This window comes from Agrobacterium tumefaciens, assembly GCF_009649785.1.
Lineage (GTDB): Bacteria > Pseudomonadota > Alphaproteobacteria > Rhizobiales > Rhizobiaceae > Agrobacterium > Agrobacterium tumefaciens.
Genome location: NZ_WJOK01000006.1, coordinates 1 through 56,832 on the forward strand (window position 1 = coordinate 1; position 56,832 = coordinate 56,832).

The 56,832-nt window shown below is 59.6% G+C and carries 52 protein-coding genes; 29 read left to right on the forward strand and 23 right to left on the reverse strand.

The genetic code is table 11. The annotated features are described in order from the left end of the window. The 4 genes from GH784_RS07900 to GH784_RS07915 all read left to right on the forward strand — a co-directional run. Positions 1–993 (forward strand): ABC transporter ATP-binding protein (locus tag GH784_RS07900; RefSeq protein WP_153793316.1); only part of this gene is annotated, 993 nt, incomplete at its 5' end. A 91-nt stretch (positions 994–1,084) separates the two neighbouring features. Beyond that, positions 1,085–2,569, forward strand: a complete 1,485-nt coding sequence (locus tag GH784_RS07905; RefSeq protein ID WP_065703263.1) for a mannitol dehydrogenase family protein — start codon at positions 1,085–1,087, stop codon at positions 2,567–2,569. 6 nt (positions 2,570–2,575) lie between these two features. Continuing rightward, the gene (locus GH784_RS07910) at positions 2,576–3,295 is read left to right on the forward strand and encodes an HAD family hydrolase (protein WP_003516170.1); all 720 of its coding nucleotides are present in this window, start codon (positions 2,576–2,578) and stop codon (positions 3,293–3,295) included. A 60-nt stretch (positions 3,296–3,355) separates the two neighbouring features. After that, positions 3,356–4,930 (forward strand): FGGY-family carbohydrate kinase, encoded by a 1,575-nt coding sequence (locus GH784_RS07915; protein ID WP_065703266.1) that lies wholly within the window; start codon positions 3,356–3,358, stop codon positions 4,928–4,930. A gap of 65 nt (positions 4,931–4,995) precedes the next feature. On the opposite strand, the gene GH784_RS07920 is transcribed toward GH784_RS07915, so the two are convergent. Beyond that, complete coding sequence (locus tag GH784_RS07920) at positions 4,996–5,829, reverse strand: MurR/RpiR family transcriptional regulator (RefSeq protein WP_025595058.1); 834 nt, start codon at positions 5,827–5,829, stop codon at positions 4,996–4,998. Between the two features lie 295 nt (positions 5,830–6,124). Between GH784_RS07920 and GH784_RS07925 the strand changes: the two genes are divergently transcribed. Continuing rightward, positions 6,125–6,862 (forward strand): sulfate transporter family protein, encoded by a 738-nt coding sequence (locus tag GH784_RS07925; RefSeq protein ID WP_065703267.1) that lies wholly within the window; start codon positions 6,125–6,127, stop codon positions 6,860–6,862. Here the strand turns inward: GH784_RS07925 and nth are convergent. Then, entirely contained in the window at positions 6,824–7,606 is a 783-nt protein-coding gene (gene nth / locus GH784_RS07930) for an endonuclease III (protein ID WP_065703269.1), read from the reverse strand. The genes GH784_RS07925 and nth overlap by 39 nt on opposite strands. A gap of 37 nt (positions 7,607–7,643) precedes the next feature. Between nth and GH784_RS07935 the strand changes: the two genes are divergently transcribed. Both GH784_RS07935 and GH784_RS07940 read left to right on the forward strand, forming a co-directional pair. After that, entirely contained in the window at positions 7,644–8,123 is a 480-nt protein-coding gene (locus GH784_RS07935; protein WP_003516181.1) for a DUF2244 domain-containing protein, read from the forward strand. 131 nt (positions 8,124–8,254) lie between these two features. Continuing rightward, complete coding sequence (locus GH784_RS07940) at positions 8,255–9,127, forward strand: methylated-DNA--[protein]-cysteine S-methyltransferase (protein ID WP_003516183.1); 873 nt, start codon at positions 8,255–8,257, stop codon at positions 9,125–9,127. A 66-nt stretch (positions 9,128–9,193) separates the two neighbouring features. Here the strand turns inward: GH784_RS07940 and GH784_RS07945 are convergent, their stop codons facing one another. After that, entirely contained in the window at positions 9,194–10,180 is a 987-nt protein-coding gene (locus GH784_RS07945; protein WP_003516185.1) for a sugar-binding transcriptional regulator, read from the reverse strand. 206 nt (positions 10,181–10,386) lie between these two features. Here GH784_RS07945 and tal point away from each other — a divergent pair, with 206 nt between their 5' ends. Further along, on the forward strand, positions 10,387–11,352 hold the full coding sequence (tal, locus tag GH784_RS07950; RefSeq protein ID WP_013762313.1) for a transaldolase: 966 nt from the start codon (positions 10,387–10,389) through the stop codon (positions 11,350–11,352). A 105-nt stretch (positions 11,353–11,457) separates the two neighbouring features. On the opposite strand, the gene GH784_RS07955 is transcribed toward tal, so the two are convergent. After that, complete coding sequence (locus GH784_RS07955; protein WP_003516189.1) at positions 11,458–12,231, reverse strand: IclR family transcriptional regulator; 774 nt, start codon at positions 12,229–12,231, stop codon at positions 11,458–11,460. A gap of 216 nt (positions 12,232–12,447) precedes the next feature. Here GH784_RS07955 and GH784_RS07960 point away from each other — a divergent pair, with 216 nt between their 5' ends. Then, positions 12,448–13,179 carry an SDR family oxidoreductase gene (locus GH784_RS07960; RefSeq protein WP_013762314.1) on the forward strand — a complete coding sequence of 244 codons (732 nt, stop codon included), beginning with the start codon at positions 12,448–12,450 and terminating at the stop codon, positions 13,177–13,179. A gap of 58 nt (positions 13,180–13,237) precedes the next feature. Here the strand turns inward: GH784_RS07960 and GH784_RS07965 are convergent, their stop codons facing one another. From GH784_RS07965 to GH784_RS07985, 5 genes are all read right to left on the reverse strand, one after another. Further along, positions 13,238–13,411: a DUF1328 domain-containing protein gene (locus GH784_RS07965; RefSeq protein ID WP_003516193.1), complete on the reverse strand. Its 174-nt coding sequence runs from the start codon at positions 13,409–13,411 to the stop codon at positions 13,238–13,240. Positions 13,412–13,520: 109 nt separating this feature from the next. Then, positions 13,521–14,375, reverse strand: coding sequence for a metal ABC transporter permease (locus GH784_RS07970; protein WP_153793318.1), 855 nt, complete (start codon positions 14,373–14,375; stop codon positions 13,521–13,523). Further along, a complete protein-coding gene (locus GH784_RS07975; RefSeq protein WP_013762316.1) occupies positions 14,372–15,232 on the reverse strand; it encodes a metal ABC transporter permease in 861 nt (286 codons plus the stop codon). The genes GH784_RS07970 and GH784_RS07975 overlap by 4 nt, the downstream gene beginning before the upstream one ends. Beyond that, a complete protein-coding gene (locus GH784_RS07980) occupies positions 15,213–16,121 on the reverse strand; it encodes a manganese/iron ABC transporter ATP-binding protein (protein ID WP_013762317.1) in 909 nt (302 codons plus the stop codon). Before GH784_RS07980 ends, GH784_RS07975 begins: the two co-directional genes overlap by 20 nt. Further along, complete coding sequence (locus GH784_RS07985) at positions 16,118–17,008, reverse strand: metal ABC transporter substrate-binding protein (RefSeq protein ID WP_013762318.1); 891 nt, start codon at positions 17,006–17,008, stop codon at positions 16,118–16,120. Before GH784_RS07985 ends, GH784_RS07980 begins: the two co-directional genes overlap by 4 nt. A gap of 314 nt (positions 17,009–17,322) precedes the next feature. Here GH784_RS07985 and GH784_RS07990 point away from each other — a divergent pair, with 314 nt between their 5' ends. Then, a complete protein-coding gene (locus GH784_RS07990) occupies positions 17,323–18,213 on the forward strand; it encodes a hypothetical protein (protein ID WP_065703273.1) in 891 nt (296 codons plus the stop codon). A gap of 252 nt (positions 18,214–18,465) precedes the next feature. On the opposite strand, the gene lysS is transcribed toward GH784_RS07990, so the two are convergent. The 5 genes from lysS to GH784_RS08015 form a co-directional block, all read right to left on the reverse strand. Further along, positions 18,466–19,965 (reverse strand): lysine--tRNA ligase, encoded by a 1,500-nt coding sequence (lysS, locus tag GH784_RS07995; protein ID WP_013762320.1) that lies wholly within the window; start codon positions 19,963–19,965, stop codon positions 18,466–18,468. Between the two features lie 203 nt (positions 19,966–20,168). Then, positions 20,169–21,626 carry a glutamate--tRNA ligase gene (gltX, locus tag GH784_RS08000; protein ID WP_013762321.1) on the reverse strand — a complete coding sequence of 486 codons (1,458 nt, stop codon included), beginning with the start codon at positions 21,624–21,626 and terminating at the stop codon, positions 20,169–20,171. Between the two features lie 212 nt (positions 21,627–21,838). Further along, the gene (locus GH784_RS08005) at positions 21,839–23,611 is read right to left on the reverse strand and encodes an SLC13 family permease (RefSeq protein WP_065703275.1); all 1,773 of its coding nucleotides are present in this window, start codon (positions 23,609–23,611) and stop codon (positions 21,839–21,841) included. A 236-nt stretch (positions 23,612–23,847) separates the two neighbouring features. Further along, positions 23,848–24,606 carry a TerC family protein gene (locus GH784_RS08010; RefSeq protein WP_003516210.1) on the reverse strand — a complete coding sequence of 253 codons (759 nt, stop codon included), beginning with the start codon at positions 24,604–24,606 and terminating at the stop codon, positions 23,848–23,850. Between the two features lie 182 nt (positions 24,607–24,788). Then, complete coding sequence (locus tag GH784_RS08015; protein ID WP_003516212.1) at positions 24,789–25,475, reverse strand: TetR/AcrR family transcriptional regulator; 687 nt, start codon at positions 25,473–25,475, stop codon at positions 24,789–24,791. Positions 25,476–25,635: 160 nt separating this feature from the next. Between GH784_RS08015 and GH784_RS08020 the strand changes: the two genes are divergently transcribed. From GH784_RS08020 to GH784_RS08070, 11 genes are all read left to right on the forward strand, one after another. Continuing rightward, a complete protein-coding gene (locus GH784_RS08020; RefSeq protein ID WP_065703276.1) occupies positions 25,636–26,838 on the forward strand; it encodes an HlyD family secretion protein in 1,203 nt (400 codons plus the stop codon). A gap of 30 nt (positions 26,839–26,868) precedes the next feature. Beyond that, complete coding sequence (locus GH784_RS08025; RefSeq protein ID WP_013762324.1) at positions 26,869–28,452, forward strand: DHA2 family efflux MFS transporter permease subunit; 1,584 nt, start codon at positions 26,869–26,871, stop codon at positions 28,450–28,452. Between the two features lie 367 nt (positions 28,453–28,819). Then, positions 28,820–29,842 (forward strand): LacI family DNA-binding transcriptional regulator, encoded by a 1,023-nt coding sequence (locus GH784_RS08030; RefSeq protein WP_013762325.1) that lies wholly within the window; start codon positions 28,820–28,822, stop codon positions 29,840–29,842. Between the two features lie 103 nt (positions 29,843–29,945). Continuing rightward, positions 29,946–31,400: a xylulokinase gene (xylB, locus tag GH784_RS08035; protein WP_065703277.1), complete on the forward strand. Its 1,455-nt coding sequence runs from the start codon at positions 29,946–29,948 to the stop codon at positions 31,398–31,400. Positions 31,401–31,641: 241 nt separating this feature from the next. Further along, positions 31,642–32,952 (forward strand): xylose isomerase, encoded by a 1,311-nt coding sequence (gene xylA, locus GH784_RS08040; protein ID WP_003516221.1) that lies wholly within the window; start codon positions 31,642–31,644, stop codon positions 32,950–32,952. A 768-nt stretch (positions 32,953–33,720) separates the two neighbouring features. Continuing rightward, positions 33,721–35,100 carry a GH1 family beta-glucosidase gene (locus tag GH784_RS08045; protein ID WP_065703337.1) on the forward strand — a complete coding sequence of 460 codons (1,380 nt, stop codon included), beginning with the start codon at positions 33,721–33,723 and terminating at the stop codon, positions 35,098–35,100. Positions 35,101–35,471: 371 nt separating this feature from the next. Continuing rightward, the gene (locus GH784_RS08050; RefSeq protein WP_003516226.1) at positions 35,472–36,101 is read left to right on the forward strand and encodes an NAD(P)H-dependent oxidoreductase; all 630 of its coding nucleotides are present in this window, start codon (positions 35,472–35,474) and stop codon (positions 36,099–36,101) included. 295 nt (positions 36,102–36,396) lie between these two features. Beyond that, a complete protein-coding gene (locus GH784_RS08055) occupies positions 36,397–37,497 on the forward strand; it encodes a methionine ABC transporter ATP-binding protein (protein ID WP_194842955.1) in 1,101 nt (366 codons plus the stop codon). Then, positions 37,487–38,155, forward strand: coding sequence for a methionine ABC transporter permease (locus GH784_RS08060; RefSeq protein ID WP_003516230.1), 669 nt, complete (start codon positions 37,487–37,489; stop codon positions 38,153–38,155). The genes GH784_RS08055 and GH784_RS08060 overlap by 11 nt, the downstream gene beginning before the upstream one ends. Positions 38,156–38,208: 53 nt before the next feature. Continuing rightward, positions 38,209–38,988, forward strand: coding sequence for a MetQ/NlpA family ABC transporter substrate-binding protein (locus GH784_RS08065; RefSeq protein WP_065703279.1), 780 nt, complete (start codon positions 38,209–38,211; stop codon positions 38,986–38,988). Between the two features lie 196 nt (positions 38,989–39,184). Next, positions 39,185–41,434, forward strand: a complete 2,250-nt coding sequence (locus GH784_RS08070; protein ID WP_003516234.1) for a bifunctional diguanylate cyclase/phosphodiesterase — start codon at positions 39,185–39,187, stop codon at positions 41,432–41,434. 110 nt (positions 41,435–41,544) lie between these two features. On the opposite strand, the gene trhO is transcribed toward GH784_RS08070, so the two are convergent. The 3 genes from trhO to GH784_RS08085 all read right to left on the reverse strand — a co-directional run bounded on the left by trhO (position 41,545) and on the right by GH784_RS08085 (position 43,983). Next, positions 41,545–42,501, reverse strand: a complete 957-nt coding sequence (gene trhO, locus GH784_RS08075; protein ID WP_026331042.1) for an oxygen-dependent tRNA uridine(34) hydroxylase TrhO — start codon at positions 42,499–42,501, stop codon at positions 41,545–41,547. Positions 42,502–42,602: 101 nt separating this feature from the next. Continuing rightward, positions 42,603–43,511, reverse strand: a complete 909-nt coding sequence (locus GH784_RS08080) for a CHAD domain-containing protein (protein ID WP_065703280.1) — start codon at positions 43,509–43,511, stop codon at positions 42,603–42,605. Next, entirely contained in the window at positions 43,495–43,983 is a 489-nt protein-coding gene (locus GH784_RS08085; protein ID WP_003516240.1) for a CYTH domain-containing protein, read from the reverse strand. The genes GH784_RS08080 and GH784_RS08085 overlap by 17 nt, the downstream gene beginning before the upstream one ends. A gap of 171 nt (positions 43,984–44,154) precedes the next feature. On the opposite strand from GH784_RS08085, the gene GH784_RS08090 reads away from it, so the two are divergent. The 4 genes from GH784_RS08090 (at position 44,155) to GH784_RS08105 (ending at position 46,618) form a co-directional block, all read left to right on the forward strand. After that, positions 44,155–44,793, forward strand: coding sequence for a 2-dehydro-3-deoxy-phosphogluconate aldolase (locus GH784_RS08090; RefSeq protein ID WP_003516242.1), 639 nt, complete (start codon positions 44,155–44,157; stop codon positions 44,791–44,793). A gap of 110 nt (positions 44,794–44,903) precedes the next feature. Further along, positions 44,904–45,599 (forward strand): tellurite resistance TerB family protein, encoded by a 696-nt coding sequence (locus GH784_RS08095; RefSeq protein WP_003516244.1) that lies wholly within the window; start codon positions 44,904–44,906, stop codon positions 45,597–45,599. A 100-nt stretch (positions 45,600–45,699) separates the two neighbouring features. Then, a complete protein-coding gene (locus tag GH784_RS08100) occupies positions 45,700–46,392 on the forward strand; it encodes a GNAT family N-acetyltransferase (protein ID WP_019566970.1) in 693 nt (230 codons plus the stop codon). After that, a complete protein-coding gene (locus GH784_RS08105) occupies positions 46,379–46,618 on the forward strand; it encodes a hypothetical protein (RefSeq protein ID WP_003516247.1) in 240 nt (79 codons plus the stop codon). Before GH784_RS08100 ends, GH784_RS08105 begins: the two co-directional genes overlap by 14 nt. Here GH784_RS08105 and GH784_RS08110 read toward each other — a convergent pair. The 3 genes from GH784_RS08110 to GH784_RS08120 form a co-directional block, all read right to left on the reverse strand. Beyond that, on the reverse strand, positions 46,609–47,670 hold the full coding sequence (locus GH784_RS08110) for a nickel/cobalt transporter (protein ID WP_019566971.1): 1,062 nt from the start codon (positions 47,668–47,670) through the stop codon (positions 46,609–46,611). The two genes, GH784_RS08105 and GH784_RS08110, sit on opposite strands and share 10 nt — an antisense overlap. Further along, complete coding sequence (locus tag GH784_RS08115) at positions 47,664–48,305, reverse strand: DUF1007 family protein (protein ID WP_065703282.1); 642 nt, start codon at positions 48,303–48,305, stop codon at positions 47,664–47,666. Before GH784_RS08115 ends, GH784_RS08110 begins: the two co-directional genes overlap by 7 nt. A 103-nt stretch (positions 48,306–48,408) precedes the next feature. After that, positions 48,409–49,587 carry a hypothetical protein gene (locus GH784_RS08120; protein ID WP_153793319.1) on the reverse strand — a complete coding sequence of 393 codons (1,179 nt, stop codon included), beginning with the start codon at positions 49,585–49,587 and terminating at the stop codon, positions 48,409–48,411. A 270-nt stretch (positions 49,588–49,857) separates the two neighbouring features. On the opposite strand from GH784_RS08120, the gene GH784_RS08125 reads away from it, so the two are divergent. From GH784_RS08125 to GH784_RS08135, 3 genes are all read left to right on the forward strand, one after another. Then, positions 49,858–50,145 carry a hypothetical protein gene (locus tag GH784_RS08125; protein WP_004430950.1) on the forward strand — a complete coding sequence of 96 codons (288 nt, stop codon included), beginning with the start codon at positions 49,858–49,860 and terminating at the stop codon, positions 50,143–50,145. Between the two features lie 487 nt (positions 50,146–50,632). Continuing rightward, the gene (locus GH784_RS08130) at positions 50,633–51,280 is read left to right on the forward strand and encodes an outer membrane protein (protein ID WP_065703283.1); all 648 of its coding nucleotides are present in this window, start codon (positions 50,633–50,635) and stop codon (positions 51,278–51,280) included. Positions 51,281–51,470: 190 nt separating this feature from the next. After that, entirely contained in the window at positions 51,471–52,652 is a 1,182-nt protein-coding gene (locus GH784_RS08135) for an MFS transporter (RefSeq protein WP_013762339.1), read from the forward strand. A gap of 218 nt (positions 52,653–52,870) precedes the next feature. Here the strand turns inward: GH784_RS08135 and GH784_RS08140 are convergent, their stop codons facing one another. From GH784_RS08140 to GH784_RS08150, 3 genes are all read right to left on the reverse strand, one after another. Continuing rightward, positions 52,871–53,863, reverse strand: a complete 993-nt coding sequence (locus GH784_RS08140) for a WD40 repeat domain-containing protein (RefSeq protein WP_013762340.1) — start codon at positions 53,861–53,863, stop codon at positions 52,871–52,873. A gap of 244 nt (positions 53,864–54,107) precedes the next feature. After that, positions 54,108–55,220 carry a CobW family GTP-binding protein gene (locus GH784_RS08145; RefSeq protein WP_112291466.1) on the reverse strand — a complete coding sequence of 371 codons (1,113 nt, stop codon included), beginning with the start codon at positions 55,218–55,220 and terminating at the stop codon, positions 54,108–54,110. Positions 55,221–55,335: 115 nt separating this feature from the next. Then, complete coding sequence (locus GH784_RS08150) at positions 55,336–56,136, reverse strand: creatininase family protein (RefSeq protein WP_112291464.1); 801 nt, start codon at positions 56,134–56,136, stop codon at positions 55,336–55,338. 79 nt (positions 56,137–56,215) lie between these two features. Between GH784_RS08150 and GH784_RS08155 the strand changes: the two genes are divergently transcribed. After that, on the forward strand, positions 56,216–56,725 hold the full coding sequence (locus GH784_RS08155; RefSeq protein WP_004430960.1) for a MarR family winged helix-turn-helix transcriptional regulator: 510 nt from the start codon (positions 56,216–56,218) through the stop codon (positions 56,723–56,725). Positions 56,726–56,832 lie beyond the last annotated feature (107 nt).

Genomic DNA, 56,832 nt, shown 5'->3' on the forward strand with positions numbered 1-56,832 from the left:
AGCATTTCCCTTCAGAACGTGTCCAAGCTCTTCGGCGAGGCAAAAGTCATCCCGTCGATCGATCTCGATATCCATGACGGCGAGTTCGTCGTCTTCGTCGGCCCGTCCGGCTGCGGCAAGTCAACTCTGCTGCGCCTGATTGCCGGGCTGGAAGACGTCTCCGGCGGCAGAATAGTCATCGACGGCAACGACGCCACCGAAAAAGCCCCGGCCGAGCGCGGCCTTGCCATGGTGTTCCAGTCCTATGCGCTTTATCCGCATATGAGCGTGCGCAACAACATCGCCTTCCCGCTGAAGATGGCCAAGCTCGACAAGGCCGTCATCGACAAGAAGGTCGACGATGCCGCCCGCATCCTTAACCTCACCGATTATCTCGAACGCCGGCCCTCGCAACTGTCCGGCGGCCAGCGCCAGCGCGTCGCCATCGGCCGCGCCATCGTGCGCGAACCAAAGGCGTTCCTGTTTGACGAGCCGCTCTCCAACCTCGATGCGGCGCTGCGCGGCACCATGCGGCTGGAAATCTCCGAGCTGCACAACACGCTGAAGACGACGATGATCTACGTCACCCACGACCAGGTGGAAGCCATGACCATGGCCGACAAGATCGTGGTCCTCAACCGCGGCAATATCGAGCAGGTCGGCTCGCCGATGGAGCTTTACCGCTCGCCCGCCAACCTCTTCGTCGCCGGCTTCATCGGCTCGCCGCGCATGAACCTGGTGACCGGCGACTACGCCCGGCAAAAGGGTGCGACCACCGCCGGCGTGCGGCCCGAGCACCTGACACTGTCGAAAGAAACCGGCCTGTGGCAGGGCAAGGTCACGGTTGCCGAACATCTCGGCTCCGACACCTTCCTCCACCTCGACGTCCCCGGCATCGGCCCCATCACCGCCAGAACCGACGGTGAATTCGAATGCAAACACGGCGATACCGTCTTCATCACACCAGATGATGCCAAAATCCACAGGTTCGATGACAAGGGCATCGCGATATGACGCGAAGACCGGAAGGCAAATCCGCGCTGCGTGCCGGGTGCCTCTCATCCGGTCCTGGCACAAACAACGTTTTCCCTTCGAGGATCGTGACATGACATGCAAACTCTCCCTCGCCACGCTTGATGAAGCCAAAAAAACCGCGGCGATTCCGGCCTATTCCCGGGCCGATCTTTCCGCCGGAATCGTGCATTTCGGCGTCGGCAATTTCCACCGCGCCCATCAGGCGGTCTATCTGGACGACCTGTTCAACACCGGCGCGGACCACGACTTCGCCATCATTGGTGCGGGTGTACTGCCATCGGACGCGGTAATGCGCGAAAAACTTGCCGCACAGGATTTCCTGACCACGGTGGTAGAGCAGGACAATAATCGCACCGGTGCGCGCGTCACCGGGCCAATGATCGACATTCTGAAGGTTGGCGATACCCAAGGCATTATCGACACGCTCGCAGATCCGAAAATCCGAATTGTTTCGATGACGATTACCGAAGGCGGTTATTTCATCGATGCTTCCGGCTCCTTCAATCCGCAGCATCCCGCGATTGCCGAGGATGGCAGGAACCCGTCTTCCCCGAAAACCGTGTTCGGCCTTATCGTTGCCGGGCTGAAGGCGCGGCGCGACAAGGGGCTTTCACCCTTCACCGTCATGTCCTGCGACAACATTCCCCATAACGGCAAGGTCACTAAAAACGCGGTGGTCGGTCTCGCCGCCTTGTTCGATCCGGCCTTCGCCAACTGGATCGGCGGCAACGTCGCTTTCCCCAATTCGATGGTCGACCGCATCACCCCCGCCACGGGAGAGCGCGAACGCAATATCGCCCGTGACGATTTCGGCATCGAGGACAATTGGCCGGTCTTCTGCGAAGAGTTCAAGCAATGGGTGATGGAGGATAATTTCCCGGCGGGCCGACCGGCGCTCGAAAAGGCGGGCGTTCAGTTCGTCAAGGATGTTGCGCCTTACGAGCACATGAAGATCCGCATCCTCAATGGCGGCCATGCGGCGATCGCCTATCCGGCAGCGCTGCTCGACATCCATTTCGTGCATGAGGCGATGGAGCATCCGCTGATCCGGGCGTTTCTGGCAAAGCTCGAAAAGGAAGAGATCATCCCGGTCATTCCGCCCGTACCCGATACCGATCTTGGCGAATATTTCGGCCTGATCGAACGGCGTTTCCTCAACCCGAAAATCGGCGATACCATTCCGCGCCTCGCGCAGGATGGCTCCAACCGCCAGCCGAAATTCATCCTGCCCTCCACCGCCGACCGTCTGGCGCGCGGTGAAGATATCGTCGGTCTGTCACTGGTTTCAGCACTGTGGTGCCGTTATTTCTACGGCACCTCCGACAGCGGCAGGCAAATCACCTTCAACGACGCCAGCGCCGAGCGGCTACAGGCGGCAGCCACAAAGGCCAAGGACGACCCGATGGCCTTCCTTTCGCTTGACGATATCTTCGGGGAGGTTGCCGAATCGGAGCTTTTCCGTAAACGCTTCTCTCATGCATTGACGACACTGTGGCACGAAGGCACGGCGAAGACCTTGCAGCTTTATTTGGATGACAAGCTGGCTGAAAAGTGACGTGAGATGCGAGACGGGACCGGACCTCTTCTGATTTTCGACTGCGACGGCGTTCTGGTCGACAGCGAGCCGGTCTCCATCTCGGTTCTTCTCGACATGCTCTCCCATCTTGGCGTGGAGATGGGGGAGGAAGAGGCCTACAACCGCTTTCTCGGTCGCAGCGTTGCCAGCATGACGACGACTTTGTTTGAGGAATACGGTATCGAGACCGACATCGATTTTCTCGAGCATATGCGCGCGACGCTGTTTGAGCGTTTCCGCACTGAGTTGCGTCCCATCGACGGCATTGCCGAAACGCTGGACAGGCTGGTGGCCTTCAAACGCTGCGTTGCCTCCTCAAGTCAACCGGAACGCATCCGTTACTCGCTGGGGCTGACCGGCCTCATCGATAAATTTGAGCCGCATGTTTTCAGCGCCACCATGGTGAAGAACGGCAAGCCGGCACCCGACCTTTTCCTGCATGCGGCGAGGCAGATGGGCACTGATCCGCGTCAGTGCATCGTGATCGAGGACAGCCCGGCGGGCATTGCGGCGGCGAAGGCAGCCGGCATGGCGGTTTTTGCCTTCACCGGCGGCTCGCATGCGCGGTTTCCGGCATTTCGCGAAAAGATCGCGGAGCTCGGGGCCAATGCCACGTTTGACGCCATGGAAGATTTGGTTCAACTTGTCGGCGATTATATGGGGAAGGGCGGTTTTGACAGCCAGGTGGAACGTGACGCAGGCTGAAGGAAACCATGCCTGCCACCGCCCGGAGGTCGTTACGCAAGGGATGGAACTGAAGTCTTGATGCGTCAAAATCTCGTCGCTGTCGATGTCGGAACGGCGAGCGCCCGCGCCGGGATTTTCGACCCGACCGGCAGGCTTCTCGCCCGCTCAACCCATCCCATCCTGATGCAAAGGCCGCAGGAAAACCACGCCGAACACGATTCCACCGATATATGGAACGCCGTCTGCCTTGCGGTGAGAGCAGCGCTTGCCGATGCGGGTGTGTCACCCGACAGCGTAGCCGCTATTGGTTTTGATGCTACCTGCTCGCTCGTTATCCGTGATGAGCGTGGGGAACCGGTTTCTGTCTCCGTCACGGGCAAAGACCGGTTCGACACCATCGTCTGGCTGGACCATCGGGCAATCGGCGAGGCCGACCGGCTGACGGCATCCCGCCACCGCGTGCTGGATTTCGCCGGTAAAAGCGTGTCACCGGAAATGCAGATGCCGAAGCTGATGTGGCTGAAGGCGAATTTGCCGGCAAGCTGGGCGCGCATGTCTTTCGCCTTCGATCTGGCGGATTTCCTGACATGGAAGGCAACCGGTTCCACCAAGCGTTCAAATTGCACGCAGACGGCGAAGTGGAATTTTCTGGCGCAGGAAAATCCCGGCTGGCAGGCTGATTATCTCAATCTTGCCGGGCTTGGCGATCTGAAACAGCGGGCAGGCCTGCCCGAAGCGACCGTGATGCCGGGGACAGCCATCGGCCCGCTTTCGTCCGAGGCTGCCGCCGAACTCGGCCTCGACACCGGCTGTCAGGTGGCGGCGGGCATGATCGATGCTTACGCCGGCACGCTGGGTGCGCTTGGCGGATGCCTTTCTGATGATGTGGGTAAACATGTGGCGCTGATCGCCGGCACCTCCAGCTGCCTTGTCGCCATGTCCGAGCGGCAGATGCCAGGCCACAGCCTGTGGGGTCCCTATTGGCAGGCGGTGCTGCCCGGCCACTGGCTGGTGGAGGGCGGGCAATCTGCCACCGGCGCGCTGCTTGATCATATCGTGCGTATGCACGCGGCGGGCGGAGAGCCGGATACGGCGCTGCACGCCCGCATCGTTGCGCGGGTTACCGAATTGCGCGCGCTCGAGGGCGCGGCCTTTGCCGAACGGCTGCATGTACTGCCGGATTTCCACGGCAACCGCTCACCGCTCGCCGATCCGCATGCGGTGGGCGTCATCAGCGGGCTGACGCTCGATACATCCTTCGACAGTCTCTGCCGGCTCTACTGGCGCACTGCCGTGGCGATTGCGCTTGGCGCGCGCCATGTGCTCGATGCGATGGAGCGTTTCGGTTATGCCGTCGAAAGCCTGCACGTTACCGGCGGCCATGTGAAGAACCCGCTGTTGATGGAGCTTTACGCTGATGTGACTGGCAAGCGCATCGTCGTGCCTGCCACAGCCGACGCCGTTCTTCTCGGCACGGCAATGACGGCGGCAGCCGCCGGCGGTGTGCATGCGGGCCTTGCAGCGGCGGGTGCCGCCATGTATCCGGGCAATACGGAAATCCCAGGCAATCCAGCGCTCACACCGCTTTACGAGCGGGATTATCGCCGTTTTCTCGCCATGCACCGCCATCGCCAGGAGCTGGAAAGCCTCTGATCTTTGCCTACAACGGCAGGTAAGGTCGTGGCGGACGGGCGCGATCCGTTTCCTCCCGCCGAGGGTCAGATGCCAAGCGAGCGTTTCAGGCCGGTTAGGTTTTTCATGCGTGCCGTGCGCTGCTCGTCGGCTCCGGCAATCAGGCTGCAGAGGGTGAATTCCATCAGCGCAACGAGCTGCAGCAGGCCTTGTCCGCCGGTCTGGGTGTGCGGCATGGCAAGACAGATATCGGCGCTTTCCGGTCCCCATTCATAGAACCGGGTGGTGATCAACAGGGTTCTGTAGCCGCTCTTTCGCGCCGTCGCAGAAAGGCTCTGCAAGGGCGTGATGCTGCCGCCGCAATCCATGAGGATGAGAAGCGCTTCTGCGGGATCGAAGTCCCAAAGGGCGATATAGGCGGCGCTGTCGCTGCCGAGGAAGTGCACGCGTCTGCGATACTCCAGCAACCGCCCGTGAAAGTGCCTTCCGGTGCCAAGGCCTTCCGGTGACGTTGCCAGAAAAACATCTGCCGCCGAAGCGATCTCGCTCATGGCGACGCGCCATATCGGCTGGTCCGTCATTTCGAAAGCAGCCTGAATGGCCTGGATCTGTTGGGAAAGGAGTTGCGAAAACGGATTGGACTTCTGATCGCCGCTTTCAACAATAGCGGGCTGGTCCACGCCCGCGGTCTCTTCGGCGTGGCGCAGATCGATGCGAATATCGCTGAATTGCCGGTATCCGAGCGAGCGCAGAAAACGGCCAACCGTCATCGGACTGAGACTGAGCTTGGCAGCCAGTGTCTGCGCCGTCTCAAACGGCAATTCGTCCAGATGCTCGATCAGATATTTGGCGATCTTGCGCTCTGAAGGCGTACCGGCCTTCATGGCACGGGTCAGATTCAACAGTAGCTGTTCCACCAACGCCTCATTCTTTTATATTTATGAACGATGATGCATCCGCGCGCCCGGGCGAGCGTGCGAACCGCGACTTGTCGGTGGGGGCGAGCTTTTCCGGCCTTGTCCTCCACCGGACCGGAATGCGAATTCTAATAGATAGATTATTATATTTTAGAGACGTCTTTTATTCAAGGGAAATTCCATCAGCGGTTTAATTCCCAACAGCGACGTCTTCATTCCTGTCTTGCGGAGCGGATGGGCGGCGCCTATCTCTCCTGAACGCCAGTTTAAAACGCGAGAGGCGTCATAGGAGTTCCGAATGATTTTTAATGCGGCGAGGCTTGCCTTCAGCAATCTTTTTGCCTCCGAGACCCGGTCGGTGTTCTGGAAGGTTCTGGGGCTGACGCTTCTGGTGCTGGCAGCGCTGTGGTTCGCCATCCGCTCTGTCTTCATCTATTTCGCCTTGCCGTGGGTGGATACGCTGGTCCCCAGCGTGCCGGACTGGGCGGGATGGCTGACTTTCGTTTTCGCCATTTTCGCCGGAATCGGGCTGGCTTTGGCGTTGGCCTTGCTGATCTCGCCGGTCACTGCCGTTATTGCCGGATTGTTTCTCGACGATGTCGCCGAAGTCGTGGAGAAAAAGACCTATCCCGATGATCCGCCGGGCAAGGCGATGCCCATCGGTGAGGCCGTGGTGTCATCGATCAAGTTCTTTGGCGTCGTCATTGCCGGCAACCTGATTGCGCTTTTGTTGCTGCTGGTGCCGGGCGTCAACCTCATCGCCTTTTTTCTGGTGAACGGTTATCTGCTGGGCCGGGAGTTCTTCGAATTTGCGTCCATGCGTTTCCGCTCGCCCGCTGACGCGCGGCTGTTCCGGCTGAAACACCGCACAACCGTGTTCATGGCCGGGCTGGTGATTGCAGCGTTCCTTGCAATCCCCTTCCTCAACCTTCTGACGCCGCTTTTTGCGGCTTCGATGATGGTGCATCTGCACAAGGCCGTCAGCCGGCGCGATCCGTCATTCGCCGCTGGCCGCACCGAACAATTGCGCGGGTAGTTCCACCAGCGGAGCTGGAATATCGAAGGTCTTTTCCGGTGATTTGCAGATATCGGCAATCACGCAGCGCTCGCATTCCGGTTTGCGCGCCTTGCAGCAATAACGCCCGTGCAGGATCAGCCAGTGATGGGCATGGAACAGATATTCTTCGGGAATGATGCGGACGAGCCGGTCTTCCACTTCATCCGGGGTTTTCCCCGGCGCAAGACAGAGCCGGTTGGCAATACGAAAAACATGGGTGTCCACGGCGAGTGTGGGCACACCGAAGGCCATCGACATCACCACATTGGCCGTCTTGCGGCCGACGCCGGGCAGGGTCACCAGCTCCTCGCGCGTCCTCGGCACCTCACCGCCGAAATTGTCGATCAGCATCTGTGACAAAGCGATAACGTTCTTGGCCTTGTTGCGGTAAAGCCCGATGGTCTTGATATGGCCGATCAGCTCCTCCTCGCCAAGTGCCAGCATTTTTTGCGGCGTATCGGCCACCCTGAACAGCGCCCGCGTCGCCCGGTTTACGCCCACATCGGTCGCCTGCGCCGAAAGCGCCACGGCCACCAGCAGGGTAAAGGGGTTGGTATGTTCCAGCTCGCCTTTCGGCTCCGGCCGCTGAATGGAGAAACGGCGGAAGATCTCGTTCAACTCGTCCTTCGAATAGATCGTCTTCACACGCGCCGGTCTGCGGGCGGATGTCGCATTTGACTTTTTCAATGTTTGGGTGCTGGATCGTTTTTTGGCGACTGTCATGACCTATCTATAGCCAGCCCGCCCTGAGGAAATCAACGTGGATACGCTCAACGATCAGCCGATTTTTGCGGCGGAACTCGTTCCGCACCGTTCGCTCGGAAGAAGGGGTTTCCGGCTGCTTCTCGCCTTGTCCGGGCTTGCCTGCCTCCTCCATGGCGGCTTTTTCCTCACCACTGGCGCATGGCCCGTCGGCCTGTTCCTCGGGTTGGATTTTCTGCTGCTTTATGTCGCCTTCCGCGCCAACTACCGGGCAGCGAAGGCGCGGGAAGAGGTGAGCGTCTCGCGCACCAGCCTGTCTATCCGCAAATTCTCCCCGACTGGCCGCGTCGTCGAGCATCGTTTCAACCCCTTCTGGGCTCGCTTCAGGGTTCAGCGGCACGAGGAAATCGGCATCGTCTCCATGCATGTAACGGGTGAAGGCAAGGCAACGGATATCGGCTCGTTTCTCAATCCGGATGACCGGGAAAGCTTCGCCAAGGCTTTCGGCGGTGCGTTGGCGACGGTGCGGCGGATGTGAGCGGATAATTCCGCTTAAAACCCGTCAATAGGCTCGAGGCCGGTATCTCGGCAGAAACTGAGTACGGCGCAAGAAACGGGTGGAGACCGACGCGCTTTGATGGTTTTCTGTGAGGCGTTAGGAGACATGCGATGAACGCCAATATCATGCTGAATGAAGACATCACCCCCATCGGTTCGGATTACGATACGGTGCGCGGGGTTATCGAGCTTTTGACGCTGGATTATCGCGACCAGCCCTCCCTTGAAGCCATTGCCGCAAGGCTCGGCCAGTCGCCGACGCAATTGCAGAAGACCTTCACCCGCTGGGCCGGTCTTTCCCCCAAGGCGTTTTTGCAGGCTGTAACGCTCGATCATGCCAAAAGGTTGTTGCGCGAAGAGGATCTGCCGCTGCTGGAAACCTCGATCGAGGTCGGTATGTCTGGGCCCGGCCGCCTGCACGATCTGTTCGTCACCCACGAGGCCATGTCTCCAGGCGAATGGAAGGCCAAGGGCGGTGGGTTGACGATCCGGTACGGTTTCCATGTTTCACCCTTCGGTCTTGCATTGGTCATGGTGACTGATCGCGGCCTTGCCGGCTGCGCTTTCGCCGATCCCGGCGAGGAAAGAGCCTGTTTCGAGGACATGGCAGGTCGCTGGCCGAATGCGGATTATGTCGAGGATCGTGAAGCCACCGCGCCCTATGCCGCACGTATTTTCGAACCGACGCTGTGGTCGGCGGACCGGCCATTGCGGGTCGTGCTGCTCGGCACGGATTTTCAGGTGCGGGTATGGGAAAGCCTTCTGAAAATTCCCATGGGCCGCGCCGTTACCTATTCGCACATCGCCTGCGATATCGGCCAGCCAACTGCCTCCCGTGCGGTCGGTGCAGCTGTTGGCGCGAACCCGGTCTCCTTCGTCGTTCCTTGCCATCGCGCTGTGGGAAAAAGCGGGGCGCTCACGGGTTATCACTGGGGCCTTACCCGCAAACGGGCGATGTTGGGATGGGAAACGGGGAAGGTGTGAGGCAGCTCTCCCTCATCCCTGTGACAAGCGCAGGAATGAGGAACAGCCTGGGTCGCCTGTCGAGGCCTAAACCAGTTCCATCAATGCTCTTGCCGCCGCCTCGTCTGTAATCAGCGTATTGCATCCGATGCGCTTGATGGTGGCGCGGATGGCGATGGCTCGGTGGGCGCCGCCGGAGGCGAGCACGATGTGTTTGGCCTTGCGCAGCGTGTCTAGATCGATCGCCATGGCGCGCTCGTTGATCGGGTGATCGACGGAGCGGCCTTCCGCGTCGATGAAGTTGAACATGGTGTCGCAGACGCAGCCGGCATCGATGAGTTCCTGAAGCGTTTCCTTCGAAATGAAACCTTCCGAAAGCGAAGTGGAATGCGGGCCGATATCGCCGCAGGATACGATGGCGAGGTCGAGCGTTTCGGCCAGATCATAAAGTGTGGCAAGTCCGCATTTCTCAATCAGCGCCCGTTTGGTCTCGACGGAGTCTACCAGCAGCGGTGCAAGGAACATGTAACATTCCGCCCCAAGCGCGCTTGCCAGCCGCCAGGTGTAATCAAGCGGGTTTGTCTGGTGCACGGCGACGATACCGCCGAGCAGCGAGACGACCTTGCAGTTTTCCCGGCGCGGCGGGCGAAAGCTGGATAGCGAGGCGGTCATGGTGCGGCCCCAGCCGACGCCGATGGTGGCGTCGTTCGGCACCGCTTCGGAAAGGAATTGCCCGAGCGCCAGGCCAACGGCCTTGGCCGTGCCCTCGGCATTCGCCTTGCCGGGGGAGGGGCCGGGGGAGGGAATGATCACCGCCTCATCCAGCCCATAAGCTGCCTCCAGCCTGCCGGCCAGTTCGACGAAATCCTCGATGCCCTCGTTGATCCAGATCTGTACTTCGGAGCGTTTCATCGCCTCGTCCAGAAGGCGTATGACGGTGGAGCGGCTGATGCCGAGCTTCTCGGCGACATCTTTCTGCGTCAAACCCTGATTATAGTAGAGCCATGCGGCACGCAGCCTCAGCGAAGCCGCTTCCGAATAGGCCGTATGGGTTTCTCTTCTCAGTTTCGCCACGGTTTTTGTCACTCTCTTTATGGGGCGGAGTATCGCAGGCATGAAACTTATGTCAATTGCGATGCGCAAATGTCTTGACTTTCGACCTTGCCGCTTGCGATAGTCGGAGCCGGACAAAACCGTGATTTCGGCCTTGGGCGCACCATGGTGCGGGAACGAAAAGACGGCTGTGCAAGTTTACAAGAGATCATGAAGGATCATTCGCCATGACGTCCAAACTCGAACAACTTCGCGCTATCACCACGGTCGTTGCCGATACCGGCGACATCGAGGCGGTTGCGCGCCTGAAGCCGGTGGATTGCACCACCAACCCCACCATCGTTCTGAAGGCGCTCGGCACCCCCGCTTTTGCGGATGCGGTGAAGGAAGCCGTTGCCTGGGGCAAGAAACAGGGCGGCCAGTCTGACGCTGTCGTTGCGGCCGTTGCCGACCGTCTTGCCATTTCCGTCGGTGCAGCCCTTGCAGGTCTCGTTCCCGGCCGCGTATCGACGGAAGTCGATGCCGACCTGTCCTTCGACACACAGGCCTCCATCACCAAGGCACGCCACATCATCGCCTCCTACAAGGAGCGCGGTATCGAGCGTGAACGCATCCTCATCAAGCTGGCTTCCACATGGGAAGGCATCAAGGCTGCAGAAGTCCTGCAGTCCGAGGGTATCGACTGCAACCTGACGCTGCTGTTCTCGCAGGCACAGGCCATCGCCTGCGCGGAAGCCAAAGCTTTCCTCATCTCGCCCTTCGTCGGCCGCATCCTCGACTGGTACAAGAAGTCGACCGGCGAGACCTACACTGCTGAGACCGATCCGGGCGTCGTTTCGGTGCGCAGCATCTACAATTATTACAAGGCCAATGGCATCGGCACCGTCGTCATGGGCGCATCGTTCCGTAATGTCGGCGAGATCGAAGCGCTTGCCGGTTGCGACCGCCTGACGATCAGCCCGGCGCTGCTGGAAGAGCTGGACAAGGACACCGGCACGCTTGAGCGCAAGCTTTCGCCCGACAACGTGAAGGCCGAGCCGCTGCAGTCGCTCGATGAAAAGGCGTTCCGCTGGGCAATGAACGAAGACGCGATGGCAACCGAGAAGCTCTCGGAAGGCATCCGCCTGTTCGCCAAGGATCTGGTAACGTTGCGCGAAATGGTCCGCAAGGAACTGACGCTGGCTGCCGCCTGATAACAAAAAGGGGAACCATCCCGGTCCCCTTTGCGTTTAAGATACAGAAATCTCCAGTCACTTTAAACGCGATCGGTCCCTGCCGGTCGCGTTTTTTTGTGCGTCTCAGATGGTTCCCTGACCCGTCGCCACTTCGGAAATGCGCCTTGCCGCATCGCGGATCAGTACCTCGCAGGCCTCGCGCGTCGGGGCCTTGCCGCCAAGCGGGGTGATATAGGGGCAGGTGATGACGGCAAGTGCGGTACCATCAAGTGTCAGCACGGGGGCGGAAATATTGCGCACGCCTGCGGTCTGCATGCTGTCCATGGATTCGAAACCATTCCTGCGAACTTCCGCCAGCCGCTCCTCAAGGTCTGAAGGCTCGGTTTCCCCGCCACCGCGCACCTGCTCGGTGATCATGATCTTGCGCTGTACCTCGTTCTGGAAGGCCAGCAGCACATGGCCGGAACCGGTCTGGAAGAGGCTCATCTGCGCGCCCACCCGCATGGACATCGCCCAATAGGTGGAGGACTCCTGTTGGGCGATGACGACAACACTGCCGCGGTCGTAAACGGCCAGATGACAGGCCTGCTCGGCGCTTGCGGAAAAATCGCGCATCACCGGGGCTGCGAAAGAGACCAGCCGGCGCACCGGCGCGTGAAAATGTGCGAGCCCGAACATTTTCAGCGTCAGCGAAAACCGGTCACCCTCCAGCCGCTGTACGTAACCACGGCGCACCAGGCGGTCCAGCATGCGGTAAAGCTCGTTCGGGGTTTTGCCTATGGCCTTGGCAATCTCGATCTGCGTCAGCCCGCCATCCGTGCGGGCGAGAAGCTCCAGAATGTCCAGACCCTTGTCGAGGGCGGGGGCGCGATATCTTTCGCTGTCGTCTTCGGTCATCTTGCCTCGGTGGCGTTTTGCAGGATTGCCTGGCGGGAAATGCACTTTTTAAATACCGTTGCCGCACGCTGCCGTTTTGCGCAAGCCTGCTTGACGTTACATGAATACCGCGTTTACATATGAATTGTCGATCCATATTTGAGATCAATGAAATTCACTGGCGAAATTCAGCGGCTCGGCCCCAGCGGGCGGGTGCGCCGTAGCGGGAGGCTATTCATGGTGCAGGATTTTAACGGGCGGACAGTGGTGATCACCGCAGCCGGCCAGGGTATCGGCCGTGCGACGGCGGAGCGATTCATATCGCTCGGTGCGCGCGTCATCGCCACTGATATCAACGAGCAGGCGCTCTCGACCCTGAAAGGTGCGGAAACGCGGGTTCTGAACGTGCTGGATGGCGATGGTGTGAAGGCTTTTGCTGCGGATATCGGCCATGCGGATGTTCTGTTCAACTGTGCGGGTTTTGTTCATTCCGGCACCATTCTCGATTGCGAGGAAAAGGACTGGGATTTCTCCTTCGACCTCAATGCCAAGGCCATGTACCGCACCTGCCGCGCCTTTCTGCCAGGCATGCTGGAAAAGGGTAAGGGCGCAATCGTCAACATGTCCTCCGTCGCATCCAGCGTGAAGGGCGTGCCGAACCGTTTCGCCTACACCGCCTCCAAGGCGGCGGTTGTCGGTCTGACCAAGGCAATTGCTGCTGATTTCGTCACCAAGGGTATTCGCTGCAACGCCATTTGCCCAGGCACAGTGGATAGCCCGTCCTTGCACGACCGCCTGCGCGCCACCGGCAATTACGAACAGGCCCTGGCCGACTTCATTGCCCGCCAGCCTATGGGCCGCATTGCCACGCCGGAAGAAATCGCCGCACTCGTCACTTATCTCGCTTCGGATGAGGCAGGTTTCACCACTGGCCAGATCCATGTGATCGACGGTGGCTGGACAGGCTGATAATTCTATACGGGAGAGAGGAGAAGGCGACCGGCCCAAAAGCCGGTCGCCTTTTTTGTTACGCCACCACGCTTCCAGCGATCAGTGCAAGCACGAGGAAGACCAGGAAGATCACGACGGCGATGAAGAACAGGATACGGGCAATGCCCGACGCCGCTGCCGAAATGCCGGTAAAGCCGAATACGCCCGCGATCAACGAAATAACAAAGAAAATAAGAGCCCATTTCAGCATGGAGCTTCCCCTTTCGCTTAATATTCATGAGTTTGCCGCTTGAGGGCAAGCTCATGAAAATGACGCGCAAAAGGGGAAAATGTTCCACGCGCCCGCAAAAATCGTTCTTTTACACCACCGTTTCATTGGCGGCGTCGATCCGGCGGGCCTTGAAGCTGGTGCGAATGAATGTCGCGACGAATGCCAGGCTCATGAACAGTACAATGGTCGGGGCCGGCGCGCTGTCGATCAGGAAGCTTAGCCATATTCCTGCAAGCGAAGAGAGAACCGCAACCGAGATGGCGACCAGGAGCATGGCGGAAAAGCGCCGCGCCAGCAGGAAGGCGATGGCGCCGGGGGTGACCAGCATTGCGACGGAGAGGATGATACCCACAGCCTTCAGCGCGCCGACCACGGCAAGCGACAAAACCATCAGCAGACCGTAATGCAGGATGCGAACGGGCAGGCCGATTGCCTTGGCATGCTGCGGATCGAAGGCATTGACCAGCAGGTCTTTGCGCAGCACCCCGAGAAACAGGGTGGCAAAAAGCGCGATCAGCCCGGTCTCCAGCATGTCTGAAGGCGCAATGCCCAGCATGTCGCCGAAGAGGATGTGATCCAGATGCATGTCGCTCTGCACCTTCACGTAAAGCACCAGCCCCAGCCCGAACATGCCGGAAAAGACGATGCCGAGCACAGTGTCTTCCTTGATGCGGCTGTTTTCCTTGATGAAACCGGTTCCAAGAGCGCAGATCATACCGGCGGTGAAGGCGCCGATGGAAAGGGGAATTCCGACAATGTAGGCAATCACCACGCCGGGCAGCACGGCGTGCGAAACTGCGTCCCCCATCAGCGACCAGCCCTTCAGCACCAGAAAACACGAGAGCATCGCCATCGGCACGGCAATCATCAGGTTGATGATGAAGGCATATTGCATGAAGGGCAGCTGAAACGGCAGGATGGCGAGTTCGAGATATTCGCTCATTGCGCTTCTCCCAGTGCCTTGCGCGCTTTGGCGCGCGAAGCGAGCAGCCCGTGTTTGGGTGCAAACACGAAAGCGGAAAGGAAGATCGCTGTTTGCAGTACGACGATAACGCCGCCGGTGGCGCCGTCGAGGAAGTAGCTGAGATAAGCGCCGACGAAGCTGGTGGTCGCGCCGATCACGAGGCTCATCAGGATCAGCCGCTCGAAACGGTCGGTCAGAAGATAGGCGGTCGCGCCTGGGGTCACCACCATGGCAACGACAAGGAAGGCGCCGACGGTTTGAAGGGCTGCAACCGTGGAGGCGGCAAGCAGGGTGAAGAAGATCACTTTCAGCACTTCCGGTTTCAGCCCCACGGTGCGCGCATGGTTCTCATCGAAGAACACCACCATGAAGTCGCGCCATTTCAGCGCCAGTACGATGAGGCTGATGCCGCCGATCAGGGCAAGCTGGATCGTGTCTTCGGTGGTAATTGCCAGAATATTGCCAAGCACGATGGTCTGGATATTGATCGAGGTGGGCGACAGCGACACCATGAACAGCCCCAGCCCGAAGAACGAGGTGAAGATCAGGCCGATGATTGCGTCTTCCTTGAGCCGGGTTTTATGATTGAGGAACAGCATCGAGCCAGCCGCAAGCCCGCCGGAAAGAAAGGCGCCGAGCGAAAAGGGCAGCCCCAGCATATAAGCGCCCGCAACGCCGGGAACGATGGCGTGCGAGAGCGCGTCGCCGATCAGCGACCAGCCCTTTAGCATAAGATAAGCGGAAAGAAAGCCGCAGACGCCGCCCACAAGTGCGCTGACCCAGATGGCGTTCAGCATGTAGCCATAGGTGAAAGGCTCAAGAAGGCTGTTTATCATCGGCTTTTTCCTTCGGAGCCTGCGGATCATGCCCGTTCTGGCCGTTCTTTCCGTAGATCACGAAAGGCCGCTCATCGTCGGTAATCACCTTCACCCGGCGCGGATCGGCATCATCATGCAGTTCGGCCCCGCCGAGAACGAAGTGGCGCAAGCTGCCGCCAAAGGCTTTTTGCAGGTTCTCTTCGTTAAAGGTGTCCGCTGTTTTGCCCGACGCCAGAACGGTACCCTTGACGAAGACGGCGCGATCGCAGAATTCCGGTACGCTACCGAGATTATGGGTGGAAACCAGCATGACGCGGCCCTCGTCACGCAGTGCCTTCAACAGCGCGACGATCTGTTCTTCCGTGGTCACGTCGACGCCGGTGAAGGGTTCATCCAGCAGGATAACCTGACCTTCCTGCGCCAGCGCGCGGGCCAGAAACACCCGCTTCTTCTGTCCGCCGGAAAGCTCGCCGATCTGCCGCTTGCGATAATCAAGCATATTGACGCGCGTCAGCGCTCTCTCGACCATCTCGTGATCGTGTTTCGACGGAATACGGAAGAAGTTCATGTGGCCGTAACGGCCCATCATCACCACATCCTCAACCAGTACGGGAAAACTCCAGTCCACCTCTTCAGCTTGCGGCACATAGGCGACAAGGTTTTTTCTGAGTGCATCCTTCACGGGTAGGTCGAAAATAGAGACAGAACCGGCGGCCAACGGCACAAAACCCATGATTGCCTTGAAAATCGTGGACTTGCCGGCGCCGTTGACGCCGACAAGTGCAGTGATCGTACCGCGTGGAATGGAAAAGCTGGCATTTCTTAATGCGGTGTGGCCGTTGCGATAGGTCACTGTCGCATTTTGAACCGTCAGGCCGCCGCCGCTTTTTTTGCTGCCCATTCTCATGAAGACAGTCCTTTGGCGATGGTGCTGCTCGTCACGCGCAGCAGGTCGAGATAGGTCGGAACAGGGCCGTCGGCTTCGCTCAGCGAATCCACGTAGAGTATGCCGCCATAGGCCGCTCCGGTTTCCTTGGCCACCTGCCGGGCGGGATCGGCGGAAACCGTGCTTTCGCTGAAGATGACCTGAATATTATGTTCGCGCATGGCGTCGATCACGCCGCGCACCTGTTGCGGCGTACCCTGGCTGTCGGCATTGACCGGCCACAGGAACAGTTCCTTCAGCCCGAAATCCCGGGCGAGATAGGAGAACGCCCCTTCGCTCGTTACCAACCAGCGCTTGTTCTCAGGAAGCGCGGAAAGCTCATCGCGGATGGGCTGCACGGTGGCACGGATCTTGTCGGAATAGGCCTTGGCATTGGCGGCGTAAATCTCGGCGTGGGCGGGATCTATTCCAGCGAGTCCCTTGCGGATATTTTCCACATAGATCAAGGCGTTATCGGGTGACATCCAGGCATGCGGGTTGGGTTTCCCCTGATACGCCCCGCCATTGATCGCCATCGGTTCGATGCCGTCGCTGACAGTCACATCAGGCACGCCTGAAAGATTGGCCAGAAACTTCTCGAACCACAATTCCAGATTGAGGCCGTTGCGCAGCACCAGATCGGCCTTGCGGGCCTTGAGAATGTCGCGAGGCGTCGGCTGGTAGTTGTGAATTTCAGCGCCTGGCTTGGTGATGCTCTCCACCTCTGCCGCATCGCCCGCCACATTGCGCGCCATATCGGCAATGATCGTGAAGGTGGTCACCACCTTCGGTTTTTCCTGCGCGACAGCCGCAGCAGGCAGGAAAAGCGAAAAAGCAAAAAGGGCATGGCGGATTTTATGGAGATTCACGTCTGTCACCGATTTTTGTTGCGATCAACTCGCAACACCATCTGTCATGGAATCACTCTTGTCAACGCTATTGCAAATCATTCGCAATTTAGCGGATTTCAAAAATGTCTGAAAATGGTGCGCTTTTGCCCGCACGGCGCCAGGGGGATTAAACTTTTTTCAATGAGAAAGCGGCACTATCGCAAGGCTCGGACAACGAGGTCCCGAGCTTATCCCGCGTGTGTTCCTCATCCTTCGAGCCACGTTCCGGGGTGAGGGCGATAGGCGGGGTACTGAATGTCAGGATTTTGCGCGTGAAGGCTGTATTCGGACGAATGCGGTTTTCGCGCAAACTCGTTATGATCGGAGGCGGGATCCTGCTTTTGGCGGGTGCGACCGGTTCTGCTGCCGTGTTTATCGGCAGCGAGCGGCTGCTCGGGTCCACCTATGCCTCCGCCAACGGGCTTTCCTGCGACGCAGTCCAGACAGTCAACATCCGCAAGAACGGTTCCCTGTGGGTCCGCAAATTCATTCGTACTGACGGCGGCAACGGCACGGACCGGTTGAAAACGGCGCTGCGTGTCGCCAGAGCAGTTTACGACAAACAGAAGCCTGATCTGGTCCAGGTTTCCGTGCTGGATAAAAACGGCCCGCAATTGCGCTCGGAAATGCGCGGCCGCGCCATCGCGGCCCAGGTGGTCTTCATTGCCGACCCGGCGAAAATTCCCGAAGGCGCCGATGCCCAGCGTTATTCCGCCTTTTATTACGATGGTGCATCAAACGGCAGCGGCCAGTTTTACGGGCTGCGCATCGATCTGCCGCTGGAAGATGCCGAAGCAATGGCCGCAAGCCTGAGCGATGCCACCGACTGCGCAACCCCCGCTTCGGACGCCGCACCCGAAGGGCATGGCGGAAAAGCCGCAAAAGGCGCGGGCGGACACGGCGAAACCAAGGGCGAAGGCGGCGGCGGCCACGACGCTGCGCCGGCGCAAACGCATGAGGGCGGACCCGGTGCTGAAGCCCACGGCGAACCCGTAGCCGACGAAGAACTTCTGACCTCGACCCCGGAAGCCGATGGCGGCAGTATCTTCAGCATCAGCTATCTGAAATCACTGATCTTCGGAAAAGGCACTACGACCGCGCAGGCGGCGGAAGAGAAGCTGGCCGAGGGCGAGGTTGCGCCTGCCGAAGAGCCGGGCGCGGCAAAGGCGAAGGCGGGGCATTAGGAGCGTTTGAGCTCTTGCTGACACCTCGGAATTAAAACCATCTGGAAAATTGATACGGCTGTGCCGACGTTTGTAAAATATCGTCGCAGCGCCTTCTTTCGTGACGCCGGACCTGATCCGGCATCCAGCCTTTTCGCGTCTGCGCCATGAGACGATCTAGCAGGAAATTTTGCCACAGGGGCCACAATGTTCGGTAGAGACCGGGCGCATGAGGGCAAGGGCGGCCATGCGGCCGCCTTCGCTTGATTGTCCTTAGTCCGCCTTGTTGCGGCGGGCCGGGAAGAGGATGACGTCTCGGATCGAGGGGGCGTTAGTCAGGAGCATGATCAGACGATCGACGCCGATGCCGAGGCCGCCGGCGGGTGGCATGCCCTGATCGATGGCGTCGAGGAATTCGTCGTCCAGCTGCTTGTCCTTTTCACCGCGGGCATGGGCCTGCTCAAGCTGCTCCACCATGCGGCGGCGCTGCTCTTCGGGATCGTTGAGTTCGGAGAAGGCATTGCCCACTTCCCAGGCGTTACAATAGCTCTCAAAACGCTCAACGAGGCGCGGTTCGCCCGGCACTTCTTTGGCGAAGGGCGAGATATCCTTCGGGAAATGCGTGACGTGGCTCGGCTGGATAAGCGTACCTTCGACCTTCTCTTCGAAGATGAAGGCAAGGCATTCGCCCCAGGTCCAGTCCTTCTCGACGGCAAAACCGGCAGCCTTGGCGGCGGCGCGGGCTTCCTCGTCAGTCTTGATCGCAAGGAAGTCGATGCCGGTCGCTTCCTTCACCGCATCAGGCATGGGCACGCGCTTGAACGGACCCTTGAAGGAAATTGTCTGGCCCTGGAATTCCACCTCGGTCGTGCCGTGCAGGGCAATCGCCAGCGTCTCGAACAGACGCTCTACGAGACCCATGATGTCTTCGTAGTCGGCATAGGCCCAATAGCACTCCATCATGGTGAATTCAGGATTGTGCCTTGTGGAAACGCCTTCGTTGCGGAAGTTGCGGTTGATTTCAAAGACCTTGTCGGAAAGGCCTGATACCAGCGTGCGCTTCAGGAACAGTTCCGGCGCGATGCGCAGATACATGTCCATCTTCAGCGTATTGTGGAAGGTCTTGAACGGATCAGCCGTCGCACCGCCATAAACTGTCTGCAGCATCGGCGTTTCCACTTCGAGGAAGCCTTCGGCCTCCATGAAGCGACGGATGCCGGACAGGATCTTGGAGCGCTGCAGGAAGCGCAGCTTGGAGTCCTCGTTCGCCAGAATATCGAGATGGCGCTTGCGGTAACGCAGCTCAATATCGGAGACACCGTGCCATTTTTCCGGCATCGGCAGCAGCGACTTGGTGAGCATGGTGATTTCTTCGGCGTTGATCGTCAGCTCGCCGCGCTTGGTGCGGCGCACCTTGCCGGTTACGCCGATGATGTCGCCAATGTCGATCATCGGCAGAAGATTGCGCGCCGTTTCCGGCGTCGTATCTTTGTGAGAGAAGATCTGCACCTTGCCCGAGGCGTCATGGATATCCATGAACATGCCGGAATTGCGCGACGAATAAACGCGGCCCGCCACCGTTACCGTGTCGCCGGTTTCCGTGTCCGGTTCGATATCGGCATATTTTTCCGCCAGCTCCGCATTGGTCAGCGTGCGATGGAAATGCGCCGGATAGACATCGCCGATCTGCTCGCGCAGCAGCGCAAGTTTCTGGCGGCGCACTTCGGTGGCGTCGGAGGAAAGGGCGGTGGTTTCGGTTGTCTTGTCGTTCATTGTTCAATCCTGTTGCGGCGTTGCCGCGGCGACAATTGCCTCCCATATCCCTCATTCCTGTGCTTGTCACAGGAATCCAGTGCGCCCAAGTCCTTGGCGCGGGAGACCTCAATTCATTCTTTCACGGCGCCGACGCGCCGTGGCTGGATTCCTGTGACAAGCGCAGGAATGAGGGGTGGATCTAAAACCCGCCCCGGCAGGCATCAAGCACCGCTGCCAACCATCGTGGCCACAACGGCAATAGCGACCTTCAGGCGCTGGCGCACCACGGAGCGGCCGAGCAGCGCCATCGAGTCAAACAGCGGCAGCGAGCGCGAGGAGCCGGAGACGGCGACGAAGAGCGGCGGCGTGACGACGCGCAGTTTCTTGCCCGTGCGTTCGGCAATGTCGCGCAGCTCGGCCTCGATGGCTTCAACGTTCCAATCAGGCATTTTTTCCAGATCGGTGGCAACCGTGGTGAGGATTTCGTGGATTTCCTCGGGCTTGCTTTTGAGACCGGCAAAGGAGGCGGGCGTCAGGCCAACGTCGCTCGAAAGCAGGAAGCCGGCAAGGTTTGGCAATTCGCCGAGCTTGGAAATGCGGCTCTGGGCAAGCTTCAGGCCTTCGGTCAGGCGGGAATTTTCCATCGCCCATTCCAGCGTGCGGGCGATGAAGTCCTCAGGCGTGAGCTTTTCGCGCAGCCAGCGGCCGTTCAGCCAGTCCAGCTTCTGGATATCGAAGATGGCGCCGGCCTTGGAAAGTGCTTCCGGATCGAACTTCGCGGCCAGCTCTTCCATGGTCAGCAGCTCTTCGCCTTCGGCGATCTGGATGAAGAACAGGCCGAGGAAGTTCATCAGCGCTTCCGGCAGGTAGCCGAGCGCGGAATAATAGGAGATCGACGTCGGGTTCTTTCGCTTGGAAAGCTTCGATTTGTCGGCGTTGCGCATCAGCGAAAGATGCATGAACGTCGGCTGGTCCCAGCCGAAATAACGGTAAAGCAGGATGTGCTTGGGCACTGAAGCCAGCCACTCTTCGCCGCGCGCCACATGGGTGATCTTCATCAGATGGTCGTCGATGACGTTTGCCATGTGATAGGTTGGCATGCCGTCGGCCTTGATCAGCACCTGCATGTCAACCGAATCCCAGGGGATCGAGACATCGCCGTAAACGCCGTCATGGAAATCGCACGAACCTTCGGTCGGGATTTTCATGCGCACGACGTTGGCTTCGCCGGCGGCGACGCGGGTGGTCACTTCTTCAGCCTTCAGGTGGAGGCAGAGACCGTCATATTTTGGCGGCTTGCCAGCGGCGCGCTGCGCTTCGCGCATCTGCTCAAGCCGCTCGGGCGTGCAGAAACAGCGGAAGGCATGGCCTTTTTCCAGCAATTCTTCGGCATAGGGCCAGTACATCGGCTTGCGCTCGGACTGGCGGTAGGGACCATAGGGGCCACCGACGTCAGGGCCTTCCGACCAGGTAAGGCCGGTCCAGCGCAGCGCCTCCAGAACCTTCTGCTCATATTCCAGCGTCGAGCGGGTGGCGTCGGTATCCTCGATGCGCAGGATGAATTCGCCGCCGTGTTTCTTGGCGAAGAGATAGTTGAACAGCGCGATGTAAGCGGTGCCGACATGCGGCTCGCCGGTGGGGGAAGGTGCGATGCGGACGCGAACGCCGGAAGTGGTCATGAAATTCACTCGTCGTGACGGGGTGGTGACATCGGGGCGGCTTCACCCTTCTATCACGAAGTTTTCGTTTGAATGCGGCGGGAAAGGGTGCGGAAAGGCGTGTTGAACGCACTTTTGCATATTTCCGTTCGGCATCGGCTTAGGCCATATTATGCCGCAGGCGTCAAGGAAATATGGCGCTTGCGCTGTCTTCGCCCGGACGTGAACCGCCCCTAATTCACCGGCCAGACATAAAGCAGCATCGGAATGCTGGCAATGACGATCATGATCGACAGCGGCAGTCCAAGGCGCGGATAATCGCTGAAACGATAACCGCCCGGACCCATGACCAGCGTGTTGCACTGGTGGCCGATGGGCGTGAGGAAATCGCAGCCGGCGCCGATCGCCACCGCCATCAGAAAGGCCTCCGGTCGAAAGCCGAGCGTGGTGGCGAAACCGGCGGCGATGGGTGCCATGACGAGCACGGTTGCAGCATTGTTGAGGAAGGGCGTTACCGCCATGGCGGTCAACAGGATCATGCCGAGTGCTGCGAAGGGCGGCAGTCCTTGTGCGGCATGGCCGAGCCAGGCGGCGATCAGCTCGCTGGCGCCGCTGGTGCGCAGACTGTCGCTGACGGGAATGAGGGCGGCGAGCATGACGAGGATCGGCCCGTCGATCGATTTATAGACTTCGGTCAGCGGTATCGCGCCGACGACGATCATCAGGAAGGCGGCGGCGAAAAAGGCGACGGATACCGGCACCAGCCCGCTGCCGGCGGCAATCATGGCCGCGGCAAGCACTATGACGGGCAAAAGCGCGCGGCGCTGCACCCCAAGCAGGATTTCCCGCTGCGCCAGGGGCAGCAGCGAAAATTCCTGCAATACCTGTGGCAGGTTCTTGCGGCTGCCCTGCAAGAGAATGACGTCGCCCGCCTGCAAGGTCAGGTCGGAGAGCCGCTGGCTGACGCGCTGGCCGCGACGGCTGACTGCAATCAGATTGACGCCGCGGGTGTAGGACAGCGCCAGTTCGCGCGCGGAAATCCCGTTGAGAACGGATTCGTTGCTGATAACCGCTTCCATGGAAATAAGGTCGGCGGTCTTCTGGCCGTTCTCGGTGAGCGGCTTGCCTGACAGCAGCAGCTTGGCCTGCGAGACGATGCGGTCGAGGCCCTCCGGGTTGCCTTCGAGAAGAATGGTGTCGCCCGGCTTCAGATTGACATCGGGGAAGGGGGAGATGCGCCGGGGTCCGCGCAGGATCGTGCTGGCGATTACGTCGCCATCCGCCTGTTTCAACAGCTCCCGCAGCGGCTTGTCGGCGTAGGTGCTGTCGGCGGGAAGCGTCGCTTCGGCGGTATAGGCCGACTGGTCCAGAATATCCTCCATCGATGCCTGCTGGCGGTTGCGCACCGGCAGCAGGCGGTAACCGAAGGTCAGGAAGATGATGCCGATCACGCTCAGCCCGGCACCGACCGGGGTGAAATCGAACATCGAGAAGCTCTGCCCGGTCATTTCCTCACGCAGCCTGGAAACGACGATGTTGGGCGAGGTGCCGATCTGCGTCATAAGCCCACCCAGAAGGGCGGCGAAGGCCATGGGCATCAGATAATAGGAAACAGGGCTGCCGGATTTGCGGGCGAACTGGAAAGCAACCGGCATCATGATGGCAAGCGCGCCGATGTTCTTGATGAAGGCCGACATGATGGCGACGACGATCATCAGAAAGGCCAGTTGGAGGGTTTTGGAGTGCATCTCCGGGAAATAATTCTTGATCGTCATATCGACGACCCCTGAACGCGCCACGGCCGAACTGACGATCAGCGCGCTGCCGACGATGATGACGATATCGTCCGAGAAACCGGAGAACGCCTTGTCGAAAGGCACGACCCCAACCGCCACCGCCACCAGCAACGCGCTGCACGCGACCACATCATAGCGGAACCTGTCCCATATGAACGCGACCATCATGCCGGCGATCACGGTAAAGGCGAGGATCTGGTCGGTCGTCATGCTTGCTTATGCTTTCGAAGGAGAGACGGCGGGACGGACTCTTCCGGTAGGGATGTCGAAGAACGCGAGGCGGGGCATGCGGTTCCGACTGGCCGGCGCGTTCCACACGTTCGCGTCATACCGGCCTTGAGCCGGTATCCAGCCGCCGCGCGTCGGCGCGGCGGAAAGTGTCTCTTCAGCCCAAGGGCTTGGGCTGAAGGGATGCCGGATCAAGTCCGGCATGACGGTCAGGGTAATCAGTGCGGTTTGGCCGCCTGTGCTTTCTTGCGCTGTCTGGCGTTACGCGCCAGCATGTTGAGCAGTTCCACCAGCGCCGAAAACGCCATGGCGGCATAGACGTAGCCCTTGGGAACATGGAAGCCCATGCCTTCGGCGATCAGGGTCGTGCCGATCATCATCAGGAAGGCGAGTGCCAGCATGACGATGGTGGGGTTGCGCTCGATGAAGTTGGCGAGCGGCGTTGCGGCGAGCAGCATCACGGCAACGGCAAAGATCACGGCCACGATCATGATCGGCAGATGCGGTGTCATGCCAACGGCGGTGATGATGCTGTCCACGGAGAACACGAGGTCGAGCAGCAGGATCTGGCCGATGGCGGCGCCGAAATTCATCGCAACCGGGCCGCCTACCATATCTTCCTTGTGATCTTCAGGATCGACATTGTGGTGGATTTCCTTGGTGGCCTTCCACATCAGGAAGAGACCGCCGGCGATGAGGATCATGTCCTTCCACGAGAAGGCGTGGCCGAAGATTTCGAAGACCGGCGTGGTGAGCTGCACGATCCAGGCCACAGTGCCGAGAAGGCCGAGACGCATGATCAAGGCAAGCCCGATGCCGATCTTGCGGGCTTTTTCGCGCTGTTCAGGCGGAAGCTTGTTGGTGAGGATCGAGATGAAGATCAGGTTGTCGATGCCAAGCACGACCTCCATGACGATCAGGGTGACCAGCGCCACCCAGGCAGCGGGGTCGGACAGAAGAGGGAGAACGGACTCCATCAGGGAATTTTTCCTTTCAGCAACAAGGCCACCCGAAACATTCGGTTCGTGGAATTTATAGCGCAATACGCGAGAAACAAGGAGACCGCGCCTGTGATAGGCAAGATTTCATCGAAATTTCGCGCAAACCGCGTATCAGGCCCCGTGCCGTTGCCGGTCCGGTCGCCCGTTGCTGAATGATTTCAGGCCTTGTCGGTTCCGTAAGCCGCCATGAACACCATGATGGCGCTGTCGATCACCCGGTCCAGCTCCTCTTCGGGAACCGGACCTTCGAGTTCTCCGAACAGGCGCAGCTTGAAGAAAGTGCCCGTGGAAAGCTCGATATATTGCCGGGCGGCAAGTTCGACGTCATCGACCTTGAGATGGCCGAGCGAGACCTGATGCTCGATGAAATCCTGAAGAACGGTGCGCACGTTGTTGGGTGCTGCGATGAAGAAACGCTGCGCCAGCTTCGGCATGCGGTCGATGACGCCGATCACCGAGCGCATGGCCGGTATCATTTCGGAGCAGATCATCTTGTTGGCGAAGGCCTTGCCGAACTGTTTCAGGCCGTCGCGCACCTCTTCGGTGCCGGCCAGAATGTTGCGCATGGAGGTCGCGAATTCCTGGCGGTGATGATCGACAAGGGCGGCGAACAGGTCTTCCTTGTTGGAGAAATAGACATAGATCGTTCCCTTGGAAACGCCGGCTTCCCGCGTGATGTCGTTCATGCTGGCGGCATCGAAGCCCTTGCGCTTGAACACGCGCCAGGCGCCGGCAACAATCTGCTCACGCTTGGCCGGGTCTTCGCCCGCAGCAAAACGCCCGGCGGGGTTTCCCGGACAGCCCGTTTCGGTTTCCGTCTCCATATCCATGTCTTCACCTGCCATCGTTACCGGTTCCTAGCACTGCAATGGCGTAAAAAAAATTAACCGAACGTCGAACCAATCAGTTCGATTACACTTGATATGTGTCAGGAAAGGGATTATGTCAATCGAACCGAACGGTTCAGTTCGAAAAACTTTCTTCAATTTATCACGGTACAATCTCATGTCGGCCCAGAAGAATAGCGCGGTTCGCGCCGTCAACGATGCGGAAGAGGCGGACGTTTCCGCCAAGGCTGAGACCTCTCCGGCAAAGCCGTTGGAGGCCCCGCCGCAACAGCCGCCACAGACAATTGCCGCACCGAAGAAGAAGCGTTCGCCGCTTCTGCCGATCTTTGCGATCGCCCTTCTCGCTGGCGCTGGCTGGTACGGTTATAATTGGTGGATCGACGGTCGCTTCATGGTTTCGACGGATGACGCCTATATACAGGGTGATATCGCGGTCATCGCGCCCAAGGTTTCGGGTTACATCGCCAAGGTGAACGTTGTCGAAAACCAGGAAGTCAAGGCGGGTGATCCGCTGGTTACTCTGGATGATGGCGACTATCGCATCGCGCTTGAACAGGCCGACGCGCAGATCCGCACTGAGGAACTGTCGCTGAAGCGCATCGACGCGCAGATCATCGGCGGCGAGGCAGCGCAGGAACAGGCCGTTGCCCAGAAGGGCGCTCTGGATGCGGCCCTTCGCGGCGCGGAAATCACCCAGAAGCGCGCCACCGAATTGCAGGCGAAGGATGTCGGCACCGTTGCTGCTTCCGACAGCGCGCAGGTCGCGCTCGATCAGGCCAGGGCGAATGTCGTAGCCGGCGAGGCGGCGATCTCGTCCGCGAAAGCCAATGTCGAGCTTCTTCGCGCCCAGCGCGAGGAAGCCGAAAGCACCATCCGTTCGCTGCAACTTTCCAAGGACAAGGCGGCCCGCGATCTGGCCTTCACCGTGTTGAAAGCGCCTTATGACGGCGTTATCGGCAATCTGGCGGTGCAGACGGGCGATCTCGTTTCGGTCGGCAAGCGCCTTGCTTCGCTGGTGCCGTTGAACGAGCTTTATATCGACGCCAATTTCAAGGAAACGCAGCTGGCCCGCGTGGTGCCCGGTTCGAAGGTCCGCGTCCATGTGGATGCTTTCGACGACGAGACCATTGAGGGCACGGTCCAGTCGATCTCGCCCGGTTCCGGTTCGGTCTTCTCGATGCTGCCGCCGGAAAACGCCACGGGTAACTTCACCAAGGTCATCCAGCGCGTACCGGTGCGTATCGTCTTCTCAAAGGAAGATCTCGCCAAGCACAATCTGCGTGCGGGCCTGAGCGTCGTCGTCGATGTGGATACCCGCACGGCGCCGGAAAACACGAAAACGGCGCACGTTAACCCATAGGCCAACCAGGGCGTCGTTGAGGGCAAGATCATGGCGGCTACGGTTGTCGGCACAGGCGGGGTATCTGTTCCCGTCGATCCACCCATGGACAAGCGCAGGCTCATCGCGTTCTTCGCGATGGTCTTCGGCATGTTCATGTCCATTCTCGATATTCAGATCGTCTCCGCCTCGCTTGCGGAAATCCAGGCAGGTCTCGGGGCGGGCTCCGACGAGATCGCCTGGGTGCAGACATCCTATCTGATCGCAGAAGTCATCATGATCCCTCTGTCGGGCACGCTGGCGCGCATCCTGTCCACGCGCGTGCTGTTTGCCACCTGCGCCGCCGGCTTCACCCTGTCGAGCGCGCTCTGCGCCACTGCGACCAATATCGACCAGATGATCGTCTACCGGGCGATCCAGGGCTTTATCGGCGGCGGCATGATCCCGTCGGTCTTTGCGGCCGCCTTCACCATTTTCCCGCCCTCCAAGCGTTCGGTCGTCTCGCCGATTATCGGTCTCGTCGCCACGCTTGCGCCCACCATCGGTCCCACGGTCGGCGGTTATCTTTCCAATGCCTTCTCTTGGCACTGGCTGTTCCTCGTCAACATCATTCCCGGCATCATCGTCACCATCCTGACATGGAGCCTGATCGATTTCGACAAGCCTGAAACCTCGCTCTGGAAGAAGTTCGACTGGTGGGGGCTGATCTCCATGGCCGTCTTCCTCGGCTCTCTGGAATACGTGCTGGAAGAGGGCAACAACAAGGACTGGTTCAACGACGAGCATATCGTCATCGGTTCGGTGGCCATGGTCATCGGTGCGGTGGTGTTCTTCTGGCGTGCCTTCAAGGTGGACTTCCCCGTTGTGGACATCCGCGCCTTTGCGGACCGAAATTTTTCCATCGGCTCGCTGTTTTCCTTCGTGATGGGCATAGGGCTTTACGGGCTGACCTATCTCTACCCGCTCTATCTCGGTCGCGTGCGCGGTTACGATGCGCTGATGATCGGCGAGACCATGTTCGTTTCCGGTCTTGCCATGTTCTTCACCGCGCCGATTGCCGGCAAGGTGTCCACCAAGCTCGATCCGCGCATCATGATGGCCATCGGCTTCATCAGCTTCGGTTGCGGCACGTGGATCATGACGCATGTGACCACCGACTGGGATTTCTACGAGCTGCTGATTCCGCAGGTCCTGCGCGGTTTCGGACTGATGATGTGCATGGTGCCGATCAACAACATCGCGCTCGGCACGCTTCCGCCCGCGCGCATCCGCAATGCCTCGGGCCTGTTCAACCTCACCCGCAACCTCGGCGGCGCGGTTGGCCTTGCCGTCATCAACACCCTGCTGTCGCAGCGCACCGACGATCATTATGTGCGGCTGGCGGAACATGTCAGCTATTCCAATCCACAGGCGCTGGAGTGGCTGAACAATGTCGGCGCGAACTATGATTCCTACGGGCTGGACGGTGCTTCGGTCGCGATCAAGAAGCTGGTCGGCATGGTCTCGCAGCAGGCGTGGATACTCGCCTTTGCGGATGTGTTCTTCGCGCTGACGCTGCTGTTCGGCAGCCTGATCTTCATGACCGTGCTGATCCAGAAACCCAAGGCGGCGCCGCCACCAGACGCGGCGCACTGAACAAAATCCCCTCCCATCCACCGCAGAGCTGGGGCCGTCGGAAATGACGGCCCCTTTTTTGTCTGGTTGCGATACTTTTCCTTCATGCCGGTCTTGAGCCGGTATCCAGTAAGCCCAAGTCCTTGGCCCAGGGCTAAAATGACGAAAGTTGTTGGTCAGCTCTGATAGTCTGCAGCCTGTTGATTTTATCGACGTGCCTAAATCCTTCGGAAAAGCCGAGGGATGACGCCGGGCAAAGGCGCGCACCCGTAGTTCAAAGGTAGAAATAAAGTGAAATCATCATCTTGCTGAAAATGTGAGGTACGTACATCATTTTTCGGTTTACGACGGCGGCAAAGCTGGATATTCAAATGGCACGGGAGGAAACATGAAGCCAACAGTTCACGATATCGCCGAGCGGGCGGGTGTCAGCCTTGCCACCATCGACCGGGTGCTGAACATGCGCCCCGGCGTTCACGCCGCTACTCGAGCGCGGGTAGAGGCGGCGATTGCCGAGCTTGGTTATGTGCGCGATATCGCCGCCGCCAATTTGGCCAAAGGTCGCAATTATTCACTGGTCTTCATCCTTCCCGGCAACGACAATTCCTTCATGGCGACGCTGCGAGCCGAAGTTCGTGCCGCAGCCGCCCGCGCCCATCTGGAGCGCACGGCGATCCGCGTTATAGAGGTGCCGCCTTTCAATGCCGCGGCACTGACGGAGGCGCTGGAAGTCGCGCGGCGGGAAAAGCCGTCGGGCGTCGCCTTCGTCGCCACCGATTCTGAGGATGTTGCCGAAGCCGCAGACCGGCTGGCCGAAGATGGCATCGCCACCGTCACGCTGGTTTCCGATCTCTCCGGTTCGCGCCGCGACCATTATGCCGGCGTCGACAACGTTGCGGCCGGGCGCACGGCGGCTAGTCTCATGGGGCGCTTCCTGTCCGGGCGCGGCGGCGATATTGCGGTCGTTGCCGGCTCCATGCTGGTGCGCGACCATCGCGAACGCCTGGACGGCTTCCGCTCCGTCATCGAAAGCGAATTTCCGGACCTGCGACTATTGCCGGTCCTCGAAGGCCGGGACGATCCCGTCACCGTCGAGGCGCTGGTCACCAAGGCGCTTGCGAGCGACGCGCTGTCCGGCATCTACAGTCTCGGCGCCGGTAATCGTGGCCTCATCCGGGCGCTCAGAGCGTCATCGGGCGAAAGGTCGCCATCCGTCATCGCCCATGAGCTCACCGAAAACACGGCCAATGCGCTGCGGGAAGGCGTGCTCGATGCCGTGCTCAACCAGGATGCAGGGCATGAGGTGCGCAGCGCCATTCGCGTGTTGAAAGCGCGCGCGGATGGTCTCGCTGTCATCGCCGCGCAGGAGCGTATCCGTATCGACATATTCCTCAGGGACAATCTGCCCTGAGGAGAGCATTTCCAGGAAAAGTGGCCGCCGGTTTTCCGTCCGGAAATGCGGTGACCCTTAAAACCGCTGAAGTGGCGCAAGGAGCGCCGGAATGGAGAATTACATGTATCTCGGTCTCGATCTTGGAACATCCGGTGTCAAAGCCCTGCTGATGGACGGCGATCAGAAGATCGTCGGCTCGGCCAACGGCTCGCTGGAGGTCTCGCGCCCGCATCACGGCTGGTCGGAACAGGAGCCGGCGGACTGGATCGCCGCCACGAGAACCGCAGTCGAAGGTCTGAAGCAGAAGTTTGCGAAGGAACTCGCTGCCGTGAAAGGTATCGGCCTTTCCGGCCAGATGCATGGCGCGACGCTGATAGACGCGAGCGGCAATGTGCTGCGGCCGTGCATTCTGTGGAACGACACGCGCTCCTATGCCGAGGCTGCCGAACTCGATGCCGATCCGCGCTTCCGCAAGATCACCGGCAACATCGTATTCCCAGGCTTTACCGCACCGAAACTGGCCTGGGTCGCGAAGAACGAACCTGAAATCTTCGCGAAGGTGGCCAAGGTACTGCTGCCGAAGGATTACCTGCGACTGTGGCTGACGGGTGAATATATCTCGGAAATGTCGGATTCCGCCGGCACATCGTGGCTGGATACCGGTGCACGCAAATGGTCTGCCGATCTTCTGGCGGCGACCGGACTTCAAGAAAAACACATGCCGTCGCTGGTCGAAGGCACCGAGGAGGCAGGTGTGCTGCGTGCCGAGCTCGCCTCCCAATGGGGCATTGCGGGTAAGGCCGTGGTGGCCGGCGGCGCGGGTGACAATGCCGCTTCCGCATGCGGCATGGGCACGGTGAAAGAGGGCCACGCGTTCGTTTCGCTCGGCACTTCCGGCGTGTTGTTTGCCGCCAACGCCTCCTATCTGCCGAAGCCGGAAAGCGCCGTACACGCGTTCTGCCACGCGCTTCCCAACACATGGCACCAGATGGGCGTCATCCTGTCCGCTACCGATGCACTCAACTGGTATTCGCGCGTCACCGGCAAGTCCGCAGCCGAACTGACGGGTGAACTGGGCGACGAGCTTCTGGCGCCGAGCGGCGTCACTTTCGCACCCTATCTTTCCGGCGAGCGCACGCCGCATAACGATGCCGCCATTCGCGGCTCTTTCATTGGCCTTTCGCATGAAAGTGACCGCAGGGCGCTGACACAGGCTGTGCTGGAAGGCGTGACTTTCGCCATCCGTGACAATCTCGAAGCGCTGAAGTCGGCCGGCACCTCCATTTCCCGCGTCACCGCCATCGGCGGCGGTTCGCGCTCGGCCTATTGGCTGGCCTCGATCGCGACTTCGCTCGGTGTGCCCGTGGATATTCCGGCCGAGGGCGATTTCGGCGCCGCTTTCGGCGCCGCCCGCCTCGGTCTCATCGCTGCAACAGGTGCAGATCCGGTTGCAGTCTGCACGCAGCCGGAAACGGCGCGGACGATCGAGCCGGTGGTGGCGCTTGGCGATGCTTATGAGGAGGCTTACCAGCGGTATCACGCGCTTTATCCCGCCATTCGGCCGCTTTCGCATTGAGGTTTTGCGTGCGCCGTTCACCCCTCTCTGCCCTGCCGTGCATCTCCCCCACAATGGGGGGAGATCGACAAGCGGCTAGGTCACGTCCTCCTGTGAGGTCGCGATCGAAGCGGTTGAGCGCAACTTGCTGATCTCCCTCCTTGTGGGGGAGATGTCCGGCACGACAGAGGGGGTAAGCGGCCCGCGCAGACCTCGAATTTTTGAACACCACCTAAACCCACCCCAGAGGAGGAACCATCCAATGAGCACAGGCTTCTTCGGCGATATCGCCAAGATCAAATATGAAGGCCCCGACAGCACCAACCCGCTCGCCTTCCGCCATTACAACCCCGACGAGATCGTTGCCGGAAAGCGTATGGAAGATCACCTGCGCTTTGCCGTGGCTTACTGGCACACCTTCACCTGGCCGGGCGGCGACCCATTCGGTGGGCAGACGTTCCAGCGTCCGTGGTTTGAAGACACCATGCAGGCCGCCAAGCTGAAGGCCGATGTCGCCTTTGAATTCTTCTCGCTGCTCGGTTCGCCGTTCTATTGCTTCCACGACGCCGATGTGCGCCCGGAAGGCAGGAACTTTGCCGAAAACACCAGGAACCTCAACGAGATCGTCGACTACTTCGCGCAGAAGCAGGCTGATACCGGCGTAAAGCTTCTGTGGGGCACGGCGAACCTGTTCTCCAACCGCCGCTTCATGTCGGGTGCCGCGACCAATCCGGACCCGGATGTCTTCGCATTCTCGGCTGCGACGGTGAAGACCTGCATGGATGCCACCAAAAAGCTCGGCGGCGCCAATTACGTGCTATGGGGCGGTCGTGAAGGTTACGAAACGCTGCTCAACACCGATCTTTCGCGCGAGCTGGACCAGCTCGGCCGCTTCCTCAATCTGGTTGTGGAATACAAATACAAGATCGGTTTCGAAGGCACGATCCTGATCGAGCCAAAGCCGCAGGAGCCGACCAAGCACCAGTACGACTACGACGTCGCAACCGTTTATGCGTTCCTGCAGAAGAACGGTCTCGAGAAGGAAGTGAAGGTCAATATCGAGCAGGGTCACGCCATCCTCGCCGGCCATTCCTTCGAACACGAACTGGCCATGGCCAATGCCTTCGGCATTTTCGGCTCCATCGACATGAACCGCAACGATTACCAGTCTGGCTGGGATACCGACCAGTTCCCCAACAACGTACCTGAAATGGCGCTGGCCTATTACCACGTGCTGGCCGGCGGCGGCTTCACCAATGGCGGCACCAACTTCGATTCCAAGCTGCGTCGCCAGTCGCTCGATCCGCAGGACCTGCTGATCGGCCATATCGGCGGCATGGATTGCTGCGCCCGCGGCTTGAAGGCGGCGGCGAAGATGATCGAGGACGGCGCGCTGTCGAAGCCGCTTTCGGAGCGTTACGCGAAGTGGGACGCACCTGAAGCCCAGAAGATGTTGCGCGGCGAGCTGAAGCTCGAAGAAATCGCAGCGCTGGTCGAGCGCCAGGATATCAACCCCGAGCCGAAGTCCGGTCGTCAGGAATATCTGGAGAACGTCGTCAATCGTTACGTTTGACGGACTGGTACGTTCATAAACAAAGGACGGGGGAGCATCCCCCGTCTATTGGCTGGTTAAAGCCGCAAACCTCTCCTCCGTCATCCTCGCGACATGCCCGAGGATGACGTCGTATCTGCGGTGTACGGCACCGTTCGGTCTCCGGGCCCGATGGTGCAGATAACATTCCATAAAATGAGACTAAGAAGGCTGCGATAGCCGGATTAAGGGGGCATGCTCGCCGTCTGCTGCCAAAGGCGAGAACATTTCCGCGCCACCCCTCCTTTCTTTCCAGTCACTTACCGCAAAACCTTTCCCCGCATGTTCCCACCCGTCCATTTTGCTGCATCATTTCCCTGCAACCGGAACGGAAGGGCGATACGCGCGGCGCCTTTCGCGGACCGGCTGCCGGCATCGACAAGCGTGGTTCTGGCAAACCGCGTTCCGGAAAGGCGTCCCGCAATTGCCAGTAGCGGGAAGGGCCGATCCGGTAGGTGTCGTGAAAAGGCTGTCACAGATCGACCGGCATTCCGGTCGAACAAGGCGCGGCCCGGCAGATGCAAGACTTTCCACCACACTCAACTCCCATCCGCATTTGCCGGGCTGTCGTTCTCCCGCTGCCGGGAAACCGTTGCGGCGACTTTCGTGTACCTAAAGCGCTTTGGATATCTTAACCGCGCTGCTGAAACGTTGCAGATTTTGCGTGCCTGCGGCTGTACCTCATTGCTGACTTGGTCTAAACCGCTCTCCATCTTTTGACGCTCGATGGATGACGAAAGGGCCTATCCGATGACCGATCACAAAGCGCTTGCAGCCCGTTTCCCCGGCGATTTCCTGTTCGGCGTGGCGACCGCCTCGTTCCAGATCGAGGGTGCCACCAAGGTTGACGGTCGCAAGCCATCCATCTGGGATGCCTTCTGCAACATGCCGGGCCATGTCTTCGGGCGCCACAATGGCGACGTTGCCTGCGATCACTATAATCGCTGGGAGGATGATCTCGATCTGATCAAGGAAATGGGTGTCGAAGCCTATCGTTTCTCCATTGCCTGGCCGCGCATCATTCCCGATGGATTCGGCCCGATCAACGAGAAGGGGCTGGATTTCTACGACCGCCTCGTCGATGGCTGCAAGGCGCGCGGCATAAAAACCTATGCGACGCTTTACCATTGGGACCTGCCGCTGACACTGATGGGCGACGGCGGCTGGGCCTCGCGTTCCACCGCCCATGCCTTCCAGCGTTACGCCAAGACCGTCATGGCACGGCTGGGCGACCGGCTGGATGCGGTGGCGACCTTCAATGAACCCTGGTGTGCGGTTTGGCTCAGCCATCTCTATGGCATTCATGCGCCGGGCGAGCGCAACATGGATGCAGCCCTTGCGGCCATGCACCACATCAACCTTGCCCATGGTTTCGGCGTCGAGGCGTCCCGCCATGTTGCGCCCAAGGTGCCGGTCGGACTGGTGCTGAACGCCCATTCCGTCATCCCGGCCTCCAATAGCGACGCCGACCTGAAGGCAGCTGAACGGGCATTCCAGTTCCACAACGGCGCGTTTTTCGATCCGGTCTTCAAGGGCGAATATCCGGCGGAGATGATGGAGGCCCTGGGCAGCCGCATGCCGGTGGTGGAGGCGGAAGACCTGTCCATCATCAGCCAGAAGCTCGACTGGTGGGGCCTGAATTATTATACACCGATGCGCGTTGCCGACGACGCCACCGAAGGTGCGGAATTCCCTGCCACCAAACCAGCCCCGGCCGTCAGCGATGTCAAAACCGATATCGGCTGGGAAGTCTATGCGCCGGCGCTGCACTCGCTGGTGGAGACGCTCTACGAGCGCTACGAGCTGCCCGATTGCTACATCACCGAAAATGGCGCTTGCTACAATATGGGTGTCGAAAACGGCGAGGTGGATGATCAACCCCGTCTTGACTATTACGCCGAACATCTTGGTATCGTTGCTGATCTGGTGAAGGACGGTTACCCCATGCGGGGTTACTTCGCCTGGAGCCTGATGGACAATTTCGAATGGGCGGAAGGTTACCGCATGCGCTTTGGCCTCGTGCACGTGGATTACGAAACGCAGGTTCGTACGTTGAAGAACAGCGGCAAATGGTACAGCGCGCTGGCATCGGGTTTTCCGAAGGGGAACCACGGTGTGATGAAGGGGTGAGGCTTTCTCCCTCATCCCTGTGCTTGTCACAGGGATCCAGCCAGCCCAAGTCCTTGGGCTGGGATGAGTATTTCCGCCACGCAGACGCGTGTCGGCCGGATTCCTGTGACAAGCACAGGAATGAGGGTGGAGAGGCTGGCTCGTGTGTGAACTTTACCTGCCGTATTCCTCACCAGGAAAGTACACGATAGCTCTCCCCAATAAAGTTCTTCCACCTTACTATCAGTTTTCCAAACTTTTTTGCCAGTTACCCGGCAGTGCCTGCTTGCGCCTGCCATCCTGTCTCCTATGTCAGGCAGGCTACGCAGACGTAGCGCCTGCTGCTGCCTCATCCGGAGCGGTGCGGGCTGGTCCTCCCAGGGAAAACGAACATGCTTATCGAAAAACTCAACTGGCGTTATGCCACCAAGAAAATGGATCCTTCCAAGACTGTTGCGGAAGACAAGGTCGAGCGCATCGTCGAAGCCGCCCGGCTGGCGCCCACTTCCAGCGGGTTGCAGCCGTTCGAAGTCATCGTCGTTACCGATCCGGAAGTGCGCGCAAAGATCCGCGAGATCGCCTGGAACCAGGCGCAGGTGACTGAAGGTTCGCATCTTCTGGTGTTTGCGGCGTGGGATAACTACACGCAAGAGCGGATCAACCATATGTTCGATCTGGTCAACGAAGAGCGTGGCGTCAAGAACGAGGGCTGGGAAGCGTATCGTCAGAAGCTTCTCTCCTCCTATCCGCAGCGTGATGAGCAGGTGAATTTCGAACACGCAGCCCGTCAGGCGTATATTGGTTTCGGCATGGCGGTGGCGCAGGCTGCTTTCGAGGGTGTGGATTCCACACCGATGGAAGGTTTCGATCCGGCCAAGCTGGATGAAATCCTCGGCCTGCGTGAAAAGGGCCTGCGCTCCGTCACCATCCTGCCGCTCGGATACCGCGAGCCGGAAGGCGACTGGCTGGTGAACCTGAAGAAGGTCCGCCGCCCGCTTGAGGAATTCGTCAGCCGCGTCTGATTTTCACGCACTCGCGAAGTCTTGACTGCCGCAGGGCTGCACAGACGGCTTTGCGGTAGATTTTTTCTCTGATTTCAGATAATTGAAAAATCATCCCTGTTAAAAGATGGCGCCTGCGGGCAAGTATGCGCCATCGAATTGCCGATCCCCGGCATTTCTGAGTGAAAGCCTGACGAAATGACCCGGAAAATCAGCTGTCATCGAATGTGCCGGAAGGCTGCATGAAGAGAGCGGTTCAGCACCGCAACAGGATTTTTTGAGACCCGATCCGTCAAGAGTTTTCGCAGAGTTCCCAATGAGTTTTTCATCCAACGCGACATCGCTCGCGCGCGCACCGCAGACTGCCAAGGACGCGATGGTCACGTTTGAAGGCGTGACCAAGACCTTTGGCGGCAGCGATGGCAAGCCGGGCTTCGCAGCCCTCGCCGGCATTGATTATGTCGTGCCGAAGGGTTCCATCACCGGCATCATCGGCCGCTCTGGTGCCGGCAAATCCACCCTCATCCGCCTCGCCAACGGCCTTGAAAAACCGTCGTCCGGCCGGGTGGTCGTCGACGGCGTCGATGTTGCCGCCCTTGATGAGAAGAGTCTGAGGACCCTTCGCCGTTCCGTCGGCATGATCTTCCAGCACTTCAATCTCCTGTCGTCGCGCACCGCTTTCGACAATGTGGCGCTGCCGCTAGAAATTGCCGGTCTCGGTAAAAAAGAGATCGAAACGCGGGTAACGCCGCTGCTCGAACTCGTCGGCCTTTCCGACAAGGCGAAGCGTTATCCGGCGGAACTGTCGGGTGGGCAGAAGCAGCGTGTCGGCATCGCCCGCGCGCTTGCGACGCAACCCAAGCTGCTGTTGTCGGACGAGGCGACGTCCGCGCTCGATCCGGAGACGACCCAGTCCATCCTTGAACTCCTGAAGCGGATCAATGCCGAACTTGGGCTGACAGTGCTGCTCATCACCCACGAGATGGAGGTGGTGAAGACCATCGCCTCGCAGGTCGCCGTCATCGACAGGGGCCTGATCGTGGAGGAGGGGCGCACCTTCGATATTTTCACCGCGCCGAAACACGAGACGACCCGCAGCCTGCTGTCGTCCTCGGTCGGGGTTAAGCTGCCGCACTGGGTTACATCAGGGTTGAAGCCGGAAGCCGCGGAAGGTGACCGCGTTCTCGTGCGGCTGGTGTTCTTCGGCGAAGCGGCATTCCAGCCGCTGACCGCGCGTCTTGTTGCGGAAATCGGTCCTGACGTGAACATCCTTGCCGGCACCATCGAGGAAATTTCCGGCGAACCATTCGGCTCGCTGGTTGTGTCCTATCCGGCCACGGCGGAAACCACCGCCCGCGCCGGCCGCTTTTATACTGAGACCGGTCTTCACACGGAGGTGCTCGGTTATGTCGCCTGATATGCTTTTCAATCTTCTGTCGAAGGGTCTTCTGCAGACGCTGCACATGGTCGCGGTCGCCGGCATCGTCGGCTCCATCATCGGCGTGCCGATGGGCGTTTTCCTTGCCACCAGCGGCAAAGGCGAACTCTTCCCCGCGCCGATGACGAACCGCATCCTCGGCCTTGTCGTCAATGCGGCGCGCTCCACGCCCTTCATCATTCTGGTGGTGGCGATCATTCCCTTCACGCGGCTGGTCGCCGGCACCTCCATCGGCACCAGTGCGGCCATCGTGCCGCTGACGGTTGCCACCGTGCCTTTCATCGCGCGGCTGGTGGAAGCGGCGATCCGCGAGGTCGACAAGGGCCTGATCGAAGCGGCCCGCGCCATGGGCGCAACACCGTTGCAGATCGTCACCAAGGTCCTGCTTGCGGAAGCAAAGCCGGGCATCACGCTGGCGCTTACCCTCACCCTCGTCAGCCTCATCGGTTATTCGGCCATGGTCGGTGCTGTCGGCGGCGGCGGATTGGGTGATCTCGGCATTCGCTACGGCTACCAGCGCTTCATGCCTGACGTGATGCTGGTCGTGGTGCTGGTGCTGATCGTGCTCGTGCAGCTCGTGCAGAGCGCCGGCGACCGGCTTGCCCGCAGCTTCGACAAGCGCACCCGCAAGAACTGATAAAACCGTTCAAGAACAACAAACCCAAGAACAACAAACCCAAGGAGACATCCATGAAGAAAATCATCCTCGCGGCTTCGCTCGCCGCTCTCTTTACCGCCGGTCAGGCGCTGGCCGAAACCATCAAGATTGGTGTTACACCTGCCGAGCACGCGCAGATCATGGAACAGGTCAAGAAGATCGCCGCCGCCAAGGGACTGGACATCGATATCGTCGAGTTCTCCGACTACGTCGTGCCGAACCAGGCACTGGCAGACGGTGAGCTTCAGGCCAACTCCTTCCAGCACCAGCCTTACCTCGACAACCAGATCGCTGACCGCAAGTTCGATCTCGTCAGCGTCGGCACCACCATCACCACGCCGATGGGCGTTTATTCGAAGAAGGTGAAGAGCCTTGACGAGCTGAAGGACGGCGCGACGGTCGGTATTCCGAACGACCCGACCAATGGCGGCCGTGCGCTTCTCGTTCTCGCTTCCAAGGGTGTGCTCAAGGTCAAGGAAGAAGCCGGTCTGAAGGTAACGCCTGCCGACATCACCGAAAACCCGAAGAACATCCAGATCGTCGAACTTGACGCTGCGCAGTTGCCGCGCTCGCTGGATGACACCGACGCGTCGGTCATCAACACCAATTATGCTACGGCAGCAGGCCTGAACCCCAAGAAGGACGCCATCGCCATCGAAAGCGAAAAGTCCCCTTACGCAAACGTCATCGCCGTTCGTGCGCAGGACAAGGACAGGCCGTGGGTGAAGACGCTGGTGGAATCCTACCACAGCCCGGAAGTGAAGGCCTTCATTCTGGAGAAGTTCAACGGCACGGTCATTCCGTCCTGGTAATCAGGCCTGACACGATTGAAGTTGCAGCCTCTCCCGTTCGCGGGGGAGGTTTTTTGTTTGCGGGGCGAACGCATCCGCAGTTTTTATGAAAATCCCCCACCATTGTGGGGAGAATTTTTCTCTATTTCACCCATACTGTCGTTTTATACCCGTTGTTTTTTGTGGCGTCGCCACAATCCAACTTAACGGCTTTTGAATGTTTCCTTCGCAAGATGATGCTTTCGAAGGGGATTTTATGCGGATTGCGCCGCGAAACATTGGGGAATATTTGCCGGTCGGGCGTAGAACCGCCGTCGGCGTCGTATTGTCCACATTTGCGCTGGTGCTTCTCATTGTCACCGCGCTGGTCTTGTCTGCTCTGAGCCAGGTCAGGGAAAGGGCGAACTCGCTCGACAATGCCCGCTCGCGAGAGACAACGGCGGGCGCCCTTGTCACCTTCCGCGACCAGCTTGGCGCGACGCTGAACGACTACGCCGCCTGGGACGATGCCGCCGACTATGTCTACGCCCCCGACAGGTTCGACTGGGTGGCGAGCAATTATGGCGAGATGACGGTCAACAGCGATCTTTTCGATACCGCCGTCGTCCTCGACGAAGACGGCAAGGTCCGCATGGCCTACCAGAACGGCAAGCCGGTTGCCTGGAAGCCCCATGACTACTTTGCAGAAGGCCTCAAGGAGATGATCGAACGGGTGCGCTCCATGCGTCCCGGCATCGCGTCGCAGGTCACCGGTTTCGTGAAAACCCGCGACGGCGTCGCGGCTACGGGGGTCGCGCTGGTGCGGCTCAAATCCGGGGTCTTGCCTCCGGTCGGGTCCGAGCGGCGATATCTGATTTTCGCGCGTCATCTCAAACAGGCGACGGTAGACAAGCTGGCCCGCAACTACGTCATCGATGGTCTGCAACTGCAATATGGCGACGGACCGGCGACCAACCATGTGGATGTCGTCAATCCGCTTGGCGATGTGCTGGCGCGGCTCGTCTGGCGCTCCCAGCTGCCGGGGGACGTGAGCTTCCATGAGGCCCGGCCGGTCGTCTTCACGGCACTCGGCATTGCCGGAACGTTCTTTCTCGTACTTCTCATCATCGGTTCGGCGACGCTCGACCGGCTGAAGGCTGACGAAGCGGCGGCGAGGGAAGAGGCGCTGCGCGATCGTCTGAGCGGGCTCAGCAACCGCGCCGGGCTGTTTTCCAAGCTCAACCGCATGGTGGGCAAGGCCCGCCACGACAAGACCGATATCAAGCTGCTTTACCTCGATCTTGATGGTTTCAAGGAGATCAACGATTCCTACGGTCACGCTGCCGGCGATCGACTGATCAAGGGCGTTGCGGCGGCGCTCAGGGTGCTTGTGCCGGAAGATGCCGTGCTCGCGCGGCTCGGCGGCGACGAATTCGCCATCGCCATTCAGGGCAACGACGTGTGGTCGGAAGGCCGCAAGCTCTGCCAGGCGCTGCTCGAACTGTTCACCGAGCCGTTCAGCATCGGCGAGCGTGTGGCGAGCATCGGTTGCAGCATCGGCACTTCCGTCTCCAGAGCCGGTGATATCAACGGTGAGGAACTGCTGCGCCGCGCCGACATGGCCATGTATCAGGCCAAGGAAAACGGGCGTGGGCGTTACGTCGCCTACGAGCTGAAAATGGATGCGCTGCGCGAGGAAAAGCTGCAGCTTGAGGCCGATCTGCGTTATGCCATCCTGAATGACGAGATATCGGTGGTCTACCAGCCGGTCGTCAATGCCGCCACGCGCAGTATAACCGGGGTGGAGGCGCTTGCCCGCTGGCAAAGGCCGGGATACGGCTTCGTGCCGCCGGATATCTTCATCGCCGCTGCCGAAACCAGTGGCCTTATCGAGCGGCTCGGCCTGCTGGTGCTGCGCAAGGCCTGCGAGACGGCGGGTCAATGGCCCTCCATCAAGCTCTCGGTGAATATTTCACCCGTTCAGTTCCGCAATCCGGCCTTTTCCGGCAACGTGGCGGATATTCTCGCTGCCACGCAGACGCCAACCGCAAGGCTGCGGCTGGAAATGACCGAGGGCTATTTCATCCAGAATCCGGAGCGGGCAAGTGCGGCAATCGACAAGCTGAAACAGCTTGGCCTGCATATAGCGCTCGACGATTTCGGAGCCGGTTTCGCCAGCGTCGGATATCTGCGCCGCTTCGGTTTCGACCGCATGAAGATCGACCGGTCGCTGGTCATGGCGCTGGAGCAGGGTGGGCGGTCGCTGGAAATGTTGCAGGCAACCGTGGCGCTTGCGAAATCTCTCGATATTCCGGTTACGGCGGAGGGCGTCGAGACAGAAGAACAGGCGGCTATCCTGCATCTGTGTGGCTGTGACGAATTGCAGGGCTACCTGTTCTCAAAACCCGTCGCCGCTGAAGAGATTACCGCCATGCTGGAGGAGCAGACGGCGCCGCTGTTTGCGCTTCGGGCAGGGGCAAAAGGGTGATCCGCACTCCGTCACCCCGGACCTCAGCCGGGGGCCAGAGCGATCAAGTCGTTAATCGCGTAAGAGCCTTCTCACCGTGAAGACGTGCCGTGACTGGATGCCGATCCGCTTTAGCGCCCCAGATGGCGCTCGCCGCGCTTCTTTGCCAGTTCGATCTGCTGCTGCCGGTCGCGGAACCTCTGGCGGTCCTCTTCTGTCCGGTCGTCGTAACAGCTTGGGCAGGACACACCTTCCTCGAACAACGGGGATTGGCGCACCTGCGATGTGATCGGGTTGCGGCAGGCGTGGCAGAGCTTGTGATCGCCTTCGGCAAGACCGTGGACGACGGAGACGCGCTCGTCAAACACGAAGCAGGCGCCTTCCCACAGGCTCTCTTCTTCCGGCACCTCTTCCAGATATTTCAGGATGCCGCCCTTGAGGTGATAGACCTCATCGAACCCCTGTTCCTTCATGAAGGCGGTCGCCTTTTCGCAGCGGATGCCGCCGGTACAATACATGGCGATCTTCGGCTTGTTGTGCAGGCCGGGATTGTTCTTTACCCAGTCGGGAAACTCGCGGAAGGTCTTGGTCTTCGGGTCCACCGCGCCCTTGAAGAGACCGATCGCGGTCTCGTAGTCGTTGCGGGTGTCGATGACGATGGTGTCCGGGTCGGAGATCAGCGAGTTCCAGTCGCGCGGATCGACATAGGTGCCGACAATGCGGTTGGGATCGATATCCGGCACGCCCATGGTGACGATCTCTTTCTTGAGCTTCACCTTCATGCGCACGAAGGGCATGTTCGATGCCCGGCTTTCCTTATGTTCCAGCGCCGTAAATTCCGGCTGCGCACGCAGGAAGGCAAGTATGGCGCGCACACCCGCATCGGGCCCGGCAATGGTGCCATTGATGCCTTCCGCCGCCAGAAGCAGCGTGCCCTTGACGCCGTTTTCCCGGCAAAGCTGAAACAGCTCGTCGCGCAGGCTTTCAAACCGCGGCAGGCGGGCGAAATGATAAAGCGCAGCCACGAGAAAATCGCCAGTGGGGTGAGGGGCGGCTTCCGGGCGGGGGAGAATGGTGGTGTCGGTCATGGGCGCTGAAATACAGTGGCGGCGGTCGCAAATCAATATTTATCCGCCGCTGCCGGTATTTTGAAAATCGTCAAATTCTCAGTCTCTTCGGGCTTTCCGGTCTACTTCGCCGCCTGCCGCCATAAAAGGCCGACGATGCGGCTTTCGGTTCTGGCGGATTCGGAGAAGACTTCGTTTGCCAGCTCAAGGCCATCTCCGCGCAGCGCCTGCTGCCTCTGAATGATTGCATCGAGAAGCAGAGCCAGTCGCTCGCCATTGCCGAAACGCTCCGGTTCCCGGTCCGCAAAGGCTGCAAGGACCGAAAGATCGTGCTCGTGGCCGAGGATGTCGACCAGCCGCTTGGTGTCGGCCCGCTTGGCGCGCATGGCCGATGGCCAGAGGCGGCGCAGAAGGCCGAGATGCATCCAGTAGGCCTGGCCCGCCTTGCGCAATTCGTGGAAATGTTCGACGTCGGCCTGCTCATGGCAGTCGGCAAGTGCTTTACGCGCCCTCTTCCTCTGCTTCGCCCACCCGGTCTTCACCAGCCTTGTCACATCCTTAAGCTCGTCCGGCAGCGACACTGCCTTCAGCTTCTTGCGTGCTTCCTCGCAGCCGGCGATGGCGGCCGCAATGGCCTCGTCGAGACCTGCCTCATGTTCGATGGCGTGGTCGCGGCGCTTGCGCAGGACTGCCGCGATCGATCGCAGCGCCTTTCCTTGCGTCGTGGAGGCCGCGAAAGTCTCGAGATACTCCACCGTCTCCACGAGCGCCGTCGCTTCCCGCGCAAAAGCGAGCGAGCGGGCGATGTCGCGAAAGCGGGCGTTTTCCTCTCTGCTGAAATCGGGTGCTGCCCTGGCGATGAGGCGGTAGAGGGCGCGCAGCCGCTTGAACCGCTTGCGGGCATCGTGCACCGCCTCATGGCGCCCGGAAGGCTGGTCGCGAAGGCTGGTTATCGCCTCTTCGATCAGCTCCAGTCCCGCGCGGCGGATTTCATCGTCGAACGGTTTGTTCGGGTCAATCCTGAAGGGCATCCGCCAAGTCTCCGTGGGGACAGTCCATGGCGAGCGACTGGTTGGAGAAGCGACGGTCGCCCGTTACCTCCTTGCCAAGCCAGGAGGGCAGATCGGGGTTGGCGTTCTCGTCGTCCATCTCTACCTCCGCCACGATCAGCCCCTTGTATTTACCCTCGAAAACATCGACTTCCCAAGTGAATCCACCGTGATCAACCGTGTGGCGCATCTTCTCGATCACCACGCCGGGGGCGCTGGCCATCAATTCTTCCGCGTCATTCAGTGGAATGGAATATTCATATTCATCGCGGACGAGCGAACTCGCGCCGATCTTGATGGTCAGTGTCGCGTCAAGCCCGTTGACGATCCTGACCCGGACCGAACGATTTTCCAGCGAGGCGACATATGCCTGCCGGAAAGCCATGCTACGCGTCACTTCATTACGCCATTCATCGCCTGCAACCAGAAACTTCCGCTCGATTTCCTTGGCCATGCTGTCTCCGTAAACCGGTGCGCCAGATTATCGCATGAAGACGTCATAAAGAAGCGAATAGATTGAAGTATCTGGATAAAAATGGTCTTGCCATGCCTCGACATCAAGGCCGGGGCAGGCTAATCGATAAATCGGATTTCAATCGTTTCAATCGCGCAAGGGAGGCTTATCTTGGCCCAGGACTCCGAAAAACTGCTCTCCATCCTCAAGCTGCAGCCAGTCGTGCCGGTGCTGATCGTGGATGATGCCGCTTCCGCCGTGCCGCTCGCGCGCGCTCTGGTCGCAGGTGGCCTGAAGGCAATCGAGATCACCATGCGCACGCCGGCGGCACTCGATGCCATCCGTGCGGTTGCGGCGGAAGTGGAGGGCGCCCATGTCGGCGCTGGCACCATCCTCAACGCCAAAGATTTCGAGGCGGCCGCCGAAGCCGGTTCAACCTTCATCGTCAGCCCCGGCATCAACAAAAGCGTGCTGGAAGCTGCGCGCGCCTCCAACGTGCCGCTGCTTCCAGGGGCCGCCACGGCAAGCGAAGTCATGGCGCTGCGCGACGAAGGCTACAAGGTGCTGAAGTTCTTCCCGGCGGAACAGGCCGGTGGCGCGCCATACCTCAAGGCACTGTCCTCGCCGCTCGCCGGCACGGTGTTCTGCCCGACCGGCAGCGTCTCGCTGAAGAATGCCAATGACTATCTTTCCCTGCCGAACGTCGTCTGTGTCGGCGGTTCCTGGGTTGCTCCGCGCGAACTGGTGGCAACGGCTGACTGGGCCGGCATCACCAGGCTCGCTGCCGAAGCCGCAGCACTGCGCGGCTGATCTGCCACTTCTTCAAGCCCGTTCACGAAGGCGTGAGCGGGTTTGTCATTTGTATTCGTGCCATGGCTCCCTATCTTCCCGTGTAGACTTTACCCTCACAGGAGATTTTGATGTTCGACGCCAAGAAGCTTCTTGAACAATTCCTCGGCTCACAGGTGCCGGGCCTTTCGGGAAGCGTCCGTGACAGAGCCGGGCAGGCCGCCGATATCGCCAAGAACAATCCGATGAAGGCCGGTGCGCTTGCCGCCGCCATTCTGGGCACCAAGACCGGCCGCAAGCTCGCCGGCAATGTCGCCACCATCGGCGGCGTCGCGGCCATCGCCGGTCTCGGTTATCTCGCCTACAAGAATTATAAATCCGGGCAGGCACCTGAAGTAGCTCCAAAACCCGAGCCGGAGCTTCTCGCCCCGCCCGCCGATTCCGCCTTCCATCCGCAGTCCCCCGCCCTTTCCAACGATTTTGCGCTGAAACTCATCCAGGCAATGATTGCCGCTGCCAAGGCAGACGGCCATATCGACGAAAAAGAGCGCGCCAACATCATGGATAAGGTGCAGGTGTCCGGCCTCGACACGGAAGCCGAGCGGTTCCTCGAAAAGGAACTGGCCGATCCGCTGGATATCGACGCACTGGTGGCTGCTGCCCGCACAGAGGAGCAGAAGGTGGAAATCTACACCGCCTCGCGTCTTGCCATAGAGGCCGATACGCGGGCGGAGCGCGGTTATCTCGATCTGCTTGCCGGGCGGTTGGGGTTGCCCGATGCGCTGGTCGATCATATCGAGTCGACGGTGGTGGCGGCGAAGGTTTGAGGTTAGAAGAGGGGGGTGAACCACGCCCCCCTGCCGTATATGCACTGTTGTCATCCAGCCCCGCTTGGCCTAATCCTTCTCCCAGACAATGGGGAAGAGAATGCGCGATCTGAGTGATTTTAAGGGATGTCCGGCGCCGCAGCCGGTGACGCTGAAGGGCCGTTATGTGACGGCGGAAACGTTTGATCGCGACAGGCATCTTGCAAGGCTCTGGACTGCGCTTGGTGGTGAGGGGGTCAATGCGCTTCTCAAATATTTCCCGCAAAGCGGCTTTGCCGATGCTGCAGCCTTTGGTGACTGGCTTGTCAACGCGGGTGATAAACTCAACTGGGTGACATTGGTTTTCGTTGAAAATGCCACCGGTGACGTCGTCGGAATGGCAAGCTACATGCGGCCCGATCCCGCCAATGGCGTGGTCGAGGTCGGTTCGGTTGCCCATGGCGCCAGGATGAAGCGCTCGCCGCTTTCGACCGAAGCGCATTATCTGATGGCGAAACACGTTTTCGAGGATCTGGGTTACCGCCGCTACGAGTGGAAATGCCACAATCAAAACGAACCCTCCAAGATCACTGCGAAGCGTTACGGCTTCACCTTCGAGGGTGTGTTCCGCCAGCACATGATCTCCAAGGGTGCCAACCGCGATACGGCGTGGTTTTCCATGATCGACGGCGAATGGCCGTTGATTGGCAAGGCGTTTGAAATCTGGCTTTCGCCGGAGAATTTTACGGCCGATGGCGCGCAGAAGCGCAAGCTTGAGGATATCCGCGCGGAGCTCGCCCATGACCACGCCTGAAAAGAAGGCTGGCTCTGGCCGTAAAGACTGGTCGCCGGGCCTTGCAGCCGCTGGCATCATCCTCGGTTTTGGGCTGGTGTTTTACGTGATGCCGAAAATCATGCTGTGGCTGGGGGATTATTCGCCCTTTCTTGCCGCAGCTTTTGGCTCGGTGGTGGTGCTGTGCTTTTTCCTGCTATTCTGGCTGCGCGCCCGCTACCAGCGCCGCCGCGACAGTCAGAACTGAAGCGACGCGCCAAGCAGCATAAGGCCCATCAAAAGCACGAACAGCGCACCGGCAATCTCGATCGCGTGGCTGATGCCCGCTGCCCTGCGGCTTCCGGGGCCGGCGAAGCGCACGGCAAGCCCCTTGGCCGAGACGGCCATGATGGCAAGCAGCGATACGGTGATGGCGGTACCCAGCGACATGGCAAGCACGGAAAGCACGCCACCGAGAAAAATCCCGTTCAAGAGCGCAAAGCTCATGACGATGATGGCGCCGGAGCATGGCCGCAGGCCAACTGCGATGATCGCCGACCACGCTTCGTGCAGGCTGAAATTCTTGCCTTTGAGAAGCAGCGGATCGGGCGCGTGCGATTTTCCGCAGGAGACGCAAAGATCACCTGTGCCGCTATGGGCGTGGTCCGCGAAAACCGGCTTGCCCTGAAACCTGAGGCCCGTGCCCATGCCCGTGGTTCTGACTGCTGTTGCTTCCCCCGCAACGGCGAAGGCGGCAACAGGTACGCGCCGGATGCGCAGCGACCAGAGCTTGCGTAGCAGAAGCCAGGCGCCGAACAGCGCCACCATGGCAAAGCTGGCGATCTCCATTGCCTGCGTGGCTTTCGTCATGGTGATGGAGGTGCCGCGCAGCACGAGCCAGGCTGCGACAACGAGGCCGATGGCCATTGCGCCCTGAATAAGTGCTGAAATGAAGGAAATGAGAATGCCGCGTTTCAGCTGCGTTTCATTGGCTATCATATAGGAAGAGATGACAGCCTTGCCGTGGCCAGGACCGGCGGCATGAAAGACCCCGTATGCAAAGGAGAGGCCAACCAGCGATGCCATGGCCCAATTGTCTTCGCGCATAGCTTTCAGGGCACCGGTCAGCGCCCGGTAGAACATCTGCTGGTGCACGTTGATCCATTGCATCAGCGGCGCGAACGGCCCGCCAGGGGCGAAGGACGGCTCGGCCGAGCCTATGCCGAGCGGCGATTGCGCATGGGCAGCACCTGCCACGGCCAGCACGCAGAGTGCGGCGATGGTCAGGTGTCCGCAAAGGCGCCCGCTTCGGCTCAGCATGTCACCTCCAGCCGAGTGGCGAAGAGTTTGGTCATGTCGGTGCCGGTCGGGTCATTGAAGAAGGCGTCGGTGAGCGAACTCTGGTTTTGTGAGATCACCTCGTCCGGGTCGGGACGCACGACATGGTGTTTGCAGGCGGCGAGATCCTTGCCGACGGTCGCCAGATCGCCGTCTTTCGCAAAATCGATCGCCGTATACATGGTCGGGTCCCACGCGCCGAAGCTGAGCTTGCCCTTGATGGAAAGCGGCGTGTTTGGCTTGACGGAAAAGAACATCAGGATCTGCTTGTCCCTGTAGTCCACGTGAATGGTGTCGGGCTTTGCGAAATCCACCTGTTTTCCGTTGGCGGTGATGAAGGTGTAGTAGGAATATTCGCCAAGCGATTCACGCACAGTGTTGCCGATTTCGGCCAGCTCATTCTTGTCCAGCTTCAGGTCGCCGTTCTTGTCGTAATCCATCACCACGCTTGCCGAGAACATCTCGTCGAAACGCCAGATGTTGCGCACCTCCTGGATGGTACCGTTCGGCCCCTCGACGATTTCCATGCGCGCTTCGGCGAAAATATGCGGATGTGCCGCGGCGGCAACGGGAATGGAGGTCAGGCCAGCCGCAAGGAGCAAAAGTCGTCTGTTCATTATCCGGTCTGTCCTGCCTTCGAATCTCGGAGCTGGATTCTAGCAGAAATTGGGACCGAATTTCGACCTGATATGCGCTTTGGTGATGTGGCTGCCCTATGTTTCAGAAGGTGCCGGTGAAACGCGAGGTGACGCTCGATCCGCTATAGGACAGGTCGGTGTCGCGCTCGCCATGCAGAAGGCGGTTGAATTCCACCTCCAGCTTGCTGTTCTTGCCGGTATCGAAGGACAGTGTGGCCACCAGCCTGCGTTCGCTGGTATCGTAATTGTAATAGATCCAGTCCTTGTGGACACGCTGCAGCGCCAGGTCCAGCCCCACCTTGTCGGTGAGCTTGCTTTTAACCACGAACTGCCAGCGGCGGTGGAACTCGGCAATGGGATCATCAGGGTCGAAAAGCGCATAATCCTGGGAGAAGCCAGCACCGAAGGCGATGCGGTCCGTGGCTTTTACCTCGGCTTCGGCCTTGAGATAGGGCCGGGTGCGCTTCACCTTGTCGCTGATATCGTCGCCGGAAATGGTTGTCAGGCCCCCTTCGGCCAGAACGGCGAAGCATTCGGAGAACTTGTAACCGTAGGCAAGTGATCCCCGCAACGTGCTGGCCGGAAAACGCTCGTATTTCTCCTGCTGGCTTTCCGGCACGACAATGCGGTCATAAGCAATTGTCAGTCCGGCCTCGCCGCCGGCCAGCGGGCGCACATGTTCGGCCTTGAGCGACAAGAGCGCTTCATTGGCCTCCAGGCGGGTGGGCTCGAAATAGGCCGGACGAAAACGCGCCTTGCCTTTCATTAAACTGGCAAAACCCGCCGTCAGCGTGTTCTTTCCGCCAAGAGCAAGGATGCCGAGCTGTGTCGATGCCTCCAGCTTGTGGTCCAGTCGCCGGTAACCGATGTCTTCTTCCGGCAGATGCAGGAAGATATCGCCGGCATCGCTGCGTGTGCCACGCAGTTCCACGGCCCATTCCAGCCGCTCCGACAGACGCCTGGTCAGCCCCAGGCTGGCAATGGTGTTGTGTTCATTGGCAAAACGGTAACGGGGGAGGCGAACCTCCTCATGCTCGAGCGAATAACGCAGTTCCGTGCCATCAAGCACGAACTTTCCGTTAAGCCCGAAGCCCGCGCGCAGCGAAATCGCCTTCAGCCGGTTGGTATCGCCGAAGTAATTGGTGTCGTAGCCGATGCCGGTTTTATAGGTGATATTGTGTTCATCGGCGTTTTCCCCCGCCTGCGCACCGCAGGTGCAGGCAAGCCCAAGAACAAGCGCGATGTATCCTCCCAGCCGCATTTGCATCTCCGGTCTCTAATTAAGCAATATCTTATATTTGGATGGTTAATAAAGTTTCAGGGGCGATATATTGTCGAGGCCGGAAGTCATGGTGTATTCCACGGAAATTCCAGAAGAATAGACCGGTGCCAATCGCGTAAAACTTGATTAAAATCACCAGTATTAAAGTTAATTATTTATTGTAATATTAGGCTTTGCTTGAATTAGAATCCTCTAAATATACAGTTCGACTACGCCATGGGGCGTGATCAAACATAAGAGGAGAGAGAAATGATTGCCAAATTTGCTTGCATAGCCGCTGTTCTTACTGTCGCTTCCGTTGGTCAAGCCAATGCCGGTGGTCTGCTGGGCGGTATCCTGTCCGGAAACAGCAACAAGGGCGGCGCACTCGTCGTCGTGTCGCCAAGCATCGATCTGGGTGTCAGCGGTATCCTGTCCAATAACGGGATTCTGAACGGCAACAAGACCGGTATCCTGAATGGCCTTCTCAACGGCAACAAGACTTCCGTCGATGTCATCGACAACAAGAACGATGGCGGCAAAAAGCGTCGCCACTAATGGTGCAGATCGAAAATCGACAGGGATTTTCGGCGTGAACGGTGCGCGCAGGATATAAGCCGGAAGCAGTCCTCCAGCTACGTGTGTATGACACACGGTGCCTCCGGAAATAACAAACGGCGCATCGCATGACTGCAAGGGGGCCTTCGGGCTCCCTTTTTTTGTTTGTGTGGCCGCCAATGACTGCACACACAAAACTGCGGGATGGCCACTACTCATGAGGGTTTTGTGACGCGATTGCTGTCGTCATATGTCGGGACGCACGGTTCGGGGTCATCCGCGTGAGTTCTAATCTATATTTGATAAATATTGGCAATATTAACGGGAATACGTTCTGCAAGGGCCTTTTTGTCCGTACCGTTTACGCGATTTTAACCACGATGTTCTTCAATCTAGGGGTGCGTCAACCCCGTCATTACGCTGCGTTTCTGGTCGCGAAAACTCGCATCACGCAGGTGCCGGGATGGTATTTTCAAGGAGCTATCGCATGTTGAAACAATATCTTCTCGCCCTCGGCCTGCTCGGCATTCTTTCTGACGCATCCGTTGCCGCCGACGCCGTCGGCGATATTCCAGCGGCACCGGTCGTCAACGATGTTGCGCCTGCCTTTTCCTGGGAGGGTGTTTATGTCGGTGCCTCCGCCGGTTATGGTTGGAACCGCGTGAAGTCGACCACTTTCGGTGTCACCACGAAGCATGAATTTGACGGCGGCCGTTTTTCCGGTTTCGCTGGTTATAACGCTGAAGTGGCCCCCTCCATCATTCTGGGTGTCGAGGGCGATCTCGGTTATGCCTGGGGCGACAAGACCATCGTCACCAGCGAGGTTTCCGCAGGCCTGAACGGCTCCGCGCGTCTGCGCGCCGGTTATGCGATCGACCGGGCGCTGATCTACACCGCTGCCGGCTACACCGCGACGGACAGCGAAGTAAAGGCGCCCTTCGGTGAGGACAGCAAGGTGCTGCACGGCTGGACGGTCGGCGCGGGTGTAGACTACGCCTTTACCAACAACCTGTTTGGACGCGTCGAATATCGTTACAACGACTTCGGCAAGGCAACCTACCATACCGGTCCGATCACTTCGACCGGCGATGTCAGCGAACATGTCGTCAAGGTTGGCCTTGGCGTGAAGTTCTGACGGTTTTTCCGTCTTCGACAAGGGGCGGCGCAAGCGCTGCGACGCCCCGGTGCTCAGGGAAACAGGGGTGGCGTGCTTCGTGAGGAACGAAAACAAACATCGCCTTCCGCTCGGGCTTGAACAGCATACCCTTTTGGTGTGATGGTGGCATCAATCCACTTCCCGCTGCCGATCTCCAGTCGATTCCCCCATGCTACAGAAAAACACCTCGCCGGGCGTTTTTGATCGTCAGGCCTATATGATTGCCGTGCTGGTCTTCATCGCCGGCGGCACCAATGCGGCTGTTGTGCCATTTATCGGTTTTTACATCATACAGGTCCTTGGTCACCCGCCGGCCACGCTTGGTCTCTACAGCGTGACGGCAATGGTTGCTTCGATCATCGCCAGCCGCACTTATGGCGAACGTGTCGATGCCGGTGTGAGGGTGCGGCCATTGCTGCTGCTCTCTGTGTTTGGTGCTTTTATCGCAGCGGCGGCGGCGACCTCCGGGCATCTGGCATTGCTCGTGGCGGTGACGGCAACGGGGATGGGGCTTTCCAACGCCGCCAGTACCCTGATTTTCAGTTATGGTCGCTACTATGGCCGGGTAAAAGCACTGGATGCACCTGCCTATAACGCCTTTCTGCGGACAATGGTGTCGCTGGCATGGATGCTGCTTCCGGCCGCGGCCTATCTGATCCTCGATCTTGCCGGCGCGCAGGCCGTGTTCATGAATGCCATGCTGATGGCGGCCATCTGGGGCGGGCTTGCCCTTGCCTTCGTGCCGCGCGGCCAGACATGTCCGATGGAACGACGGAAAGAGGGCGACAACGATACGCGGCGCAACCTGCCACTGTTGATGGCGGCGGCGGCTAGCTTCTGTATGTCTTTCGCCCACGCCCTGTGCGCCTCGGCCCTGCCGGTATTTCTGGTACGCGAGGTGGGTCTGCCGGATTACGTGCCGGGCCTGTCGCTCAGCGTCAAATGCGCGATGGAGGTTCTGCTGATCCTGCTTGCGCCAAGGATCATGCGCCGGGTCAGCGCCCGCATCCTTCTTTGTATCTCTGCGGTGATGGCAATCGTCGCCTTCAACGTCATAGCCTCGGTCCAGACCCTTCCGGCCATGTTGTTCGGAGCAGCACTTGAAGGGGCCTATTACGGGCTTTGCGCCGGCACGTGCCTTACCTTCGTGCAGGGCTTTGCGCGCGGCCGCACCGCGCGGGCGACCGCGCTCTACATGAATTCCATTTTCCTTGCCGGGTTGTTTGCGGTGCCGCTTATGGGGTTTGTGTCGCAATATGCAAGCTTCGGTACGTCGATCAGACTTGCTTCGGTTGGTGCAGGGGCAGCCCTGCTGCTGCTGTTCCTGACGCGGCGTCAGGTCAGCGAATAGCGAGACAATGCCGAGGTTTTCTGGCGCTGACACCTGCCAGCTCTCATGCCTGTGCTTGTCGCAGGAATCCAGTCGATGCGCGTCTGCGTGGCGAAAACAGTCCCTTGCAGCCCAAGGACTTGGGCTGGCTAGATTCCTGTGACGAGCACAGGAATAAGGGCGGAGATTGAGCCGTATCGAGCCATCCGTCGAAACCGGACGCGCGCCTGTTGCTGTCCTTACGCCGAAATATCGACAATGCCGCAGTCGCCTGCCTCGGAGGCAAATGCGAGCAGTTTGCCGGTGGCGCTCCAGTCCATGCCGGTAATGGCGCCCTTGCCGGGGCGGCGAAGCAGGGCTTCCTTGCCATCCGCAAGCCGCACGCCGAGGATCATGCCGTCAATGAAGCCAATGGCCAGCACATCTTCCAGCGGGTGAAAGGCGACATTGGTAGCCATGATGTTGGCGCGGCTGCCGAGTTCTTCGGGTGCCTTGCCCATCGGGCCGTCCTTGCCGGAAAACGGCCAGACGATCGCGGCCGGGGCACCTGATGAGGCGAGCCACTTGCCCTTTGCCGACCACGAAACGGATTTCACCTTGGCGGGATAGCCCGTCATGCGCATATGGCGGGCTTCCATGCCGCCCTTGGTGGCCTCCATCTTCCAGCCATGCAGGGCGTTTTCCTGCATGGTGGTGACGAGGAACTTACCGTCAGGCGAGAAGGTGACGCCGGTATGGGCACCTTTCCATTCCAGATCGACCGGATCGCCTGCACTCGCCACCCAATGCAGCGTCACGCCGTTATAGCGTGCAACAGCAATGCGCAGGCCCTTGGGCGCGAAGGCTATTGCCTCCACCGTGCGTTCTTCCTTGAATTCCTTGACCGTGCCGTCCGAGAGGCGCACGAAGCTGGACTTGCCGACACCATAAGCGACCGCCTTCTGCGGACCGCCGGCAACAACGCCGACCCATTTCCGCGGCACATTGGCGATCTCGCTGAGGCTGCCATCATGGCCAATGCGCAGCACGCGCCCGTCCTCGCCGCCGGAAAGCAGCGTGGCGCTATAGGGGTCGCGGATGCAGGTCAGCAGACCCTCATGCGCCTCAGTGACCTTCTCGCCGCCATCCAGCCGGTGAATGGTGCCGGCGGCGGTGGCAAACAGCGGAATGTCGCCGAGAAAATGGGTCGAGACCACGTGGCCTTCGATATCAAGCGGGGCAACAGTCGGCATGGGGCATCGGTCTTTCGTCTATGTGTTTGTCATTGATGGATTTCGGTCGCAGACCAGGTCGGGAAGACCCGTTGGCGCGGTTTCAACCCGTGGCGTCAAGGTCGGTCCTCGGGCCATACCCGGGGATCACTCGACCATCCATATGCTGGCGGCAATGGCTCCTCGGGTCAAGCCCGAGGATGACGTCGATAGTGAGGAAGGGCACCGAAAACGCCAAGGGTGACACGGTGCCCCGTCAAGGATGTCAAGCCGTGGCAAGGCAGGCGTTGAAGCTCTTTTCCAGCTTTTCGCGGTCGAGTTCGCGGCCGATGAAGACAAGGCGGCTTTCGCGTTTTTCGCCTTCCTTCCACGAGCGCTGGTGATCGCCCTCGATGATCATGTGCACGCCCTGCACCACGTAACGTTCCGCATCGCCCTTGAATGCGATGATGCCCTTGAGGCGCAGGATGTTCGGGCCGTCCGTCTGGGTGACCTTCTGGATCCACGGGAAGAAGCGTTCGGGGTTCATTTCGCCGCCGCGCAGCGATACCGACTGCACCGTCACGTCATGGATCGGGGAGGCGGCGCCATGGTGGTGGTGATCGTGGCCGTGGTCATGATCGTGGTGCGCGTGATCATGGTCGTGATGATGGTGGTCATGTCCGTGATCATGGTGGTGGTGGTCGCAATCAGGACCGCATGCGTGATCCTCGTGGCCGTGCTCGAGGAAGTGCGGATCGTTTTCGAGGGCACGTTCCAGATTGAAGGCGCCCTGGTCGAGAACGCGGGCAAGATCGACGCCGGAACGGGTGGTCTTGTAGATGCGCGCAGAGGGATTGATGGCGCGCACGATATCCTCGATGCGGGCGACTTCTTCCGGCGAAACGAGATCGGTCTTGTTGACGATAACGACATCGGCAAAGGCGATCTGGTCTTCGGCTTCGCGGCTGTCCTTCAGGCGCAGCGGCAGGTGCTTGGCATCGACAAGTGCGACCACCGCGTCAAGCTCGGTCTTGGCGCGCACGTCGTCATCCATGAAGAAGGTCTGGGCGACCGGAACGGGATCGGCAAGGCCAGTGGTCTCGACAATGATGCCGTCGAATCGGCCGGGCCGGCGCATCAGGCCTTCGACCACGCGGATGAGGTCGCCGCGCACCGTGCAGCAGACGCAGCCATTGTTCATTTCGTAGATTTCTTCGTCGGATTCGACGATCAGATCGTTGTCGATGCCGATCTCGCCGAATTCGTTGACGATGACAGCGTATTTCTTGCCGTGGTTCTCGGACAAGATACGGTTGAGAAGCGTCGTCTTGCCGGCGCCTAGATATCCCGTCAGGACGGTGACTGGAATGGGCTTGGCTGGTGCTGTTTCGGTCATGGAAACCTCGCGTGGAGAAAGGCCGGTTGAGGCCTCAAGGAATAAGTGTCGACGTCCATATAGGCGCGACGTTCGGGCAGTTCAAAGGGATTCTGGCTGGTTTCGGCGCAGTTTTTCAAATTTTGTTATGAAATAACGTTATGTCAAAAGCGTGGACGTCTTCAAGCAGTTCGACAAGGCCCGAAACGGCATGGGAAATGATCCTTTCGCCCTTCTCGGCTGAGGCGGCGGCGGCGTTTCCGGCAACGCCATCAGGGTTCAGGTCGCCCATAAGCCAACCGAAAGCGTGTGGACCATAGGCACGCAGATGCCTGAAACGGCTGGCGAAATCGCTCTGGCGGGAGGGGAAGTTGGCGGCTTTTTCCATCGCCACCCGCTCCGGGCAAAGCGCCAGCATGACCGACGTCTCGATATCTCCACCATGGATATCGATCGCCTTGTCTTCAGGCTTCACGATATCCACCGGCACGCCGAAACGAGTCCAGCTTGTGGCGACCGCCAGCATACCGAAGCGGGCGCGCGCCTCGGTGGCGACGATGGTCATCAATGGCGAATTGCCGCCATGGGCGTTCAACATCACGAATTTGCGCACGCCTTTTTCATATTCGGCCTTAGCAATGCCGAGCCAGCGCTCAACGGCCTCATCGTAACGCAACGACTTCGTGCCCGGCACATTCATGTGCTCGATGGAATATCCAACGGGCTCCACCGGCAGGAAGGAGACCGGCAGACCGGCGGGCAAAACAGCAGCCAAACGGGAGACAATGCCCGTCGCAATCAGCGTGTCTGTCTCGAAGGGCAGGTGCGGCCCGTGCTGTTCGTGCGCACCGAGCGGCAGCACTGAAATTGCACCTGTTGCGCGAAGATGAGGGTCTGTTACGTTTTCGTCGTGATAATGCGTGTATGAGTTTGGCATCTGGCAGTCCGCGCGTGCATTCGGTAAGGATTTCCAGCAACATATATCGGTTCCGCCACAGGGTAAAAGGCACTCGCATATGAGCAAGGACAAAACTGGGCATAAGGACAAGGGCGCCAAAAAGGACAAGGGCACCAAGAAAGTAAAGGACGCCAAAAAGAGGGATGAGAATTTCAACCCTGAGGAACTGGCGCAATCCATCACCCAGGCCGCCCGTTCCATGCGCACGGCGTTGAGCCACAGCCTTGCCGAAAGCGGCCTTTATGCCGGGCAGGACGGCGTTATTCTGGCGTTGGCGCAGGAAGGCAGCCTCACGCCTGGGCAGATCGCCCAGAAACTTGGTGTCAAGGCGCCGACCATGACGCGAACCATCGGCCGCATGGAAGCCCAGGGCTTCGTGGAGCGCAGCGGCGATGACGAGGATGGCCGCGTAACACTGGTGAAACTGACGGAGACAGGCCTGAAAAGCGTCGAACATATCAACGTATCCATCGCAAATTGCGGTGCGCGGGCGATTGAGGGGCTTTCGGCCAAGGACATCAGGACGGTGGTTAAACTCCTCAAGGTGATCGATACCAACCTTCAATAATTTGTTGAGTTTTTAAAAACCACTGTCTTTTTGTTGCTATTCCTTAAACCGGTTGCGGATTTTGTTTAAATTGTTTAATTGCGATTTAAACAGAAACGTCTGTCAAT

What these genes read in the sequence shown, in the direction of transcription:
- GH784_RS08140 (WP_013762340.1), bottom strand. Translation starts at nt 53,863, where the DNA reads ATGCCGACTGTTGCCCCGCTTGATATCGAAGGCCACGTGGTCTCGACC.
- GH784_RS08150 (WP_112291464.1), bottom strand. Translation starts at nt 56,136, where the DNA reads ATGCCAAACTCATACACGCATTATCACGACGAAAACGTAACAGACCCT.
- GH784_RS08095 (WP_003516244.1), top strand. Translation starts at nt 44,904, where the DNA reads ATGTTCGACGCCAAGAAGCTTCTTGAACAATTCCTCGGCTCACAGGTG.
- xylB (WP_065703277.1), top strand. Translation starts at nt 29,946, where the DNA reads ATGTATCTCGGTCTCGATCTTGGAACATCCGGTGTCAAAGCCCTGCTG.
- GH784_RS08070 (WP_003516234.1), top strand. Translation starts at nt 39,185, where the DNA reads ATGTTTCCTTCGCAAGATGATGCTTTCGAAGGGGATTTTATGCGGATT.
- GH784_RS07910 (WP_003516170.1), top strand. Translation starts at nt 2,576, where the DNA reads ATGCGAGACGGGACCGGACCTCTTCTGATTTTCGACTGCGACGGCGTT.
- GH784_RS08110 (WP_019566971.1), bottom strand. Translation starts at nt 47,670, where the DNA reads ATGCTGAGCCGAAGCGGGCGCCTTTGCGGACACCTGACCATCGCCGCA.
- GH784_RS08060 (WP_003516230.1), top strand. Translation starts at nt 37,487, where the DNA reads ATGTCGCCTGATATGCTTTTCAATCTTCTGTCGAAGGGTCTTCTGCAG.
- xylA (WP_003516221.1), top strand. Translation starts at nt 31,642, where the DNA reads ATGAGCACAGGCTTCTTCGGCGATATCGCCAAGATCAAATATGAAGGC.
- GH784_RS08155 (WP_004430960.1), top strand. Translation starts at nt 56,216, where the DNA reads ATGAGCAAGGACAAAACTGGGCATAAGGACAAGGGCGCCAAAAAGGAC.
- GH784_RS08135 (WP_013762339.1), top strand. Translation starts at nt 51,471, where the DNA reads ATGCTACAGAAAAACACCTCGCCGGGCGTTTTTGATCGTCAGGCCTAT.
- GH784_RS07990 (WP_065703273.1), top strand. Translation starts at nt 17,323, where the DNA reads ATGCGGTTTTCGCGCAAACTCGTTATGATCGGAGGCGGGATCCTGCTT.
- nth (WP_065703269.1), bottom strand. Translation starts at nt 7,606, where the DNA reads ATGACAGTCGCCAAAAAACGATCCAGCACCCAAACATTGAAAAAGTCA.
- GH784_RS08065 (WP_065703279.1), top strand. Translation starts at nt 38,209, where the DNA reads ATGAAGAAAATCATCCTCGCGGCTTCGCTCGCCGCTCTCTTTACCGCC.
- GH784_RS08030 (WP_013762325.1), top strand. Translation starts at nt 28,820, where the DNA reads ATGAAGCCAACAGTTCACGATATCGCCGAGCGGGCGGGTGTCAGCCTT.
- GH784_RS08005 (WP_065703275.1), bottom strand. Translation starts at nt 23,611, where the DNA reads ATGACGACCGACCAGATCCTCGCCTTTACCGTGATCGCCGGCATGATG.
- lysS (WP_013762320.1), bottom strand. Translation starts at nt 19,965, where the DNA reads ATGAACGACAAGACAACCGAAACCACCGCCCTTTCCTCCGACGCCACC.
- GH784_RS07970 (WP_153793318.1), bottom strand. Translation starts at nt 14,375, where the DNA reads ATGAGCGAATATCTCGAACTCGCCATCCTGCCGTTTCAGCTGCCCTTC.
- GH784_RS08050 (WP_003516226.1), top strand. Translation starts at nt 35,472, where the DNA reads ATGCTTATCGAAAAACTCAACTGGCGTTATGCCACCAAGAAAATGGAT.
- GH784_RS07915 (WP_065703266.1), top strand. Translation starts at nt 3,356, where the DNA reads ATGCGTCAAAATCTCGTCGCTGTCGATGTCGGAACGGCGAGCGCCCGC.
- GH784_RS08145 (WP_112291466.1), bottom strand. Translation starts at nt 55,220, where the DNA reads ATGACCGAAACAGCACCAGCCAAGCCCATTCCAGTCACCGTCCTGACG.
- GH784_RS08105 (WP_003516247.1), top strand. Translation starts at nt 46,379, where the DNA reads ATGACCACGCCTGAAAAGAAGGCTGGCTCTGGCCGTAAAGACTGGTCG.
- GH784_RS08045 (WP_065703337.1), top strand. Translation starts at nt 33,721, where the DNA reads ATGACCGATCACAAAGCGCTTGCAGCCCGTTTCCCCGGCGATTTCCTG.
- tal (WP_013762313.1), top strand. Translation starts at nt 10,387, where the DNA reads ATGACGTCCAAACTCGAACAACTTCGCGCTATCACCACGGTCGTTGCC.
- trhO (WP_026331042.1), bottom strand. Translation starts at nt 42,501, where the DNA reads ATGACCGACACCACCATTCTCCCCCGCCCGGAAGCCGCCCCTCACCCC.
- GH784_RS08015 (WP_003516212.1), bottom strand. Translation starts at nt 25,475, where the DNA reads ATGGCAGGTGAAGACATGGATATGGAGACGGAAACCGAAACGGGCTGT.
- GH784_RS08085 (WP_003516240.1), bottom strand. Translation starts at nt 43,983, where the DNA reads ATGGCCAAGGAAATCGAGCGGAAGTTTCTGGTTGCAGGCGATGAATGG.
- GH784_RS08100 (WP_019566970.1), top strand. Translation starts at nt 45,700, where the DNA reads ATGCGCGATCTGAGTGATTTTAAGGGATGTCCGGCGCCGCAGCCGGTG.
- GH784_RS07955 (WP_003516189.1), bottom strand. Translation starts at nt 12,231, where the DNA reads ATGACCGAAGACGACAGCGAAAGATATCGCGCCCCCGCCCTCGACAAG.
- GH784_RS08080 (WP_065703280.1), bottom strand. Translation starts at nt 43,511, where the DNA reads ATGCCCTTCAGGATTGACCCGAACAAACCGTTCGACGATGAAATCCGC.
- GH784_RS08020 (WP_065703276.1), top strand. Translation starts at nt 25,636, where the DNA reads ATGTCGGCCCAGAAGAATAGCGCGGTTCGCGCCGTCAACGATGCGGAA.
- GH784_RS08025 (WP_013762324.1), top strand. Translation starts at nt 26,869, where the DNA reads ATGGCGGCTACGGTTGTCGGCACAGGCGGGGTATCTGTTCCCGTCGAT.
- GH784_RS08125 (WP_004430950.1), top strand. Translation starts at nt 49,858, where the DNA reads ATGATTGCCAAATTTGCTTGCATAGCCGCTGTTCTTACTGTCGCTTCC.
- GH784_RS07960 (WP_013762314.1), top strand. Translation starts at nt 12,448, where the DNA reads ATGGTGCAGGATTTTAACGGGCGGACAGTGGTGATCACCGCAGCCGGC.
- GH784_RS08055 (WP_194842955.1), top strand. Translation starts at nt 36,397, where the DNA reads ATGAGTTTTTCATCCAACGCGACATCGCTCGCGCGCGCACCGCAGACT.
- GH784_RS07965 (WP_003516193.1), bottom strand. Translation starts at nt 13,411, where the DNA reads ATGCTGAAATGGGCTCTTATTTTCTTTGTTATTTCGTTGATCGCGGGC.
- GH784_RS08115 (WP_065703282.1), bottom strand. Translation starts at nt 48,305, where the DNA reads ATGAACAGACGACTTTTGCTCCTTGCGGCTGGCCTGACCTCCATTCCC.
- gltX (WP_013762321.1), bottom strand. Translation starts at nt 21,626, where the DNA reads ATGACCACTTCCGGCGTTCGCGTCCGCATCGCACCTTCCCCCACCGGC.
- GH784_RS08120 (WP_153793319.1), bottom strand. Translation starts at nt 49,587, where the DNA reads ATGCGGCTGGGAGGATACATCGCGCTTGTTCTTGGGCTTGCCTGCACC.
- GH784_RS07905 (WP_065703263.1), top strand. Translation starts at nt 1,085, where the DNA reads ATGACATGCAAACTCTCCCTCGCCACGCTTGATGAAGCCAAAAAAACC.
- GH784_RS07975 (WP_013762316.1), bottom strand. Translation starts at nt 15,232, where the DNA reads ATGATAAACAGCCTTCTTGAGCCTTTCACCTATGGCTACATGCTGAAC.
- GH784_RS07980 (WP_013762317.1), bottom strand. Translation starts at nt 16,121, where the DNA reads ATGAGAATGGGCAGCAAAAAAAGCGGCGGCGGCCTGACGGTTCAAAAT.
- GH784_RS07925 (WP_065703267.1), top strand. Translation starts at nt 6,125, where the DNA reads ATGATTTTTAATGCGGCGAGGCTTGCCTTCAGCAATCTTTTTGCCTCC.
- GH784_RS08130 (WP_065703283.1), top strand. Translation starts at nt 50,633, where the DNA reads ATGTTGAAACAATATCTTCTCGCCCTCGGCCTGCTCGGCATTCTTTCT.
- GH784_RS08010 (WP_003516210.1), bottom strand. Translation starts at nt 24,606, where the DNA reads ATGGAGTCCGTTCTCCCTCTTCTGTCCGACCCCGCTGCCTGGGTGGCG.
- GH784_RS07940 (WP_003516183.1), top strand. Translation starts at nt 8,255, where the DNA reads ATGAACGCCAATATCATGCTGAATGAAGACATCACCCCCATCGGTTCG.